General features: G+C 43.2%; 62 protein-coding genes, 1 tRNA gene and 1 pseudogene (2 of these 64 cut by a window edge). 38 read left to right on the forward strand and 26 right to left on the reverse strand.

Features of this window, described 5'->3' with window-relative positions:
* The 10 genes from gmd to P0M28_RS13005 all read left to right on the forward strand — a co-directional run.
* On the forward strand, window positions 1–380 hold the 3' portion of the coding sequence (gene gmd, locus P0M28_RS12960) for a GDP-mannose 4,6-dehydratase (protein WP_302210333.1). It extends 733 nt beyond the left edge of the window; 380 of the gene's 1,113 nt are visible here — the last part of the coding sequence; its start codon lies beyond the left edge, outside the window; the stop codon is at window positions 378–380.
* 29 nt (window positions 381–409) lie between these two features.
* A complete protein-coding gene (gene fcl, locus P0M28_RS12965; protein ID WP_302210334.1) occupies window positions 410–1,342 on the forward strand; it encodes a GDP-L-fucose synthase in 933 nt (310 codons plus the stop codon).
* A gap of 31 nt (window positions 1,343–1,373) precedes the next feature.
* Window positions 1,374–1,775, forward strand: coding sequence for a hypothetical protein (locus P0M28_RS12970; RefSeq protein ID WP_302210335.1), 402 nt, complete (start codon window positions 1,374–1,376; stop codon window positions 1,773–1,775).
* A 105-nt stretch (window positions 1,776–1,880) separates the two neighbouring features.
* Entirely contained in the window at window positions 1,881–2,459 is a 579-nt protein-coding gene (locus tag P0M28_RS12975) for a hypothetical protein (RefSeq protein ID WP_302210336.1), read from the forward strand.
* Between the two features lie 60 nt (window positions 2,460–2,519).
* Complete coding sequence (locus P0M28_RS12980; protein ID WP_302210337.1) at window positions 2,520–2,702, forward strand: PspC domain-containing protein; 183 nt, start codon at window positions 2,520–2,522, stop codon at window positions 2,700–2,702.
* 45 nt (window positions 2,703–2,747) lie between these two features.
* Complete coding sequence (locus tag P0M28_RS12985) at window positions 2,748–3,020, forward strand: hypothetical protein (protein ID WP_302210338.1); 273 nt, start codon at window positions 2,748–2,750, stop codon at window positions 3,018–3,020.
* A gap of 399 nt (window positions 3,021–3,419) precedes the next feature.
* A complete protein-coding gene (locus tag P0M28_RS12990; protein WP_302210339.1) occupies window positions 3,420–4,745 on the forward strand; it encodes a cellulase family glycosylhydrolase in 1,326 nt (441 codons plus the stop codon).
* Window positions 4,746–4,805: 60 nt separating this feature from the next.
* Window positions 4,806–5,429, forward strand: a complete 624-nt coding sequence (locus tag P0M28_RS12995) for a T9SS type A sorting domain-containing protein (protein WP_302210340.1) — start codon at window positions 4,806–4,808, stop codon at window positions 5,427–5,429.
* Between the two features lie 157 nt (window positions 5,430–5,586).
* A complete protein-coding gene (locus P0M28_RS13000; RefSeq protein WP_302210341.1) occupies window positions 5,587–6,177 on the forward strand; it encodes a TetR/AcrR family transcriptional regulator in 591 nt (196 codons plus the stop codon).
* A gap of 29 nt (window positions 6,178–6,206) precedes the next feature.
* Window positions 6,207–7,136: an alpha/beta hydrolase gene (locus P0M28_RS13005; RefSeq protein ID WP_302210342.1), complete on the forward strand. Its 930-nt coding sequence runs from the start codon at window positions 6,207–6,209 to the stop codon at window positions 7,134–7,136.
* Here the strand turns inward: P0M28_RS13005 and dxs are convergent.
* Window positions 7,133–9,043, reverse strand: a complete 1,911-nt coding sequence (gene dxs / locus P0M28_RS13010; protein WP_302210343.1) for a 1-deoxy-D-xylulose-5-phosphate synthase — start codon at window positions 9,041–9,043, stop codon at window positions 7,133–7,135. The genes P0M28_RS13005 and dxs overlap by 4 nt on opposite strands.
* Before the next feature lie 215 nt (window positions 9,044–9,258).
* Here dxs and P0M28_RS13015 point away from each other — a divergent pair, with 215 nt between their 5' ends.
* Entirely contained in the window at window positions 9,259–10,011 is a 753-nt protein-coding gene (locus P0M28_RS13015; protein ID WP_302210344.1) for a segregation and condensation protein A, read from the forward strand.
* The gene (locus P0M28_RS13020) at window positions 10,008–11,096 is read left to right on the forward strand and encodes a lysylphosphatidylglycerol synthase transmembrane domain-containing protein (protein WP_302210345.1); all 1,089 of its coding nucleotides are present in this window, start codon (window positions 10,008–10,010) and stop codon (window positions 11,094–11,096) included. The genes P0M28_RS13015 and P0M28_RS13020 overlap by 4 nt, the downstream gene beginning before the upstream one ends.
* Window positions 11,097–11,254: 158 nt before the next feature.
* On the opposite strand, the gene P0M28_RS13025 is transcribed toward P0M28_RS13020, so the two are convergent.
* Window positions 11,255–11,674, reverse strand: coding sequence for a nucleoside-diphosphate kinase (locus P0M28_RS13025; protein ID WP_302210346.1), 420 nt, complete (start codon window positions 11,672–11,674; stop codon window positions 11,255–11,257).
* A gap of 140 nt (window positions 11,675–11,814) precedes the next feature.
* On the opposite strand from P0M28_RS13025, the gene P0M28_RS13030 reads away from it, so the two are divergent.
* A complete protein-coding gene (locus P0M28_RS13030) occupies window positions 11,815–12,888 on the forward strand; it encodes a S66 peptidase family protein (protein WP_302210347.1) in 1,074 nt (357 codons plus the stop codon).
* Between the two features lie 32 nt (window positions 12,889–12,920).
* Here the strand turns inward: P0M28_RS13030 and P0M28_RS13035 are convergent, their stop codons facing one another.
* The 3 genes and pseudogenes from P0M28_RS13035 to P0M28_RS13040 form a co-directional block, all read right to left on the reverse strand.
* Complete coding sequence (locus P0M28_RS13035) at window positions 12,921–14,600, reverse strand: AAA family ATPase (RefSeq protein WP_302210348.1); 1,680 nt, start codon at window positions 14,598–14,600, stop codon at window positions 12,921–12,923.
* A pseudogene (locus P0M28_RS31080) lies at window positions 14,597–14,758 on the reverse strand (type II toxin-antitoxin system RelE/ParE family toxin); the annotation flags it as partial. The pseudogene P0M28_RS31080 and the gene P0M28_RS13035, both read right to left, overlap by 4 nt.
* Window positions 14,759–14,886: 128 nt before the next feature.
* Window positions 14,887–15,144, reverse strand: a complete 258-nt coding sequence (locus P0M28_RS13040) for a type II toxin-antitoxin system ParD family antitoxin (protein WP_302210349.1) — start codon at window positions 15,142–15,144, stop codon at window positions 14,887–14,889.
* 164 nt (window positions 15,145–15,308) lie between these two features.
* Between P0M28_RS13040 and P0M28_RS13045 the strand changes: the two genes are divergently transcribed.
* Genes P0M28_RS13045 through P0M28_RS13060 form a run of 4 tightly spaced genes read left to right on the forward strand, consistent with a single transcriptional unit; the run spans window position 15,309 to window position 18,100 of the window.
* Window positions 15,309–16,388 (forward strand): dipeptide epimerase, encoded by a 1,080-nt coding sequence (locus P0M28_RS13045; RefSeq protein WP_302210350.1) that lies wholly within the window; start codon window positions 15,309–15,311, stop codon window positions 16,386–16,388.
* A gap of 4 nt (window positions 16,389–16,392) precedes the next feature.
* Entirely contained in the window at window positions 16,393–17,457 is a 1,065-nt protein-coding gene (locus P0M28_RS13050; protein WP_302210351.1) for an aminotransferase class I/II-fold pyridoxal phosphate-dependent enzyme, read from the forward strand.
* Between the two features lie 44 nt (window positions 17,458–17,501).
* On the forward strand, window positions 17,502–17,675 hold the full coding sequence (locus tag P0M28_RS13055) for a hypothetical protein (protein WP_302210352.1): 174 nt from the start codon (window positions 17,502–17,504) through the stop codon (window positions 17,673–17,675).
* Window positions 17,676–17,680: 5 nt separating this feature from the next.
* Window positions 17,681–18,100: a hypothetical protein gene (locus P0M28_RS13060; protein ID WP_302210353.1), complete on the forward strand. Its 420-nt coding sequence runs from the start codon at window positions 17,681–17,683 to the stop codon at window positions 18,098–18,100.
* 5 nt (window positions 18,101–18,105) lie between these two features.
* Here the strand turns inward: P0M28_RS13060 and P0M28_RS13065 are convergent, their stop codons facing one another.
* Window positions 18,106–20,358: a DUF5916 domain-containing protein gene (locus P0M28_RS13065; protein WP_302210354.1), complete on the reverse strand. Its 2,253-nt coding sequence runs from the start codon at window positions 20,356–20,358 to the stop codon at window positions 18,106–18,108.
* A 254-nt stretch (window positions 20,359–20,612) separates the two neighbouring features.
* On the opposite strand from P0M28_RS13065, the gene carB reads away from it, so the two are divergent.
* From carB to P0M28_RS13100, 7 genes are all read left to right on the forward strand, one after another.
* On the forward strand, window positions 20,613–23,441 hold the full coding sequence (carB, locus tag P0M28_RS13070) for a carbamoyl-phosphate synthase large subunit (RefSeq protein ID WP_302210355.1): 2,829 nt from the start codon (window positions 20,613–20,615) through the stop codon (window positions 23,439–23,441).
* 105 nt (window positions 23,442–23,546) lie between these two features.
* Window positions 23,547–26,573: an anti-phage protein gene (locus tag P0M28_RS13075; RefSeq protein WP_302210356.1), complete on the forward strand. Its 3,027-nt coding sequence runs from the start codon at window positions 23,547–23,549 to the stop codon at window positions 26,571–26,573.
* Window positions 26,574–26,684: 111 nt separating this feature from the next.
* The gene (locus P0M28_RS13080; protein WP_302210357.1) at window positions 26,685–26,894 is read left to right on the forward strand and encodes a DUF433 domain-containing protein; all 210 of its coding nucleotides are present in this window, start codon (window positions 26,685–26,687) and stop codon (window positions 26,892–26,894) included.
* Between the two features lie 179 nt (window positions 26,895–27,073).
* Window positions 27,074–27,535: a mobile mystery protein A gene (locus P0M28_RS13085; protein WP_302210358.1), complete on the forward strand. Its 462-nt coding sequence runs from the start codon at window positions 27,074–27,076 to the stop codon at window positions 27,533–27,535.
* Complete coding sequence (locus tag P0M28_RS13090; protein ID WP_302210359.1) at window positions 27,526–27,759, forward strand: hypothetical protein; 234 nt, start codon at window positions 27,526–27,528, stop codon at window positions 27,757–27,759. The genes P0M28_RS13085 and P0M28_RS13090 overlap by 10 nt, the downstream gene beginning before the upstream one ends.
* A gap of 96 nt (window positions 27,760–27,855) precedes the next feature.
* Complete coding sequence (locus tag P0M28_RS13095) at window positions 27,856–28,044, forward strand: Fic family protein (RefSeq protein WP_302210890.1); 189 nt, start codon at window positions 27,856–27,858, stop codon at window positions 28,042–28,044.
* 119 nt (window positions 28,045–28,163) lie between these two features.
* On the forward strand, window positions 28,164–29,117 hold the full coding sequence (locus P0M28_RS13100; RefSeq protein ID WP_302210360.1) for a hypothetical protein: 954 nt from the start codon (window positions 28,164–28,166) through the stop codon (window positions 29,115–29,117).
* Here P0M28_RS13100 and P0M28_RS13105 read toward each other — a convergent pair whose 3' ends face one another.
* Both P0M28_RS13105 and gltX read right to left on the reverse strand, forming a co-directional pair.
* Window positions 29,118–29,351, reverse strand: a complete 234-nt coding sequence (locus P0M28_RS13105) for a hypothetical protein (protein WP_302210361.1) — start codon at window positions 29,349–29,351, stop codon at window positions 29,118–29,120.
* Window positions 29,352–29,439: 88 nt separating this feature from the next.
* A complete protein-coding gene (gene gltX, locus P0M28_RS13110; RefSeq protein ID WP_302210362.1) occupies window positions 29,440–30,972 on the reverse strand; it encodes a glutamate--tRNA ligase in 1,533 nt (510 codons plus the stop codon).
* Window positions 30,973–31,070: 98 nt separating this feature from the next.
* Here gltX and P0M28_RS13115 point away from each other — a divergent pair, with 98 nt between their 5' ends.
* The 6 genes from P0M28_RS13115 (at window position 31,071) to P0M28_RS13135 (ending at window position 34,101) form a co-directional block, all read left to right on the forward strand.
* A complete protein-coding gene (locus P0M28_RS13115; RefSeq protein WP_302210363.1) occupies window positions 31,071–31,394 on the forward strand; it encodes a nucleotidyltransferase family protein in 324 nt (107 codons plus the stop codon).
* Window positions 31,363–31,503, forward strand: a complete 141-nt coding sequence (locus P0M28_RS13120; protein WP_302210977.1) for a hypothetical protein — start codon at window positions 31,363–31,365, stop codon at window positions 31,501–31,503. Before P0M28_RS13115 ends, P0M28_RS13120 begins: the two co-directional genes overlap by 32 nt.
* Window positions 31,504–31,532: 29 nt before the next feature.
* Window positions 31,533–31,679, forward strand: coding sequence for a HepT-like ribonuclease domain-containing protein (locus P0M28_RS31085; protein ID WP_367281916.1), 147 nt, complete (start codon window positions 31,533–31,535; stop codon window positions 31,677–31,679).
* A gap of 87 nt (window positions 31,680–31,766) precedes the next feature.
* On the forward strand, window positions 31,767–32,903 hold the full coding sequence (locus P0M28_RS13125) for an iron-containing alcohol dehydrogenase (RefSeq protein ID WP_302210364.1): 1,137 nt from the start codon (window positions 31,767–31,769) through the stop codon (window positions 32,901–32,903).
* Between the two features lie 89 nt (window positions 32,904–32,992).
* Window positions 32,993–33,367: a DoxX family membrane protein gene (locus tag P0M28_RS13130; protein WP_302210365.1), complete on the forward strand. Its 375-nt coding sequence runs from the start codon at window positions 32,993–32,995 to the stop codon at window positions 33,365–33,367.
* Window positions 33,364–34,101, forward strand: a complete 738-nt coding sequence (locus tag P0M28_RS13135; protein WP_302210366.1) for a gamma-glutamyl-gamma-aminobutyrate hydrolase family protein — start codon at window positions 33,364–33,366, stop codon at window positions 34,099–34,101. Before P0M28_RS13130 ends, P0M28_RS13135 begins: the two co-directional genes overlap by 4 nt.
* 84 nt (window positions 34,102–34,185) lie before the next feature.
* Here P0M28_RS13135 and P0M28_RS13140 read toward each other — a convergent pair whose 3' ends face one another.
* The 5 genes from P0M28_RS13140 to P0M28_RS13160 form a co-directional block, all read right to left on the reverse strand.
* The gene (locus P0M28_RS13140) at window positions 34,186–34,647 is read right to left on the reverse strand and encodes an RES family NAD+ phosphorylase (RefSeq protein WP_302210367.1); all 462 of its coding nucleotides are present in this window, start codon (window positions 34,645–34,647) and stop codon (window positions 34,186–34,188) included.
* Window positions 34,648–34,670: 23 nt separating this feature from the next.
* Window positions 34,671–35,069 (reverse strand): Xre family toxin-antitoxin system antitoxin, encoded by a 399-nt coding sequence (locus P0M28_RS13145; protein WP_302210368.1) that lies wholly within the window; start codon window positions 35,067–35,069, stop codon window positions 34,671–34,673.
* A 282-nt stretch (window positions 35,070–35,351) separates the two neighbouring features.
* A complete protein-coding gene (gene yiaA / locus P0M28_RS13150; protein WP_302210369.1) occupies window positions 35,352–35,810 on the reverse strand; it encodes an inner membrane protein YiaA in 459 nt (152 codons plus the stop codon).
* A gap of 180 nt (window positions 35,811–35,990) precedes the next feature.
* On the reverse strand, window positions 35,991–36,380 hold the full coding sequence (locus P0M28_RS13155; RefSeq protein ID WP_302210370.1) for a hypothetical protein: 390 nt from the start codon (window positions 36,378–36,380) through the stop codon (window positions 35,991–35,993).
* 115 nt (window positions 36,381–36,495) lie between these two features.
* Window positions 36,496–37,065 (reverse strand): Crp/Fnr family transcriptional regulator, encoded by a 570-nt coding sequence (locus P0M28_RS13160; protein WP_302210371.1) that lies wholly within the window; start codon window positions 37,063–37,065, stop codon window positions 36,496–36,498.
* Between the two features lie 236 nt (window positions 37,066–37,301).
* On the opposite strand from P0M28_RS13160, the gene P0M28_RS13165 reads away from it, so the two are divergent.
* From P0M28_RS13165 to P0M28_RS13175, 3 genes are all read left to right on the forward strand, one after another.
* A complete protein-coding gene (locus tag P0M28_RS13165; RefSeq protein ID WP_302210372.1) occupies window positions 37,302–38,591 on the forward strand; it encodes an erythromycin esterase family protein in 1,290 nt (429 codons plus the stop codon).
* Between the two features lie 77 nt (window positions 38,592–38,668).
* Window positions 38,669–39,907 carry a winged helix-turn-helix domain-containing protein gene (locus P0M28_RS13170; RefSeq protein WP_302210373.1) on the forward strand — a complete coding sequence of 413 codons (1,239 nt, stop codon included), beginning with the start codon at window positions 38,669–38,671 and terminating at the stop codon, window positions 39,905–39,907.
* A gap of 119 nt (window positions 39,908–40,026) precedes the next feature.
* Window positions 40,027–41,466, forward strand: coding sequence for a sulfatase family protein (locus P0M28_RS13175; RefSeq protein ID WP_302210374.1), 1,440 nt, complete (start codon window positions 40,027–40,029; stop codon window positions 41,464–41,466).
* On the opposite strand, the gene P0M28_RS13180 is transcribed toward P0M28_RS13175, so the two are convergent.
* Window positions 41,432–41,995: a TetR/AcrR family transcriptional regulator gene (locus tag P0M28_RS13180; protein WP_302210375.1), complete on the reverse strand. Its 564-nt coding sequence runs from the start codon at window positions 41,993–41,995 to the stop codon at window positions 41,432–41,434. The two genes, P0M28_RS13175 and P0M28_RS13180, sit on opposite strands and share 35 nt — an antisense overlap.
* Before the next feature lie 150 nt (window positions 41,996–42,145).
* Between P0M28_RS13180 and P0M28_RS13185 the strand changes: the two genes are divergently transcribed.
* Window positions 42,146–42,550, forward strand: coding sequence for a BT0820 family HAD-type phosphatase (locus P0M28_RS13185; RefSeq protein ID WP_302210376.1), 405 nt, complete (start codon window positions 42,146–42,148; stop codon window positions 42,548–42,550).
* Here the strand turns inward: P0M28_RS13185 and P0M28_RS13190 are convergent.
* The gene (locus P0M28_RS13190) at window positions 42,547–43,698 is read right to left on the reverse strand and encodes a BamA/TamA family outer membrane protein (protein ID WP_302210377.1); all 1,152 of its coding nucleotides are present in this window, start codon (window positions 43,696–43,698) and stop codon (window positions 42,547–42,549) included. The genes P0M28_RS13185 and P0M28_RS13190 overlap by 4 nt on opposite strands.
* Window positions 43,699–43,721: 23 nt before the next feature.
* Window positions 43,722–46,289, reverse strand: a complete 2,568-nt coding sequence (locus P0M28_RS13195) for an AsmA family protein (protein ID WP_302210378.1) — start codon at window positions 46,287–46,289, stop codon at window positions 43,722–43,724.
* Window positions 46,290–46,519: 230 nt separating this feature from the next.
* Between P0M28_RS13195 and P0M28_RS13200 the strand changes: the two genes are divergently transcribed.
* A tRNA-Val gene (locus tag P0M28_RS13200) sits at window positions 46,520–46,594 on the forward strand.
* Between the two features lie 90 nt (window positions 46,595–46,684).
* On the opposite strand, the gene radA is transcribed toward P0M28_RS13200, so the two are convergent.
* Together radA and P0M28_RS13210 are read right to left on the reverse strand one after the other, a co-directional pair.
* Entirely contained in the window at window positions 46,685–48,067 is a 1,383-nt protein-coding gene (gene radA, locus P0M28_RS13205; RefSeq protein ID WP_302210379.1) for a DNA repair protein RadA, read from the reverse strand.
* 24 nt (window positions 48,068–48,091) lie between these two features.
* On the reverse strand, window positions 48,092–48,577 hold the full coding sequence (locus P0M28_RS13210) for a GyrI-like domain-containing protein (protein ID WP_302210380.1): 486 nt from the start codon (window positions 48,575–48,577) through the stop codon (window positions 48,092–48,094).
* A gap of 129 nt (window positions 48,578–48,706) precedes the next feature.
* Between P0M28_RS13210 and P0M28_RS13215 the strand changes: the two genes are divergently transcribed.
* Both P0M28_RS13215 and P0M28_RS13220 read left to right on the forward strand, forming a co-directional pair.
* Window positions 48,707–49,840, forward strand: coding sequence for a type III polyketide synthase (locus tag P0M28_RS13215; RefSeq protein WP_302210381.1), 1,134 nt, complete (start codon window positions 48,707–48,709; stop codon window positions 49,838–49,840).
* 111 nt (window positions 49,841–49,951) lie between these two features.
* Window positions 49,952–50,821 carry an SDR family oxidoreductase gene (locus P0M28_RS13220; protein WP_302210382.1) on the forward strand — a complete coding sequence of 290 codons (870 nt, stop codon included), beginning with the start codon at window positions 49,952–49,954 and terminating at the stop codon, window positions 50,819–50,821.
* A 73-nt stretch (window positions 50,822–50,894) separates the two neighbouring features.
* Here P0M28_RS13220 and P0M28_RS13225 read toward each other — a convergent pair whose 3' ends face one another.
* The 3 genes from P0M28_RS13225 to P0M28_RS13235 all read right to left on the reverse strand — a co-directional run bounded on the left by P0M28_RS13225 (window position 50,895) and on the right by P0M28_RS13235 (window position 52,747).
* Window positions 50,895–51,530 carry a DUF4178 domain-containing protein gene (locus P0M28_RS13225; RefSeq protein WP_302210383.1) on the reverse strand — a complete coding sequence of 212 codons (636 nt, stop codon included), beginning with the start codon at window positions 51,528–51,530 and terminating at the stop codon, window positions 50,895–50,897.
* Window positions 51,531–51,549: 19 nt separating this feature from the next.
* Complete coding sequence (locus tag P0M28_RS13230) at window positions 51,550–52,266, reverse strand: PspA/IM30 family protein (RefSeq protein WP_302210384.1); 717 nt, start codon at window positions 52,264–52,266, stop codon at window positions 51,550–51,552.
* 88 nt (window positions 52,267–52,354) lie between these two features.
* The gene (locus P0M28_RS13235) at window positions 52,355–52,747 is read right to left on the reverse strand and encodes a YbjN domain-containing protein (RefSeq protein WP_302210385.1); all 393 of its coding nucleotides are present in this window, start codon (window positions 52,745–52,747) and stop codon (window positions 52,355–52,357) included.
* Between the two features lie 108 nt (window positions 52,748–52,855).
* Between P0M28_RS13235 and P0M28_RS13240 the strand changes: the two genes are divergently transcribed.
* On the forward strand, window positions 52,856–53,536 hold the full coding sequence (locus P0M28_RS13240; protein WP_302210386.1) for an NUDIX hydrolase: 681 nt from the start codon (window positions 52,856–52,858) through the stop codon (window positions 53,534–53,536).
* Here the strand turns inward: P0M28_RS13240 and coaD are convergent.
* From coaD to P0M28_RS13265, 5 genes are all read right to left on the reverse strand, one after another.
* Window positions 53,524–53,976, reverse strand: coding sequence for a pantetheine-phosphate adenylyltransferase (gene coaD / locus P0M28_RS13245; protein WP_302210387.1), 453 nt, complete (start codon window positions 53,974–53,976; stop codon window positions 53,524–53,526). The two genes, P0M28_RS13240 and coaD, sit on opposite strands and share 13 nt — an antisense overlap.
* Window positions 53,977–53,981: 5 nt before the next feature.
* On the reverse strand, window positions 53,982–54,863 hold the full coding sequence (locus P0M28_RS13250) for a DUF3822 family protein (protein ID WP_302210388.1): 882 nt from the start codon (window positions 54,861–54,863) through the stop codon (window positions 53,982–53,984).
* 23 nt (window positions 54,864–54,886) lie between these two features.
* On the reverse strand, window positions 54,887–55,468 hold the full coding sequence (locus tag P0M28_RS13255) for a hypothetical protein (RefSeq protein WP_302210389.1): 582 nt from the start codon (window positions 55,466–55,468) through the stop codon (window positions 54,887–54,889).
* A 61-nt stretch (window positions 55,469–55,529) separates the two neighbouring features.
* Complete coding sequence (locus tag P0M28_RS13260; protein ID WP_302210390.1) at window positions 55,530–56,045, reverse strand: NUDIX domain-containing protein; 516 nt, start codon at window positions 56,043–56,045, stop codon at window positions 55,530–55,532.
* Between the two features lie 23 nt (window positions 56,046–56,068).
* On the reverse strand, window positions 56,069–57,087 hold the 3' portion of the coding sequence (locus P0M28_RS13265; protein WP_302210391.1) for a DUF4270 family protein. It continues 316 nt past the right edge of the window; only the last 1,019 of its 1,335 coding nucleotides appear in the window; its start codon lies beyond the right edge, outside the window; its stop codon occupies window positions 56,069–56,071.

A 57,087-nucleotide genomic window follows, 5' to 3' on the forward strand; every position in this document is an offset into this window, starting at 1 on the left:
CCGAAGACTACGTAATCGCTACGGGAATGACTACCACCGTACGTGACTTTGTAAAAATGTCGTTCGCTGAACTAGGAATTGAACTTGCGTTTGAAGGCACCGCGGAAAACGAAACCGGAAAAGTAGTTAGCTGCTCCAATCCCGATTATCAGCTACCCGAAGGCAAAGTAGTGGTGCAGGTAGATCCTACGTATTATCGCCCTACCGAAGTGGAATTGCTCATTGGTGATCCTACCAAAGCAAAAGAACAATTAGGTTGGGAACTAGAGTTTGACTTGAAAGGCTTAGTAGAAGATATGATTCAATCGGATGTCGAGCTTTTCAAACGAGATAAATTCTTACTGAAAGGTGGGCACAAAGTGTTCAACTACCACGAATAAGCACACATCAAACCTAAATAAAGTTTACAGTGGAGAAAGAAGCGAAAATTTATATTGCCGGTCATCGAGGGATGGTCGGCTCCGCTATTATGCGAAACCTACAGGGCAAAGGTTACCAAAATTTTGTCACTCGCCGTTCGGCTGAGCTAGACTTGCGAAACCAGCAGGCAGTGGCCGATTTTTTTGCTGAAGAAAAACCAGATTACGTATTTCTGGCAGCAGCCAAAGTAGGCGGAATTCACGCCAACAATACCTACCGGGGCGAATTCTTATACGACAATCTGATGATCCAGAATAATGTGATTCATCAGAGCTACGTGCAAGGAGTGAAGAAATTACAATTTCTGGGTTCATCTTGTATTTATCCCAAAATGGCTCCTCAGCCTTTAAAGGAAGAGTATTTGCTCACCGGGTTGCTCGAGCCAACCAATGAGCCTTACGCCATTGCCAAGATTGCCGGAATCAAGATGTGTGAGAACTACCGCGCCCAGTACGGCTGCGATTTTATCTCTACCATGCCGACCAACTTGTACGGGCCTAACGATAACTATGATCTCAACAACTCCCACGTATTGCCCGCATTAATTCGTAAGTTCCACGAAGCCAAAGAAAGTAGGGCGGAGAATGTAGAAATTTGGGGAACAGGTAGTCCTAAGCGGGAATTCCTGCACGTGGATGATCTGGCGGAAGCTTGTGTTTACCTGATGGAACATTATAGCGAACCCGAACTGGTGAACATCGGTACCGGAGAAGATATTGCCATCAAAGACTTAGCCCTGCTAATTAAGGATATTGTCGGTTTTGAAGGTGAGCTAACCCATGATACTTCCAAACCCGACGGCACGCCCCGCAAACTAATGGACGTAAGTAAGCTCCACCGCCACGGCTGGAAGCATAAAATCAGCTTGCGCGAAGGCATTACCTCTGTCTACCAGCAGTATCGGGAAGAGGTAGCGGTTTGATAGTTTTATAATGTTTCTTTTCTTGTTCTCCATGGAGAACGCGCTACTTGACAAGGCTCGGAAGTTTAAAAGCGAAGGTTACGACTACGGCAAGATAAGATCGTATCTGAGCAATGCCGGTTATAGTGAGCAGGAAATTACGTTAGCCTTCCGTCATTTAGACGAGGAAGAGATTCATCAGCTATATCAAAAGCAGCAGCTCAATCGGGTAAAAGCAGCTTTACTTATTAGTATCATCACTACCCTTCTCGGACTAGTGTACATGCTTTATGAGTATACAATGTACGATAGTATTAGTCTGATAACATTACTCCCCGTAGGCTTTTTCGTAGGTACTTACTTCGAGTATCGCCGTGTAAAAAGGAACACGTTTACCACAAGAGAAATTATACGAGAGGAAAATAGAAGAAACAGTTGGCGTCATACTAATTAGCTCTCGCCCGTGAATAGCGCATCTTACTCTCTACGAAACATAATTGAATGGTTTTACCGTATACAACAATAGCTCCTGTTATTACTTAGTTATAAAAAAACTACAATGGTAAACCCAATTTCTATTGAAGATTATGCTACATTGAGCGCTACGGCTCATGCGGCCGTTTTCACCGATCTGAAAAATGAGTTGCGAGCAATGGACGATTATATCAGCTCCATATTTAAAGGCAATTTTATAGTGCCAATTATAGCAGCTGTTCCGGCCATTCTCTTTTTCTTTCTATCATCAGTAATAGCCAAAGTGGGTTGTGCGGTAATCGTGCTACTTAGCATATTCCATTATTTCCATAACAGAAAGCTGGCTACGATTAAAGATGGCATAAGTGAACCTGAAACTTTGGTTGAGCAACTAGAACGTTGTCAGGAATACATTGAGAAGTTACGATTTTACTATGGGCTTTATACCTATTTGGGAATGGCAGGAATTTACGTAGGTATGATGATGATTACTACCGGTAGTTTATCTTTCTTTCCATTTGACAGCTTATCAACATCAGCAGGGTTTTTTATAGCAATATATATCCCGACTATATACGAAAACAAAAAGTACCAACGCGCCCTTAATCACACCGAAGCCAAGGTACAGTCTGCTTTGGGCATACTAAGACAGGAGAAGCAGTAGAGAACAAAGAGTTGTGAATTACGGCTTCAATTATAAATAACTTTTCAACCTATCATAATCATGGCAAAACTATCTTTATCCTACCATAATAAAATCATCGCTGGGGTTTGCGGCGGCCTGGCCGACCACTTTGGTTGGGATGCCACAATGGTTCGAATCATTTTTGCGGTTGCCGCTATTGTAGGATTCGGGTCTCCGGGGCTGGTCTATTTGGTGCTTTGGCTAGTGATGAAGTATTCCTGAAAGATTTTGGGTATCTTTACATTTAGAAGTATTTAGTTATTTTCTATGAATACCATAAAGATGTACGAAGCACTGCGACCGACTTTGGGTGAAGACAATGCCAAAGTAGTAGTAGATGAAATTGCTAACATCCGAGAACTAGATTACGCTAAGTTGAAAGAAGTATTTGCTACTAAAGAAGATTTACATACTAGCATTAATTCTTTAGAACGTCGTTTATCCGATAAGATTGATAAAATCTATTGGTTCATTCTGGGGCAGACCGCAATTCTGGTTGGGCTTATTCTCGCCATTCTTCGCTTGGTGGATTTAGTGTAGAATACACGTAAAGTTGCCAATCACATAAATTTAGCTATATCGTACAAATCTCCTTCTTTGGAAAAAAAGAACTAATAGCTATATTGATCCATACTTCGCTTATTACTACCCAGGGCTTTTTGGTGCAGTAAATAAAATCGCTAACGTCCCGTCCGGGGCATTCCATATCAGGTAAGTTTTACTTCGTAGGTCTACAAAGCAATGTAGATCATCTTCAGTAAGGCAAGTGCACATTTCTGCTTATTGTATTTCTCGAGCCATAGTATAGATTCTGTAGTCAATACTAATGGAGTAGTCGCGGTATGTTTGTACAAATGGCATATCAGTAATGGGTGATTCTCAGCTACCTCCCCTTGTGGGACATTTTGTGTAATCATTAACCTATACAATACCTTAATTATGAAGAACAGTTATCTCTTTTTTAATTCCAAAGCTACTAAAGTATGGTTTGTCCTATTAGGGCTAATCATCTCTTTTTCCGAAATCAGTGCTCAATCAGTCGTAGATCAGTATGGTCGCCTTCGGGTGCAGGGCAATCAGATCGTTGATAAAAACGGTGATCCCGTCAGCTTGGCGGGGAATAGTCTCTTCTGGAGCAATGCGGGCGACGTAGATGACTATTACAATAGCACCACCGTTAATCATTTAGCCGATGATTGGAACAGCTCTATCGTCCGGGCGGCGATGGGAGTAAAAGAAACGTGGGACGGGGGCACCGGATACATTGACAATCCTCAGCAGCAAGAAGCTAAAATTCGAAAAGTTATTGATGCAGCAATCGCTAAAGGTATCTACGTAATTGTTGATTGGCACAGTCACGAGGCGGAAAGGTACCAATCAGAGGCCGTTAGCTTCTTCCGTAAGATGGCTCGACTGTACGGTAACCGTCCCAATATCATCTATGAGATCTACAACGAGCCGATCAATCAGTCCTGGTCAGAAATTAAGTCTTACGCCCAAGCGGTCACCGCCGCCATTCGTTCGGAAGATCCAGATAATCTGATTATTGTGGGCACTCCGTTCTATTCTCAGCGAGTAGATGTTGCCTCCAACAGTCCTTTGCCTGATAATAATACTGCTTATACGCTACATTTTTACGCCGGAACGCATCGCCAAGAACTACGCGACAAAGCTACTCAAGCCATGAACAATGGGATTGCTCTATTCGTGACCGAGTGGGGCTCAGTGAGTGCTTCGGGAGATGGAGTAATAGCTGAAGCTGAAACCAGGCGGTGGATGGACTTTATGCGAGAAAATAAGCTTAGTCATGCTAACTGGACTGTCGCCGATAAGGCAGAAACTTCATGCATTGTGCAGCCCGGCAAAGGCGTAAGTGGGTTAACCAGCAACCAGTTGACCCCTTCCGGGAGACTTGTCAAGGGCATTATTAAAGATTGGTCAGATAACTCCGGGGGTGGAGGAGAAAATAGTGTACCAACGGTGTCGTTTATTTCTCCCTCGGGAAACCTTACTTTGCGAGAAGGGTACGATCTTGATATTGATGTAAAAGCCACTGATACTGACGGAAGTATTACCAAGGTCGAACTCTATATCAACGATAGCTTTGTTCGGACTGAGAAGTGGAAACCCTACACTTGGGGACACAATGGTTCGCCCAACCCCGAAGAATTGAACGGTTTATCACCCGGTACTTACGTATTCAGAGCGGTGGCTACCGACAACGACGGGGGTACTGGTGAGGCTTCGTTCACGCTTACTGTTTAGGAGAACGGCGGGGGTGGCGGAACAGCAACTTGTGATTTTGGCACTCCGTCGAGTAGTAGCTTGCCTTCGGTCGATAAAGTCTATAAAAACGTATACGTGCTGGGTTTGGGAGGGCCTGATCTCTCTAATATTGCTGAGTTGAGGATCAATTGGGCGAATGAGTCGTGGGGGAATGGTCTTTGGGAAATGGCATTTCAGACCAATAACGGTACACCGGCTTGGTGGACTGATCTTCGGGAAACTTCGTCTAATACATTTGCCTCAACTTCTCCATCGGTTACATTTATTAATTCTAACTTTCCCGGATTGAACGGTTCTTATTGGGTGACTTTAGATGATGGCAACTTCGTAATGGTTTCCAAAACCGATGACTTTGTAATCTACTTCAGCAACTCCAGCACTGCCCCACCTTGCGGAACTAATGCTCGCCGAGCTAGTGGAATAAAAGAGACCGTTTCGTCGCCTAATGATTTTGCTGAACCATTTGCAGTATATCCCAATCCCGCTACCGATTACCTAACGGTAGAAGGGGTAGAAACTGATGCCACCATCCGTATTCTCACAGTACTGGGGCAGGAAAAGGAGATCGTAAAAAGTCAGAATCGTATCGACGTAACCAGTTTCCAACCCGGAATGTATATTCTTGATATAAACGGAAGAAAATCTAGCTTTATCAAAGAGTAGTTCTACTAAGTTACCTCCAGCTAAGAAGGGTTGCTGAACTTTACAGTAACCCTTCTTTTTTGACTGCCATTGCAGAAAACTGCATACAGTGCAGTAAAGGATTGCTTCACACTGCTTTGATATTAAAATACCGATCGGTATCTTTGTGATAAGTATTATGAGAAATCCCGAAGCTACCCGCAAATTAATTATTGATAAATCGCTGGCTCTATTTAATACCCAGGGTTATCAAACAACATCACTGTCTGATATTACCGAGGCCACTGGAATGACCAAAGGGGCAATCTATGCTAATTTTAGCAATAAAGAAGATGTAGCTTCCGCAGCGTTTGATCGCGCAGTAGAGATCGTTTTAGGTAGAGTACGAGAATGTATCCGGGAGGCACCCACCGCCCCGCTAAAGCTTAGGGCAATACTGCAATATTATGAAAAATATGTTCTGAACCCGCCAATTCCGGGTGGTTGTCCAGTGTTAAACTCAGCAGTAGAGGCTGATGACAATAATCCTTTGCTGCGTACTAAGGTCGTCCGTCTGATAACCAAGATTAAAGATTCTCTCCGGCAGATTGTACACCGAGGGATTTTAGAGAAGCAGTTGCACGAAGATTTGGATGCGGACGCCTTCATAATGCTCTACTACGGGGCTATTGAGGGGGCAATTATGGTATCAAGGGTAGAAGGCGATCGGGATTCATTTGTTGATATGAGCCGATTTTTGACCCAGCTTATTGACCAATATTCGCTATAATTATTTATTAGAAACCAATCGGTATTTATATGAAACCTGCTGTCGTGATTCAAGGTGATGGAAAGAATATTAGCCGTCCGGCATCGCATCCCCGTAAATCTAACTGGAAGCTCACCTTCTTGAAAAAGAGTTTACCGATACTCCAGCATATTGCTCCCGGTAAAGTAGCCAAAATTATTTGGCAATATTTTGTTCGTCCGGGAAAGGCACGTTTTTCTGATGCACAGTCAGCCTTGGTAGAAAAAGCTGAGGTAGCAACAATGACGTATCATGGTCATGAGATTGTTACCTACCGATGGGGTGAGTCAGGACCCAAAGTACTGCTTTGTCACGGTTGGAGATCTAAAGCCGCTGATTTCCGCCGAATGATTGAAGCGTTAGTAAAGCAGGGCTACGTGGTAGAAGGTATCGATATGAAAGCCCACGGTAATTCGGAGGGTGAAGCCACCGCGTTACCTGAGTTTATCGAGATCTTTAAAGAGCACTACGTTAAAAATGCGCCTTACCACACCGTAATTGGTTACTCTTTGGGTGGTATAACCGCAGGTATGGTAATGACGGAAATCACTCCCAATTTACACCCTGAACATCTAGTACTTATGGCATTCCCACCCTACGTTCGCTATTTTTTCCGCGATATTGTTGAACAGGCTGGGTGTAACGAACAGGTTTATGAGCGGTTTTGTGGCTTCGTGGAGAAATATTATCACCAGACAGTAGACTATTACGATTTGCGAAAGAATCTGGCTCAGGTCACGGAGAGCAATATTTACCTGATTTACGATGAGGACGACCAAACTGTGCCGATCGCTAAAGGGGAAGAGCTATGGTCAGCTGTGCCCAACGCCACTTTTGTGCGAACCCAAAAAATGGGACACTATCAGATTATTGCTAACAGAAAGGTGATTGACTACATCGTCCAAACGATCAATCAGCCGGAGAAGGTTGCGGAAAGCTAAGCGATTACCCCCAATAATGATCGAACTTCTTGAGCGATACTAGCTGGGTCATAACCACATTCGGTATGCAGTTGAATCTGTTCACCATGCTCAACAATCTGGTCAGGAATACCTAACCGTTTCACTGAGGCAGTGTAGCCATGATCGACCATAAATTCTAAAACAGCACTACCAACTCCCCCCATTAGGCAGCCATCTTCCACCGTGATTACTCGAGTGAAGCGAGAAAATACTTCGTGAAGCAGAGCTTCGTCCAATGGTTTTACAAAGCGGAGATCATAGTGGGCTGGATGTACGCCTTCTTGAGCCAAAGCTTCACAAGCTTCTACTGCATAATTTCCGACGTGCCCGATAGTTAGTATCGCTACTTCTTCACCATCCTGTACACATCGTCCGGTGCCTACCGGAATTTCTTCTATTGGAGTACGCCAATTCGGCATCACTCCCTGTCCTCGGGGGTAACGAATTGAAAAAGCTCCTTCTTTGTATTGGGTAGCCGTATACATCAGATTGCGTAACTCAGCTTCATTCATTGGGGCGGAGACCACAATGTTGGGTAGGCAACGCATATACGCCAGATCGTACGCTCCGTGGTGGGTGGGACCGTCGGCTCCGGCGATTCCAGCTCGATCGAGGCAGAAAATTACCGGAAGTTTTTGGATACAGACATCGTGCACTACTTGATCGTAGGCTCGCTGCATGAAAGTGCTATAAATATTGCAGAACGGAATCAACCCCTGTGTAGCTAGCCCAGCCGAGAAAGTAACTGCATGTTGCTCGGCGATTCCCACATCAAATGCCCGGTCGGGCATTTCTTTCATCATAATATTCATTGAGGAACCCGAAGGCATAGCCGGAGTGATACCGACAATCTTCTCATTCTCCTTGGCTAATTCTACGATAGTTTCGCCAAATACGTGCTGGTACTTAGGAGGCTGAGGAGTATCGTGTACTTTCTTACGAATCTCTCCGGTTACTTTATCAAATTTACCCGGAGCATGCCACTTGGTTTGGTCTTTCTCGGCTTGCAAGTAGCCTTTGCCTTTTACCGTGACGCAGTGCAGAATTTTTGGCCCGGGAATCTTCTTCAAGTCCTCCATCACGCTGACCAGATGGTTCACATCGTGCCCATCTACCGGACCGAAGTAGCGTAGGTTAAGCGACTCAAATAGATTACTTTGTTTCAGTAAAAATGATTTGATGCTACTTTCTACCTTAGAAGCAATTTCTTGGGGATTCGTACCAAACTTACTTACTTTACCTAGTAACCTCCACACATCATCACGAACCTTGTTGTACGTCTGAGAGGTGGTAATATCCGTCAGATAATCCTTCAGTGCCCCCACATTAGGATCAATAGACATGCAGTTATCGTTCAGAACAATCAGCAGATTGGTATCTGAAACTCCGGCGTGGTTCATTGCCTCAAAGGCCATTCCCCCGGTCATAGCTCCATCACCAATCACGGCAATATGCTGCCGCTTTTTATCTCCTTGGTACTTAGAGGCTACTGCCATGCCTAATGCGGCGGAAATGGAAGTAGACGAGTGCCCTACCCCAAAAGTATCGTACTCGCTTTCACTACGCTTCGGAAAGCCCGAAAGGCCATTATACAATCGGTTGGTATGGAAATTATCTCGCCGCCCGGTCAGAATCTTATGACCGTAAGCTTGATGTCCCACATCCCAGACGAGTTGATCGTAGGGGGTATTAAAAGCCGAATGAAGGGCTACTGTAAGCTCAATAACTCCTAAACTGGCTCCGAAGTGCCCTCCGTAAACAGATACATTATCAACAATAAACTGCCGTAGCTCGGTGGCGAGTTGCACCCGTTGTTCGGCGGTTAAATGTTTAAGATCAGTGGGGCTATTAACAGTAGATAACAATTTGCCGGGTTTAATCAGCATAGTGAGTGGTTTAATGATGTGGTAAGAAAACTACCATTCAGTTCAATTGTTTATTCGGTTGGGTTGGCTGTAACTAATTGTACGAAAATGCAAAAGAACAGTTTTTTCACCAAACGGACAGCGAATTAGCCCGATTATATTATAAATTTGTGTTGGTCAACTCATAACTGGCCAGCTTTAATTTGATTTGCCTGACCAACTAAAGTAGCTCTGTTGTGAGTTTTGAAATTAAACTACCCTTATTCGAAGGCCCTTTTGATCTACTACTGTTCTTTATTGAGCGCGATGAGCTAGATATTCATGATATTCCGATCTCTACAATTACCAACGACTTTTTGAGCTATCTGCATGAGCTAGATCAAATGAACATTGAGGTAGCCAGCGAGTTTATACTGGTAGCAGCTACGCTGATGCGGATTAAAGCTAAAGTTCTGCTCCCTCGTCCGGTGCTGAACGAGGAAGGTGAAGAAATAGATCCGCGCGATGAGCTAGTTAAACATTTGCTAGAATACAAAAAGTACAAATCAGTGGTGCAGGAGTTAGCAGCGATGGAGGAGGAGCGTATGCAGCAGTACGAGCGAGGGAATGTGATGCAGGAGTTGCGGGCATTGGCGCAGGAGCAGCAGGTAGAAACCGAACTACAGCACGTAGATTTATATAAACTACTGAAAGTTTATGAGAAGGTGTGGGTTCGATTTACCGAAGAAAAAAAGGATAACTCGCACCGTGTAGTGCAGTATCCGTACACCGTAGAAGGGCAAAAGGGATTTATCCGACAGTTGTTAAGTAAGCAGCCTCGTGATGTCTCCTTTGTAACGATTATTGAACATAACCCGAATAAAATTGCGGTAATTTTTAACTTTTTAGCCATTTTAGAACTATTACAAATCAGTGAAATAACCATTAAGATTGGCGAAGGCTACAACAATTTTTGGGTATACCGAACGGAAGATGCGGAGCAGGCATGAATATTAATTCCAAAGAAATTTTTAAAACGCTTAATCCAAATAGAATCTGGGTTCCGGTACTGATTGGAGTCGGGATTGTAGCGTATCTATTCATCAGTGATCCTGATTTTTCGGCGGATAAGCTCAGCTTAATCTTTGATGCGGAGCTGTGGCCACTGTTTCTGGCTCTCTTAGTTATTCTTATCCGGGACACCGGCTACGTGTACCGGATTAAAGTGCTAACCAATCATGATCTTACCTGGGAGAGCAGCATCTACGTAATCATTCTTTGGGAATTTGCATCAGCCGTTACTCCTTCGGTGGTTGGCGGAACCACCATTGTGGTGTTTGTGCTCATGAAGGAGGGAATTAAGTTTGGGCGAGCCTTAGCTTACGTGATGCTGACGGCCATTCTGGATAACCTGTTCTTTTTAGTAATGTCGCCCTTGGCATTGCTGTATTCCAAACAGGAGTTGTTTCCCGATTCGGAAGATATGCAAGTGCAGCTAGGCAATAGCTTGCAGGTGCTCTTTCTACTAAGCTATAGCCTTATTGCGGTGTACACATCCATTATGGCTTATGCTTTGCTAATTCGTCCGCGAGGGTTTAAGTGGTTTTTGCTTAGGATTGGAAACCTTCCGTTTATCCGGCGGTGGAAGCACCATCTTAATAATCACGGTGATGAGGTGATTTTAGCTTCAAAACAACTACGCGGTAAACGCGGACGATACTGGATTTCTGTTTTGCTCTTCACTTTCCTCATTTGGATAGCCCGCTACGCAGTGCTGAATTGTTTAGTAACTGCTTTTGCGGAAGTAAGCTGGAGCGAACATCTGCTAATCTTTTGTCGCCACCTAATGATGTGGATTGTAATGCTGGTTTCTCCCACCCCTGGCAGTAGCGGTACCGCCGAGTTTTTCTTCAATCAGTTTTTCTACGAATTTTTGGGTGATTACACCATTGTCACCAACATTTTGTGGCGAATGCTCACCTATTATCCTTATTTGTTGCTGGGAGCAATTTTCCTACCTAGGTGGATAAAAAGAGTCTTTTTTAAGAAGAAAGAGGAAGAGAAGAAAGCACCTACCGTAGAAATACTGAAGTAGGTTACGAGAGTAGGTAGGGTATCTCTTTAATAAAACAGCCGAAGTCTCTTGCTCAGTGGCAAAAGACTTCGGTTGTTTTCGTTTTCTAGTGTGCGTTTTCAATGCGTTGACTATAATCCGCCCGGTTAAAAATACACCTCGGCAAAAGTTTGTAGGTGTTAAGACCGTTCAGTCTCAGCGAAGAAAAAGCTACCTTCTTGCTGCGCCGTTTCATCGGCATCGGAGCCGTGTACCGCATTGGCTTCAATTGACTTGGCGTAGAGTTTACGGATGGTACCTTCTTCCGCATCAGCCGGGTTGGTAGCTCCAATCAACTTACGGAAATCGGCTACCGCATTATCTTTTTCCAGAATTAATGCTACAATCGGCCCCGACGACATGTAGTCGGTCAGGTCGTTGTAAAACGGACGCTCTTTATGCACTTCGTAGAATTTTCCAGCGGTTGCTTTGCTAAGCTGCGTCTTTTTCATCGCCACAATGCGAAAGCCTGCTTCCTCCATCATTTTCAGAATTGCGCCAATATTGCCTTCCGCTACCGCATCAGGTTTAATCATAGAAAAGGTTCGGTTTCCTGCCATGTTTCTTAATTTATACTAACTTACAAATTGTGAATAGTTATCAGTGATCTGTATTCTGACTATCCATTGAAATCAACTTTATCTTGGCACAAAGCTAAGAGTTTATCTGCATCTTCCCGAATTTTTCCTAAAATTGATCTATGCACCGTCGCCAGTTTTTTCGTAAGACCACCGCTGCCTCGCTAGGCAGTTTTTTAGTTTCTTCCGCTTCCACCATTGCCCCGCCAACTACTCTAAAACCCAACCGTCTGAAAGAAGGGGATACCATCGGTTTAATCACCCCCTCCCGCTACCTGACTGAGGAAAAGCTGCGCGAATCGGTAGAAAACCTAGCCAAACTCGGCTTCCGGGTGAAGTATACCGAAAATATGCTGGTGAAGAAGGGCTACTTAGGTGGCACGGATCAGCAACGAGCCGATGATATTAACCAAATGTTTGCTGACGACAGTGTAGACGGAATTATGTGTGCGGCGGGCGGTTACGGCACTACCCGCTTACTTCCCTACTTAGACTACGATATGATTCGTAACAACCCAAAAGTGCTGATCGGCTACAGTGATATTACCGGACTACTCTACGGCTTGCACAGCCAAACCGGACTGATTTGCTTTCACGGACCAATGGGTACTTCGGATTATAACGATTATACCACCCAGTACTTCCGCCAACTACTAATGGAACCCCAAAACGAACTTACCTATCAGAATCCAGAAAGTATTAGTGAGGAAGAGTTGGTACCTCTCTATCTGCAAGACGAAGAAGATACTACCATCTCTACCGCTGAGCTCATTACTCTCTCGCCCGGCGTAGCTGAGGGAACGTTGGTAGGCGGAAACCTCACGCTGGTCAGCTCTATGTGCGGTACTCCCTACGATATTGATATGCGCGATAAGATTGTGTTTCTGGAAGACGTAGGCGAAGCTCCCTATCGTATCGACCGTATGCTCACCCAACTACTACTCGACCCCAATAAACTTCCGGCAGCCAAGGGTGTAGTGCTCGGCCTTTTCACCGACTGCGAAACCGACAATGAAGACAAATCCTTCTCCCTCGCCCAAGTACTCTACGACCGACTCGCTTCTCTCGGCATTCCCGTGCTCTACGGCCTGATGTTCGGTCACATCAAACGTAACGCAACGATTCCGGTTGGTATTCAGGCAAGGCTGGATGCTGACGGGAAAAAGCTTACTTTGTTGGAGAAGGCAGTAATATAAAAACTTTTTGAAGTTCAATCTTCTTGTTGATATTACTGGCTTTGTGCTACGCCTTCTGAAGCCGTAGTTCTGTGGCTTTCTATTTTTAGAGTGAGGTCACCAAGTAATTCTTTTAATACCTGATTTGCCGTATCATTTCCAGTCACTAAGGTTCTAACTGCACTTTCGTATTTACCTGCGCTTTGGTAGCCAAGTTTTTTTGCAATCTCTGTCAATGCTTGTGTTTCACGTACTGGATAACGACATATCAATCCCTCTATATTACCATCACTAACAAAACCGTCGAATATACCATATTCTTTATCTCGTACTGACTTAATATCAACTACTACTTCATGTAGATCTTCTGATTGTACGGTAGATTGATTTGGTATACTCTCAAAATATTTAGACCTAATTACTCGCTCACAGCGACGAGCACACAAGCGTCGTTTATGAGACGAAATAGCTGTCAATGCTGCTTCAAGAGCGGTACTAACTAAGTCTTGTGGGAAATCTTCCGTAAGAACATGTGTTGCTACAATTCCAATAATATTTGGATGATAATACAGAGACTCTACAGAATAGTAAGGTATAGCAAAAATATTCTGGGATGCTAAATAAGATATATCGTCATCTGTTCTATCATCTGCGTCAATTAGCCCAAAGGCTTCTATCCATCCTACAGACTCTGTAAATTGAATCGCCTGAACTTTATTCTTTACCTCAGCGCAACTACCACAAGGAATAATAGAAACGGTTGGGAATAATAATTGATATAGCTGCTTATCTAAGCTCTTTTTATCATCGCCCTCTACAAACAATAGCTTTCTTTTTCCTCCTAAAATCTGATGTTTTACATCCGAAGGAATATTATCATTAGCACTGATAAAATCTGTGTCCCAACTGTCAATAACCTTGTTTTCTCTTCCTCTTGAATCATCGGACCACTGACAATCTCGTATTAAAAGTACATTTGCTTCAGGATTATCTTGGGGCAGGCTTATATCATGAGTGGAAATCACAAAGGCACAATCTTTCCGCCTTTGAAATAATGAAGATAGAAGGGGCGAAATTATAGAGCGATGAAGATGTCTCTCGGGTTCATCAACTAATAATAAACTGCCAGGTTTAGCTGTTAAAACAGCACTAGCAATCAATAAAGTATTTCTTTCTCCATCTGACATCTCAGCAATACTATATTCATCACTCCCATTTTTATTAGCAAACAATTGATTGTCATTGCTAATAGATATCTCAATAGGAAGGCTTGCCATCTTCATTAATTCGTTGATTGTTGCTAAGGGTGACTTTGTATTGCTTTTGTTCTCTGCTTCCTCTAAATTACCTCCGTCTACCAGTTTAGCTATTTCTCTAGCTCTGACATTTTCTGCTTCAATAAGTTCGTAAATAGCTATATTAGAGCGTTGCTCTGCATAATGGTCACTCCATCGGGCAACACTTTCTTTATCACTGTAAGACATCTGCTTTTCTATGTCTATTTTATCTCTAGCTGTAAGTGATAGTGCGTTTGAAGCAAGCCAAGTTCTGCGGTGGGCAGATATACGTTTAGAATGATCTTGATTAATCTCAACTAATCTTTGCATTAAACTAGATTTTCCAACGCCATTAGCCCCAACAACGAAGATAACTTCGCCAGCCTTGAGAGTATGCTCTTTTAGGGAACCATCAGTGTCGTTATAATTAAACTGTAACATTCCTGAAATTTTCAAATTAGATTCTCTATATCCTGCCGTCCGTGAAAAACTCGCACGATTTGAATATCATCACCTGCTTTCTGGTAGAAAATCATGAAATCGTTTTTTGGAAAAGCCAGTACTCCAGGTGGGGTATAATCGCGAGGGGTTCCTATATTGGGTGAGTCAGCTAGCGTTTGACAGGTAGATTAGATCGTGTCTAGCAGGGCATCCGCCCTGTTCGATCCTCCGTGCTGGGCACGATAAAGCCAGACATCGTATAAATCTTCCTCGGCTTGATTGCTGAAATAATAGGATGTCATTAGCTAGTCCGTTGTTCGGCTTCCCACTTGGCTCTAGCTTTACGTTTGATTTTATCAAAATCTACTTTTTTAAATGAGCCTTTCATACCCTTTTCTATCTCAACTTTCAACTCAGCACATTTACGCTGATAGTCAGCTTCAGCTTCCTGTAACAAGCGTAAGCCAGCTCGAATAGCCTCACTAGCGTTATTGTATCGACCGGTGGCCACGCATTCTTGCACAAAACTTTCCAGCTCAGGAGTAATAGAAACGTTCATAGTATTATAGTATTATCATCGTATCAATGTACAGATATATTGCTTCAATAACGAAGATTGTTATTCTTCGTTGTACACATTCTAATCAGAGAATGCAAATTCCATCAATTACTATCTACTTCCATCCATTTTTCGTAATTTTCAAGATTAATCTCTCGTAACAGATGAATATTTCACTACACCCTTTCACTTTAAAACTCAAAGATCCATTCCGTATCTCCTACGAATCGCGGGATGAGCAGGAAGCTTTAGTTATTCAGCTTTCGGATACCGATAAGCAGGGTAAACCGATAGTTGGCTTAGGCGAAAGTACTGCCAATAATTACTACCAAGTTTTCGTTGAGCAAATGCAGGACGAAGTGGAATCGGTACGAGAAATTATCGAGAAATATTCTTTATCCGCTGAGCCTTTAGAAGCAGGCAAGATGGGTACCCCCGAATATTTCTGGCAACAACTTGCCCCTCACTTACAACAAAGCCCTTTTACGCTCTGTGCTCTCGATATCGCCGCTCATGATTTGTACGGAAAAAAAATCGGTCAGCCACTCTACCAACTTTGGGGATTAAATCCAGCGAACGCTCCTACCACCAACTACACTATTGGCATTGACAGTATTGAAGTGATGGTACGGAAAATGAGAGCTAAGCCTTGGCCAATCTATAAAATCAAACTGGGTACATCCGAAGACTTGGCGATTGTACAAGAACTACGCAAGCATACCGACGCGGTATTTCGGGTAGATGCCAATTGCGCCTGGGGAGTACGTGAAGCCATTGAAAACTCTCGGGAGCTAAAAAAGCTGGGAGTAGAATTTATTGAGCAACCGCTCAAAGCCAACAATTGGGATGGAATGAAGGAGGTCTACCAACACTCGGCTTTGCCACTGATGGCCGACGAAAGCTGTATCGTCGAGAGCGATGTAGCAAAATGTGAAGGCTATTTCCACGGAATTAATATTAAACTGACCAAGTGCGGAGGAATCACTCCGGCTCGTCGCATGATCCAGGAAGCTCGTCAGCGAAATATGAAATTAATGGTGGGTTGTATGACCGAATCTACCGTTGGTATTTCAGCCATCGCCCATTTATCGCCGCTGCTGGATTACGTAGATATGGACGGGGCTATGCTACTGGCCGAAGACATTGCTACTGGGATTATCATCACCCCTGACGGGGTACAATTTCCCGATGAAAATGGTACAGGAGTTCAACTATCAGCCCTCAGTAATTTATCATCGATTTGAATTTATGATAGAAACACAGGCATTGCCAGGACGAACGATTGTCACCGAGGGAAAAGAGCGATTGTACTTTAGCGGCACATCGTATTTAGGCATTCATAAAAATGTTATTTTTCAGGAACTGCTTCGCGATGGTTTTAGCCAGTACGGCACCGGGTACTCCAGCTCGCGCTCGTCTAATGTGCAATTGTCAATTTATGAAGAATCGGAAAGCTGGTTGGCTAGTTTTGTAGGTGCGCCCTCGGTGCTTACCTTCTCTTCCGGCTATCTAACTGGGCAAGCCCTGGTTCGCACCCTAGATCAAGGGCAGCGGTTCGTTTACGCTCCGCAGGCGCACCCGGCTCTGTGGCGTAATGAAAAAGACAATGTACCGGGACAGTACAGTGAATGGGTATCGCACCTAGAAGCGAAAGTAGGCTACGGAGACGAAGAAGTAGTGATCGTAACCAATTCGGTAGACCCGCTGTACGCTCAACCCCATTCCTTCGCTTGGGTAGCGCATTTACCCGAGTATCTCAAAGTCACATTAATTATTGATGATTCTCATGGGCTGGGAGTACTGGGCGAACGAGGCGAAGGAATATACGCTACCGTGAAGCAGCTAACTCCTCCTAATGTCTCACTAGTAGTGGTTAGCTCATTAGGAAAAGCACTAGGTGTGCCAGGCGGAGTGGTGTTGGGAGATAACTCAACCGTTCAGCAATTGAAGAGGAGCACCTACTTTGTGGCCGCATCTCCGGCAATTCCGGCCTATTTACACGCCATGCTTCGGGCTGAGAAGCTATACGCGCTTTTACTTACTCAGCTTCGGGAAAATGTACAACACTTCCAGTCACTCATTCAAAATACGGATGTATTTCAGTACTTCGGAAACTATCCGGTCTTTTATAGCTCGGATCAAAGTCTCTGTGAAGCACTAAGTGATCAGTGTGTACTGTCCAACTTTCCGTATCCTAATCCTGACAGCGATTGCATCACTCGAGTAGTAATTAGTGCGCTGCATACTCGGTCTGATTTCGATACGCTGGCTCAGTTAGTACGAGAGTATACTACTACAGCATCGGAACGATAACCGATTCGGACTTTTTTCGTATATTGTAATGAATTATTATTCATATGAAGCGATCTAAAGAAGATATTCGTACAAAGTCAGTGCTGGTTTCTAAAGAAGGAAATTTTAGCCGTTCTTCTTCTTCTCTGCTTAAAAGCAAAAGAGTACGCCAGCAAATTGCTGATTTTGCCAAAGTTCAGGTGAGTGAACTCCCTTCAGTTAGTAAGCAGGCTGGTTAATCCCTATGGCTTTTCTTTTACTTCTTCTCAATCAAGTCCCGTACTTTCACAAGAATAATGCTGCCTATCGGGCAGCTCGTAAGAGAAACGATTCGTTAGAACTCTTGCTCATTAATGCTATCTTCGATGATATTCCGGTGACACTATCACTAAAATCCGGAAAGGTATACATTGGTTACGTTACTGCCGAAGGCGATACCAATACCAGCGAAAGAAAGCAAGTTCGGATTTTACCCGTTCTGAGCGGCTACCGTAAAACTGATACCAAAGAATTAATCATTACAACTAATTACGCCGCTACTATTCAAAAATTACAGTTTAAACCACCCGTTCCGTACGATGTTGTTATTCCCATAGCTGAAATTGAAACCGCCAGATTTCATGATGAGCATCTTTTTCAGAAGTTTCAGCGAGAAGTAGAATAGTGAGACTAAAGATTCAACCAATACGTAAGCTTCACTACTAGCCCTCGGTTTTTCTTCTCATAAGTATCGGGGAAAAAGCGGCTCTCGCCGTAGGCGGTATAGTTATCGGTGTACACAATAAACAAGTCAGAAACGGGTTTGAAGCGCCACTGGAAGCGGGTATTAATGTTCACATTATCAAACTGGCTATTATACTGCACAAAGGTGGTGAGGAATATGCTGCGGGTGAAGGTTAAATCGAGGCGAGGACCAATTAGTACAAATTGGGCGTCGGAGTAGGGTTCGGCCAGATTAATATCGCTGTAGTTGAAATCCAGCGAGAATAGACCGTAGGGTTGAAAGCGGTAGTTAAGCGTACCGGAAAACGAATTCAGCATACCGCCGTAGTACTGCCCATTAATCGTATTAATCTCGTAGTTAAAATTCTTTCGTTCATCCGATTCGTACTCTACCGTCAGATACATCATGTTAAATGTTTCCCCAGTATCAAACGACAGCCCTTGGCGAGAGGGAGAAAATGGACGAAACAGGTAGATGTAGTCATTCACGGCTGAAACTGTCAGTCGGCTAGTATTTCGAAAGCTAAAATCCCAGAATAAGTTGAAATTATAATCACTGATTCCGGTCTCCGGCTTCCACCACAGTTGTTGTTCAATACCGGGTCCGTGGCTCACAATATTGCTGCCGTTGGGGTAAAAAGAACGAGCGATGGAGGGAGAAATCCGGCGAAAATTCCGGCGGGGCGTGAATCCTACTTCAGCATTAAAGCCTTCACCCACAACCTGATGTTCCCACATCAACTCCCAGTTACGAGTACTGTAGGTTAGGTTGGCTCCGTGGGAGTAAGCGTCATCTTTTGGTAGCGGATCAAACGATTGGTGGTAGTAAATTTTTCCCGTCCAGGTATTATCGGCCGAGGCCAGATTATAATCCAGACCTACCAACCGGTTAAAGTTATCGGAACCTAGCGAAAACTCACTAGTACTATCGCTGAATGACTGTTTGTTGATAAACAATCCCGATATATTTGAGCGAGCAAACAACTGTCGTTGCACAGCTGCTACGGTGTAGTTGAAACTGGGAAGATTAATATCTTCATCCGCCCCGGTTTGCATGTTCAACAGTCCTAAGCGCCAGTTCTTATTCACTCGGCCACTGAGGCGAGCCCCGCCTATAATAGGGTTTTGTACGTTCACTCCAGTGGCACTGTCAATCGCCACCCCTATACGGCGGGAGAAAAATGGACGCACATTCTCCGAGCCAAAACTGGCGAATAGGTCAGCATTTTCTAGAAAGAACTGTCGCCGCTCGGGAAAGAAAATCTCGAAGCGATCTAAATTAGTGACCTGCTGATCTACTTCCACCTGCGAGAAGTCCGGGTTAACCGTCAGATCGAGGTTCAGTGAGGGGGTGATCGCAATCTTGGCATCACCCCCGGCAGCAAAATTACTGACTCCTTCGGCCTCAGAAAAATCACGATTCTGCTGCGTGGCGACGTAAGGAATGATAGAGACGTTCGCTCCCGGTTTCTTCAGAGGCTGATCCCACAGCAACCTTCCGGTATACGCCAGTGAGTAAAGCCGAAAATTGAGCGGAACCTGATTCCAGGTAGAACGCTCATTGGAATGGCTATCGAGCCGATAAAATTGAATATTCCATTCCTTAGAACCTTCTTTGTAGCGTAGCGTCTTAAACGGAATGGCCAACTCAGCCATCCAGTAACCGTCGTAACGTTTGGCCTCCGAAAACCAGCGGTTGTCCCACGACAGATCGAAGTCATCCGAGTTAGCCCCGCCGTTAGAGATCAGCCCCTCCCGTTGTACTCCGTAAGGATTAATTCCGAACAGAAAGGCGGTTGTTTGATCTTGAAACGGATCAATAATGAACGAAAACATATCGAGGCCCGCCCCCCGAAAATCACGACGTAGGGAGGGAGTTACGTAGTAGTTTCCTTCAGTAGTAGCGTAACACTTCACGCCCACGTACAAAAATTTATCGTCGTACGTCAACCGCACTTCGCTGGGGGCTACAGCATTGGACGTGTCCATAGGAAAGTTCTGCCAAAAATCACCCGACATTTCTGCTTCTTGCCAAGCTGCTTCTTCTAAAGCCCCATCCAGTTTAATTGGGGAAGAAGCCCGCTGGATACGCAGTTGTCGCTGAGCTTGCTGGGCAAACAGAGAAGTTGATAGCAGGAAAAAAAAGAAAAGTTTGCAATACAGGCTTATCGTAGATAATGCCCTCAACCCTTGAAACAAAATATTATTCGGTAAACGTAGTGATCGTAAATAAGATAGTTGTAGCTAGGGTGCGATAATACAACTTTTTCATCGGGATTCCTCCTTCCGTTTTAATTCCTATCCATTTTCTACTAACTTCGCAGCAATTTACCCGAAACCTAATTATTAATGATTGATGATTATTGAATAGTGACTAATGAAAGAAAAGTACCCCTGTCAATATTCATCAATCATTACTCATCAGTCATTAATCGTTATAACCTAACCTTTCTATGCCTCGAGATACCAGCATCAAGTCCATTTTAATTATCGGAAGTGGCCCGATCATCATCGGCCAAGCCTGCGAGTTTGATTATTCCGGTTCACAAGCGGCGCGCTCGCTGCGAGAGGAGGGCATAAAAGTCTCGCTGATTAATTCTAATCCGGCGACGATCATGACCGACCCGATTACGGCCGACGATGTGTATCTCAAGCCACTGGAGAAGAAGTATATTATTGAAATTCTTAAAAAGCATCATGAGGAGGGCCGCCCCATCGACACCGTATTGCCGACGATGGGTGGACAAACCGCGCTGAACCTAGCCATCGACTGCGACAAAGCCGGAATCTGGGAAAAATTCGGGGTGCGGATGATTGGGGTGGATGTAAACGCCATTGAAACTACTGAAGACCGGGAGAAATTCCGCTTGAAGATGCACGAGTTGGGCGTGGGGGTTTGTAAGGGTCGCATCGCCACTTCATTCTTACAGGGAAAAGAAATTGCCCAAGAAATTGGCTTTCCGCTGGTAATTCGTCCGTCGTACACCTTGGGCGGTTACGGAGGCGGGTTCGTAAACGATGCCAGCGAGTTTGATAAAGCACTAAACGCTGGACTACACGCTTCACCAGTGCATGAAGTGTTGGTAGAACAAAGTATTTTGGGTTGGAAAGAATACGAACTGGAGTTGCTGCGCGATAATCTGGGCAATATGATTATCATCTGCTCGGTAGAGAATTTTGACCCGATGGGAGTACATACTGGGGATTCTATTACCGTGGCTCCCGCTATGACCTTACCCGACACTGTGTACCAGCAGATGCGCGATCTGGCGAAGATTATGATTAACGGCATCGGCGAGTTTGCCGGGGGCTGTAATATTCAGTTTTCGGTCAATCCGGAAGACGATTCTATCATCGGTATTGAAATTAACCCGCGCGTTTCTCGTTCATCCGCATTGGCTTCCAAAGCTACCGGATACCCGATTGCCAAAGTTGCCGCTAAGCTAGCGATTGGCTATACCTTGGATGAACTCAAAAACCAGATTACCGGAACCACCTCGGCCTTCTTTGAACCGGCGTTGGACTACGTGATTGTGAAAATTCCGCGTTGGAATTTTGCCAAGTTTGACGGGGCTGATACCCACTTAGGTTTGCAGATGAAATCGGTGGGTGAAGCAATGGGAATTGGTCGAAATTTTCAGGAAGCTTTGCAGAAGGCCTGTCAATCGTTAGAGATCAAACGAAATGGATTGGGAGCTGACGGTAAGGAGGAAACCAACCAGCAGAAAATTCTGGAAACGCTGGAGCACCCCAGCGATGACCGTCTGTTCCGCATCTACGATGCCTTTAAATTGGGTATCTCGTTCACCACCATTCGTAAGCTGACCAAAATTGATCCTTGGTTCTTACGACAGATTGAGGAGCTGATTGAACTGGAAAAAGAAATTCAGCAGCACTCGCTGGATACGCTTCCCGCCGAACTAATGCGGGAGGCGAAGGAGAAGGGCTACGCTGATCGACAGATTGCCCACTTGCTGGATTGCCTGGAAAGCGAAGTGCATAGTAAGCGCAAAGAGATGGGCATCAATCGGGTGTACAAACTGGTGGATACCTGCGCGGCCGAGTTCGAGGCGCAAACCCCCTACTACTACTCTACCTTCCAGGAAGAAAATGAGTCCATTTCATCCGATCGAAAGAAAATAGTCGTGCTCGGCTCGGGTCCCAACCGCATTGGGCAAGGTATTGAGTTCGATTACTGCTGTGTACACGGCGTATTGGCGGCCAAAGAGATGGGCTACGAAACTATTATGATTAACTGCAACCCCGAAACCGTTTCCACTGATTTTGATATTGCCGATAAGCTCTACTTTGAACCTGTCTTCTGGGAGCATATTTACGACATCATACAGCACGAAAAGCCCGAAGGCGTGATTGTGCAACTGGGTGGACAAACCGCGTTGAAGCTAGCCGAAAAACTTGACCGCTACGGCATTCCGATTATTGGCACTAACTACCAGTCGCTGGATTTAGCGGAAGATCGCGGACGTTTTTCTACTTTGCTGAAAGAAAACGATATTCCCTACCCTAATTTCGGCACTATCTCTGATGCTGAATCAGCCTTAGAACTCTCCAAAGAAATCGGTTTTCCGCTGTTGGTACGTCCGTCCTACGTGCTGGGTGGGCAGAGCATGAAGATTGTGATTAACGAGCAGGAACTGGAGAAGCACGTGGTAAACATTCTCAACGAGATGCCCGGCAACCACATTCTGCTCGATCACTTCTTGGAAGGAGCGATTGAAGCCGAAGCTGATGCCATTTGCGATGGCGAAGATGTCCATATCGTCGGAATCATGCAGCACATTGAACCTGCCGGAATTCACTCCGGTGATTCTTACGCAGTGCTACCACCCTACAACTTGGGCGACTTCGTGATGCAGCAAATTGAAGCTTATACCAAGAAAATTGCTTTAGCCCTTAATACGGTTGGCCTAATCAATATTCAGTTCGTGGTGAAAGACGATAAGGTGTACATTATTGAGGCCAATCCGCGCGCTTCGCGTACGGTTCCTTTTATCTGCAAAGCCTATCGCGAACCCTACGTGAACTACGCCACCAAAGTGATGCTAGGCGAAAAGAAGGTGAAAGACTTTGATTTCAACCCCCACAAGCAGGGCTACGCCATCAAAGTTCCGGTCTTCTCCTTTCACAAATTCCCCAATGTAAACAAGGAGCTGGGCCCCGAAATGAAATCTACTGGCGAAGCCATCTACTTCATTGACGACCTACTGGATGACTACTTCCTTAACGTCTACAGCGAGAGGAATTTGTATTTGAGTAAGTAGTATAGAAGAGATTATCATTGACATGGGAGAAGTAATAGGGACCAATTGCTGTCAGCATATATTTTACACATGACTAAGATATAGTACCTCATATAGTAAGAAGATATGAAAATTGGAATTTTACATTTAACCGACTTGCACATCCAAGATGAGATTTATTCTGATAGAATAGATAAGCTTACTAAAGCAATAGATTTTGATGTAAAACAGTTATCAAATTTATACTTAGTGTTATCAGGTGATGTGGTAAATTATGGAAGAAGTGTTGAGTTTGAAAAAGCCAAAGTATTTATTAACGAACTAACAGATAAGCTGAAGGCTAAAGGTAAGTCAAGGCTACTGAACATTAAAATAATTGCCGTTCCTGGTAATCACGACTGTTGTTTTGATAATGAGAAAAAGACAAGAAAATCAATAATTAACGATTGTAAGAAAGATATTATTGAGGAGGAAGATTATTTTATCGACGCTATGGCCGTTCAGTCGAATTATTGGGATTTTTCAAATGAAATAACCGAGCTTAAAGAGAGAAATCAAGTGTCTTACAAATATGAATATATACCTCATATTGACTTTAAAGTTACTTTTCATTGTTATAATACAAGTTGGTTAACTGAAATTAATGAAAAACAAGGTGGTCTCATTATTCCTGAAAATAAATTCCTTGATAATAAAAATGGTGAATACGTAATTTCAGTATTTCATCATCCAATCGATTGGTTATCTGCTAACACCAAAAGGAACAATAAACAGCGTTTTGAAGAACACTTAATCAATAGTTCAAATCTTGTTCTCTACGGCCACGAACATGATAAAGGCGGTTCTAAAGCCATTATTCAAAAAAATAGTAATATAGTTTTCTGCGGAGGAAAAGCATTTGATAAAAGCGAAATTAAAGAAACAGGATTTTCTCTCTATGAAATAGATTTAACAGATAAGTCTATAAATATAAAAACATATAACTTCGACGGAGATAGTTACACTGTTGAATTTGAGGATAAGCACAAAATCGTAGAAAAAAGTAAGCGTGAATTCATTTTATCTGAAGACTTTGAGAAAAAAATCACTGGGCTAAATATTCCATTAAAGCATTCAAAAAAGCCAAAACTAGCTTTGTCCGATGTTTTCATTTTCCCTGATTTAGAGCCTTTGATAGAAGATGATAAAGTAGTTAAATATCCAAATTCTAAAGAATTAATCGAAAAAGTCAAAAATAATGAAAAGGCAAATATACTGATTGAAGGCGCAGACCAATCTGGCAAAACATCTCTAATGCATGTGTTATACAAGAGGTTTTACGAAATGGGATATACGCCTATATACCTTAGGGGCAAACATTGTAAAGAAACCAACATCAAAAATTTAGTTAAGAAGTCATTAAGAGAACAATACGGAAGTGGGGATGTAGATAGATTTTTTCAACTAGAAACTAAAATACTTTTGCTAGATAATTTTCATAAATCAGAGCTAAATTCTACATATAAAAAGCGATTAATTGAATCATTCAATGACAACATTGAATTTATTATTTTAACTTCTGACAGTACTTATAACTCAAAAAATGTAACTGAAGAAGCAACTAGTTTAAAAAGTTACACGAAATTCAAACTGCTGCCCTTAGGTCATGAGAAAAGAAGTGAACTAATTGAGCAATGGTTGATGATCGGTGAAAATAAGTTAACAATACAAGAAGAGGTCATTTTGGCAAATGTAAAATCTCGATTTAATGAAATAGATTCATTAATTGGTAATAGACTAATGCCCTCTTATCCTATTTTTATTCTAACATTATTGCAAAGTCTAGATGAAAATTTGCAGAACTTCACTCAAACTTCTTATGCTAACATATATCTCGTACTAATTAAGGCTGGTCTAGTAAAAGAGGGAATTAAAGATACTGTATTAACAAGTCTACTTAATATACTTAAAGAGCTAGCTTTTTACTTATATGATAATGAGAAATCTGCATTTAATAGAAGTGACTTTGAGAATTTCATTAGTGTCTATTCAGGAAAATACTTTAGACATCAAGTGTTGACAGATGATAAAACTTTAAATGTTCTTTGCGATTCAAATATTTTAAAATTTGAAGACGAATATTATAGTTTTTCATATAAGTACATATACTACTTTTTAATAGCTCAAAAGATTTCATCTGAAATTGATAGTCATGAAAGTTTAATATATCAGTTATGTGATAACATTCATTTAGAAATCAATGCTAACATTTTGATCTTTCTTTCTCACCATACCAAAGCTCAGATACTAATTGATAATTTAGTATTTACGAGTCAAATTCCTTTCGAGAATGCTAACCCTTTAACATTAAACAAAGATGATAACTTTGTTAAGTTCATTGCAGAGTTTACGAATGAAATCAAAGATGAAGTTATTGAAGAACGAAATCCTAGAGAAGAAGTCAAAAAGAATCTAAGGAATAAAGATGCAATTGAACGCCAAAAGTTGAATAATAAAGAGCAAGAGGACGAAAGCATTTTACCTGAGGAAATGATCGAGATAAATCAGGCTTTCAGAACAGTTAAAATCATTGGTCAAATTGTAAAAAATCAAAGTGTTGATTTTGAAAAAGAAAAACTGATAAAATTAGTTGAAGCTGCTTATAATACTATTTTTCGTTTTCTCGGCTTCTATTCTGAAATTTTGGAGAATGATAAGAATTTGTTAGTTGAAGCCGTTGTTGAAATAATTCAAGAAAAGGAGAAAAAGAATAGACGTGTTGAAGTTGATTACAAGCTCATTGAGAAAACAGTCAGAAAAATACTTCAATTTATCTCTTGGAGAATTTGTGTTGATAGTATCACAAATTTAATGTTTGCAGTTGGTGCAAAAGGTCAAAATGAATTGTTTGATAAAGTTAACTCAAACATTGATTCAACCGCGTCAAAAATTGTAACATTTTCTGTTAAAACGTCTTATGATAAGATTGATTTAAAAGAACTAGAAAAATTGTTTAAGGACGTTGAAGATAATTATCTAGCTCAATGCATACTAAGAGAATACATTAAAAGATACCTATATACAAACTTTGTTGAGCGTAGCAAGAGAGAGCGAATAATACATATAGCTGGATTTAACAAAAGAGGACTTATTGGAAAAATGAAAGCAAAATGAGGGCCGCTCCTTTTAAAACTAGAAACTTATTCATATCACAATTGAGGCTAAATAGCAAAAACAGAAAACATTATACTTCCGTACAATATCAGTGAGTCAATCGCCAATACGATGAAAGAAGAATTGCTGAAAAGAATTACGATGAATCCGAAGGTTAGCTTCGGGAAACCCACTATTCGTAATGTGCGCTATCCGGTAGAAGTAATGCTGGATCTGCTTGTGGCGGGCATGACTACCGAAGAGATTCTAGAAGGTTATACTGACTTGGAAAAGAAAGCTTTACAAGCTGGCGTCCTTTCCGTTGACGAGACAATCTGCTAAATCTATTAATAGTATAAAAGAGTTTGATTTGAGTTAGCCACACGCTCTTCTCTTATGAGAGTGGACAAAATTAATCCTTTCTACCCTCTATGAGTTAACAGTTAAGTTTACTTTTTACCATACTTGTAAATATAAATGTTTACAAATCCTCTGTCTTGTAAACTTATGAAGTTACAAATATGAGAAGCAAGCGAACACTTTTATTGGAACAGTTAGACCAAAAGTTTCAGCCATTTTTTCAAAGTAGAACGGTCTTAGTTCCAGAGCGCGGGTGGATAAATACAATTCGGACTGCCCTCAATATGACAATGGCTCAACTTGGTGCCAAACTGAATATAACCAGGCAAGGTGTAAAAAGCATGGAAGAAAGTGAATCTAATGGAACGATAACGCTCAACTCCTTAAAAAATGTAGCTAATGCAATGGACTTGAAATTAGTGTATGCACTAGTTCCGAAAGATGGTACCATCGACGATTTAATACAGAAGAAAGCAGAAAAGCTGGCTCAAAAAATAGTGTTAAGGACTAATCAAAACATGAAGTTAGAGAACCAAGGAATTGGAGATGAAAAGATAGATAAAACCATAAAAGAACTTGCCAATGAAATAAAGCGGGAGATGAGAAAGTCATTATGGGATTAGAACTTAGTTACATAGATGGACAAACCCCTCTAGCGGAAGAAGAAAGGGAAGGTCTGAAAATAAAGTCAATTACTACCCAAGGAGAGCTGGATGAATTTGAGCAACTGAACATTGAAAAAGCAGTTGAGTGGACTATTCACACCAAGTTGAAACCCGAGAAAATTTTGACCGAAAAATTCATAAAAGACTTACACAAAAGAATGTACGGCGACGTATGGAAATGAGCCGGTGAATTTAGAAGGACCGAAAAAAACATTGGAATTCCGTGGATACAAATTGGAGTTGAATTGAAGAATTTATTAGAAGACGCAAAGTATTAGATAGACAACAAAACCTTTTCGCCTGAAGAAGTAGCCATTAGATTCAAGCATCGGGTTGTATCGATTCATTGTTTTCCGAATGGAAATGGTAGACACGCTAGAATGATGGCCGATATAATTATGGAATCAATATTCGGGAACGAAATATTTTCGTGGCATCAATCAAATATGACTAATTTACTATTTTAGTGCGTAACATCAGTTAACCAAATTGAGCATATATTTCACTTTCTAGCAAAACCATACAGATGTAATAAATTTTATATTTTGCTATTTTTTGTTTATTTTCGTACTAAAATTACCTAAATATGAAATTTAAAATTATATCAGTTATATTTCTTCTTATTTATTCTATTGCTTTTTCGCAAGGAATAGACCGTTCCTTACCTGAGTCTCATCAGCAATATATTGACCAGAAAGGGTACAACGATCTGCTAGCATTTACTTTTCAGCAATTGAGCAATTTTGAGATTCTGGAGGTAAAAGAAGGAACTATTAACATTCAAATGGGCGAATACCCCTACTCTTTTTCGTTGTTACCCCTCATTGAGCAGAGTGCTGAATTTGCCTTTGACTCCACCGGGCGGGAAGATTTAGTGAGTGAGTACGTAGCTCTATTGGTAAGTGCCTACGATGATCAGCGTATGCTGAGTGAGGCTGATTTTTCAACCGTGCAGAAGTACCTTCGGTTACAGTTACATCCAGCAGCCGATATAACTGAAGAAGATTGGAACCGTTGGGTGGTACAGCCCGACTTGGAAGGAACTGTTACTTGTGCAGTACTAAACTTACCAACCGCTACCGCCACCGTGGAGCGGAGTCAACTGGAGCAATGGAAGGTGAGCGAGGAAGAAATCTGGCAGATTGCCAAGCAAAATACCGCCGAATCTACCTACGAAACCGTTTGGAAAACCGTGGCCAATTCTATTGAATTGTTAGCCATAGGCGGAGCTAGTGCTACGCTAGTACTAGATGAAATTGTACCGGAGTCCATTAGCGACTATGGGGCGATTGTAGCCGTACCTCACGAAGAGATAGTACTCATGCATCAGTTGAAAGAAGACAACCTAGAAAGTTTTCAAAAAGTAATTGAGTATTTGCACAGCTTTGTTACTGAGCAGTATCAAGGGCACAGTCAGCCAATTTCACCCTATTTTTACTGGTACTCGCAGGGGGAGTATCTTCGGATACGTTTGGGCAAAGATCAGCACGGCAATCTGCACATCTTTCCGCCCACGGCTAGCCTGAGTTCTGAGGACTAACTATTCCTCTTCAGACGAATCATCATCCTTTTGATTGGGGGCTTCGTCGCGGCCTTCAATATCGTCGCGGTCACGAAGTTTCTTATCATCTACGTGCTTATTCAGAAACTTATTAATTTTATCAATATCGTAGTTCGTCTGAATCTCCCCAAATGTATCAATCTTGATGTCGAACCCATCTAATTCCGGGTTTACCTTCGGTTTTTCTCGTTTATTTAATCTTTTTCTTCCCATAACTTTAAGTGGATAATTAACAATTGAAAGTGGATTGTTAGCCTGTGCGTAAATCCTTTAGAAGTAACTCAAAAAGCGTGCTACCTGTTTAGTTGTTTCTATCCAAGTGATCTACTGCCTTCCGTATTCTACTTATCACGTCATTTCTGCCCAATACTTCCATGGTGCTCATCAAATCGGGACCACCGCCTTGCCCGGTGAGCGCCAGACGTAGTGCAGGCATTACTTTCCCTAAACCTACTTGCCGATCTTCTAATAATTTCTGTAGCTGCTCTTTAGCACTTTCGGCTGACAATCTTCCATCTGATTTTTCCAATATTTTTGTGTAAGCCAGCAGTGCATCCGAAGCTTCGGGTTTCCACTTTTTTCTGACCATTTTCTCATCGTACTGTTCGGGAGGTTGGTAGAAGTACCGAGCCGTACTCCAGATTTCCTGCGGGAAGGTAACGCGCTCCTTCATCAGGCCGCAAACCTGCTCAGCCTTTTCTGGGCTACTTTCAATACCGTTTTCCGATAAATCTTTTAGCAAGTATTCGGCTAAAGCTGAATCTGGCATTTCTTTCAGATACTGCTGATTAAACCATTTAGCCTTTTCTATATCGAATTTAGCCCCGGCCTTACTAACCCGATCCAAACCGAACGCTTGCACTAGTTCTTCTAAACTAAATAATTCCTCCTCATTGCCCGGATGCCAACCTAGCAGTGCTAGAAAGTTTACCGTAGCTTCCGGTAAATAGCCTGCTTCGCGAAAACCGGGAGAAACCTCATCTGACTCGGGACTTTTCCAGTCAAACGGATAGACCGGAAACCCGAAGCGGTCGCCGCTACGCTTACTAAGTTTCCCCTTGCCGTCAGGGTTCATTAGTAGTGGTAAATGAGCAAACTGAGGCATTTTTTCTTCCCAACCCAAATAATGATAAAGTAGCACGTGCAACGGAGCCGATGGCAGCCATTCCTCGCCCCGAATTACGTGCGAAATTTTCATCAGGTAATCATCCACCACATTGGCTAAATGATAGGTCGGTAACCCATCCGATTTTAATAGCACCTTATCATCTAACGTCGATGAATGCACGGTAACATCGCCCCGAACCAGGTCATTCAACCGAATATCCTCATCTTCCGGGGTTTTTACGCGCACTACATAGGGCGCCCCGCTATTCAAATGCTCTTTAATCTCGCCTTCTGAGAGCGTCAGCGAATTTTTCATGCTCATCCGGCTAGTAGCATCGTACTGGGCGTTCTTCCCTTCCGCTTGCAGTCGCTCGCGCATCTCGTTTAGCTCTTCAGATGTATCAAAAGCGTAATAAGCAAACCCACCGTCAAGCAGTTGTTGAGCGTATTTTTGGTAGACTTCTTTTCGCTCCGATTGGCGGTAAGGAGCGTATTCCCCTCCGGCTACCACTCCCTCGTCGGGCGGAATGCCGCACCAACTGAGTGCTTCCCGAATATATTCTTCCGCCCCCGGCACAAAGCGGGTTTGATCGGTATCTTCAATCCGTAGAATGAAGGTGCCCTCATATTGTTTGGCAAATAGATAATTATACAAGGCGGTACGCACCCCGCCAATGTGCAATGGCCCCGTCGGACTGGGGGCAAATCGTACTCGTACTGGTCTCATGGCTACTTTAACCGCTTAGTGATTCAAAAGTTACGGGCAAAGTAACGAAATGCATACTGGAGATTCGTTAGAGATATAAACTTTCGTAAATTCCGCCAATGAAACTGATAGAAAAGCACATTAAAGAAATAAAGCATATATGTGAGCAACATCATGTAGATAAGATGTATGTGTTTGGTTCAGTATTAACGAACAGCTTTTCAGTTCAGAGCGACATAGACTTTCTGGTCAAGTTCGGTAAAGTAAATCCTTTCGACTATTTCGACAACTACATGAGTTTGAAAGAGTCTATGATGAAGCTATTTGACAGGAATATTGATCTAGTTGAGGTTCAAACCCTAAAGAATCCTATACTTAAACGTGCCATTGACCGAAATAAAGTGTTGATCTATGGACGAGAGAATATTGAAGTGGCTGTATGATATTCAAGCTGCAATTTATGAGATAGAAGGTTATTTTGAAGACGTTCCTAAGGACTTCAATCATTACCAGTCTAATATTATTCTAAAAGAGCCGTTGAGCGAGATTTAGAGATTATTGGTGAGGCTGTTAACAAAATAATTCAACGTAATCCGTCTTTTCCTATTGAAAATGCCAAGCAAATAGTAGGTTTGAGGAATCAGATTATTTATGCTTATGATAATGTCTCAGATGAGAATATTTGGGCAATTATTAATAAACACGTGCCTATCTCAAAAGGGAAGTAGAGAATCTTATCGATGAAGGTAATTAAATATCACTATCCAATGGACATTGCGGGGCAACCCTTGCTTATTGCACACTGTTAATTGCTTATGATTCATCAATTTAATTTCCCCACCGTTGTTCGCTTTGGCGAAGGTGCCGTTCAGGAACTGGGCAGCTACCTGAAAAACCGAGGAAGCCAGCATCCGTTGCTGATTACTGATGGGGTGGTGGCTAAACTAGCTTTCTTCGAGAAGATAATAAACGATCTGAAGCAACAAGGTTTGTCGCCCGAACTGTTCTGCGATATTTCCAAAAATCCGGTAAAATCCGATGTAACTAAAGGAAACGCAGCCTACCATCAGCACGAGAGCGATGCTATTGTTGGTTTGGGTGGCGGAGCGGCTATGGATGTAGCCCGAGCCATCGTACTCAGTATCAACAACACCCAAGATTTGCTGGAGTACGATGAACTCATTGGGGGCGACCAGCACATTACCGAACCCATGCCGCTATTCGTCACTGTTCCTACTACCGCCGGAACGGGAAGCGAAGTAGGGCGTAGTGCAATTATTTCGGACGACGTAACGCGCAAAAAGCACATTCTCTTTCATCCCAGTCTGATGGCGCAAATTGTGTTTGCTGATCCTGAACTTACCTACGATTTGCCCCCCGCCGTAACTGCTGCTACCGGTATGGATGCCCTTACTCACAATCTGGAAGCCTACCTCGCCAAGAACTATCACCCAATGGCCGATGGCATTGCGCTAGAAGGAATTCGGATGATCTTCCGTTCTCTGGAAAAAGCGGTCAATCAACCCGATGCTGAGTCGCGGCGGGAGATGCTGTTGGCTTCGCTGATGGGGGCGGTGGCCTTTCAGAAAGGGTTAGGCGTAGTTCATTCTATGGCGCATCCGCTTTCTGCTTTGCTAGACATGCACCACGGATTGGCGAATGCCATCTGCCTACCTTACGGACTACAATTTAACATCGCTGGCTTTGAAGATCGCTTTTCGGCAATAGCGCAGGCCATGAACCTTGCTGATCATAGTGGAGAGGCAGTGATTGAAGCGTTGGTTGGTTTAAATGAGAAAATCGGATTACCAATTCACCTGAGTACCGAAGGGGTAACTAACGAACATTTGGATGAACTAGCTACGCTGGCATCGGAAGATTTCGCTCACCCGAATAATCCTAAGCCAGTCACTCGTGAGGACTTTGTAAAACTGTATACTGCCGCACTGTAGAAAGATTTCAGAGGCTTTTCTAGTAATATCTAATTTGCTAACCGTAGAGTTTCTCACGATCGGTTTGTACCTTGCTCAAAAGTAAGCTGATGCGCTGGATTGTACGAATAGCTCGTCTACTACTGGGAATTATCTTTGTAGTATTTGGCCTGAATGGTTTCTTCAACTTCATTCCCGTTCCTGAACTTCATCCTTTCATGCAAATGATGGTTGATAGCGGGTTCATCTACGTAGTAAAAGCTTTGGAAGTAATGGGAGGTCTGATGTTACTAATTAATATACGAGTACCACTCGCGCTATTGATAATCGGCCCTATTGTCATCAATATTGTACTCTATCATGCCTTCTTTGATCCCCGCAACTGGCTCGTGTCAGTGGTAAATTTGGTATTGTATGTTATTATTTTAATCGCGCACTGGCCTACCTTCCGTAGCGTATTACAAAACAGTACTCCACAGCAATGATTAAACTAGGAGTAACATCTTGCCTGATGTACCCGGACGCCGACCGGACGTATTTTACCCCAAAATATCTCTGCTACCTGGAGCGCGATATGGCTCGCTATCTCTATCGTCCCAATGTGCTACCGATACTAATTCCCGACTTAGCACCGGAAGATCTCAACAATTTTTTAGCCCAAATGGATGGTTTCGTACTTCAGGGAGGCTCGGACTTAGCACCCGAAACCTACGGAGAAAAACCCATCGGTCGCTGGCTGGGCGATGCCTATCGGGACGAATACGAGTTGAAGATTCTGGATTACGCCATAAAAAATGATAAACCAGTCTTCGGCATTTGCCGGGGTTTTCAGGTGATGAACGCCTACCTTGGCGGAACGCTCTATCAGGACATCGCCACTCAACGTCCCGAACTCAACCAGCACCGGGATGCCGAACTCTACGATCAACTCAATCACCCCATTATTCTGGAAGAAGGAAAGCTCCTGGCCCGTCTGCATCAAGATGAAGATAACCGGATAGTGAACACCGTACATCATCAAGCTGTAAAGGATTTGGGGAAAGATTTAGAAGTGCTCGCCACCTCACCCGATGGGCTGATAGAAGCCTTTCAGTGGAATCAGGTCGAGGAAGGTAAAGTAATAGGGGTACAATGGCATCCCGAATTTTTCTTCAATTCTGAAGTCCCGTTGATGGATGCTGAGAGGGTTTACACGCACTTTTTGGGGTTTTGCCGATAGGGCAATGGTTGTTGAGATACCTTCCGAATCAATTCTGGTCTCTCAAGTAGGGGTTAACCACATTCATTTAGTCAAATAGTATAGCTACGAAGGAAGTGCGTTGTTTAATCTTGGGTCAAAGGCAAATGGCTCGGTACCAATCAGTTGAACTTTAGCAAAATCCGGATGCTTGGTATTGATAACGATATTACGTTCAGCAGGTACAATGGCGGAAGGAACGGACAAAACTGGCTTTCTTGCTTCCTGGTACCACTGACTGCCAATCAATTGGGTTTCTGACTGATCAATACTGTTCCTCCAATTTGGTATCAGGTCACTTTCTTCTATTCTCTGAACGGTTAATTGATCCGGAACGTGAATTGCCATAACTTGGTAACTCTGCTGTAGCCCAATTCCTCGTCGGTGTACCAGATTTTCTAAACAGGCTAACGAACGAGAAGCTGCCGTGTATATTACTAGTTGTTCCTTTCTATTCCATCGCCCTGCTAAACCAGGAGCAAACAGTTGATCAGCGTATTTAGCTAATGTAATTCGGTAAACTTCCATAGGAGGCGTTTGCCTGACGCTTACTAAACAGCGTATCCGTAGGCTATTCGTAGAAGCTGGTTACGTACTTCTCCTACCCCTGTTACGGTAGAGAGTAGCTGCCAGGGCGTTTTTCCGTAAAACTCTCCTGCCGGAAGATGCAACCAGGATCGGAAAGTCTCTTTACTTCCCAACACTTCTTTCCCAACTTCAAACACCTCCTCTAATTTTAAGAATAATTCGGAGCGAAGATTATCCAGGCTTTTGTTCTGCTTACGATAATTATCAAGTGTTTTGGGATCAAGATTTAAGATTTCAGCCAGTTCAGCTTTATGAATATCCGAGTTTTGTAGAAATGCAGCAAGCTGAGCATAGTCAATTCCGGCTTGAGCTTGCTGAATAAACATAATGGGTGATATGATTGGAGTAGCGGAAGCGGCCATAAGAGTATATTTTACTTCAATATACGGAATTTTTCCTGGCGAACGTGAAAAATTCCTGACAAACTAAAAACTTATTTAGTGCCAGCTCTACCCCCGTTGCTGTTTAGGATATATTAGAGGATATTCCGATAAACTTCTAAGGTTCGTGACGTCACGAACCTCGGGGTAAATAATTATCAGAATAAGGTTTATTATCCTGAACTTTCATACTGTCAGGGTTCGCTATCTAAACACGCCCCAGTAAAAGTGACAAAGAGCAGTTACCGGGGCGTATCAGTTTATCTATTTGTTATCAGCACTTTGCAAGTCACGGGTGTTCTTCTGAACGGCAATGGCTGAGAACATACTTAGGAGAAAGCTCATGCTGTAAAAGCCCTTTTCACTTAGCGTCAAATCAGCATTCCACAAGCCAATGATGAGCAAGGTGACCGATAGAATGGCGGCAAACCAACTGATACCGTAGTACAAATCCGTCACCGGAATGCCTTCCAGGCGGTCGCGCACACTCTTTTGTACCGATACTACCGCAAATAGTCCGAACATTATCAGGGTAAAATAATAGCCCTTTTCGTTAAGCTCCATAGCGGCATTGTACAAGCCAATGAAGTAGGCGGTCATTCCCACCAACAGCATTGTCCAAGACACTGCCACAAACGCATTAGAAGGACGTTCTGCCTTTTGGCTCGCGTTATCCTGATATTTATTAACTAATTCAGTTTTTTCTTCAGTAATCTGATTCATATCATATTTCGTTTGATAATGAATCAAAGGTCAGGACTTTCCGAGGTCAGAACATTTACATATGTAAATAAATGGATTAGCCCCTGCATGATAAAAAGTGGTAAATACTTCTGAAGTTTTACCTATAGAATACAGAGGGTGAAGATCATCGTAGAAAACTTCTAAAATCTCTCATTCTTTTTATTCTGGTGCTTTTTTCGGCATTACTGATATTTCAGTAATCTCAAAGAAATCGGCACATATATCCTCTGTCTCAAACGATTCATATATGAATCCACTGACTTGGACACTCAAGCCGTTTGTCTGAAAGCTTTCTTCAAGGTTGCACGGTGATAGCAGCCCAAGAACGTTATTGGGCAAGTCGCTATCTGGTTCAATTATAAAATCCCTAGGACAATCTTGTGTCTCTGGCCCTAAAATAGTTGCAGTAATATTACTTACAGTCTCAATGATTTTCCGATTTTCCTCTGGAAAGCAGCTTGAGGTTGGCTCAACATCACCTGAGCATGAAAAGGCTGTGAACAGAACAGCGAGGGCAATAGTAGTATTCAACACAGTTAGCTGTTTCATAATTATAAGACACTCAGCCATCACTAACAGTTGGAATTGGAAAGTACGGACTATTTGCCCGAGCAGTAGCAATGCCCGTGCATCTCACCAGTAGCTTTAAATAGGTAGAATAGGGTTAGCTCTTCTTGGCCCGGATTCGACTCAGTTGAGTGGGAGTGATACCCAGATAAGAAGCTACGTGGTACTGGGCAACCTGATTTTCCAGTTCGGGAAACTCTTGCTGAAACATGGCGTAGCGTTCGGAGGCATCGTTCATGACCAGCGACATTTCGCGACGTTCTTTCTTCACAAAGAAATCTTCGGCAATCACGCGGTTGAGTCTTTCTACGGTAGGGTGCTCGTCATACAACTCTAAAATTCGCGCAAAATTAGTCTGCAGTAGTTCGCAATCGGTCAGGCACTGAATATTAATCATGTTTTGCTGCCCAGTAATTAGGGAAGAATAGGCCCCAACAACGGCCGGGTTGACAAAGAAAATCTTATTGAATTCTTCGCCCTTAGGACTACGATAGTACGCCCGAAGTACGCCGGACTGTACAAACGCTAGCTTCTTGGCAAATTCTCCCTCAGTGGCTAAGTGGTCTCCCTTCTGCATCGCTACCGGCTCAAATAAATCTAGCAGTGCCTGCATAGAAGCCGATGGCAAGGAAGTGAAACTGCTCAGATATTTCTCAAAGGATTGCATAAAGGCTCAATTAACTAAATACTTTCATTATTTCTACTAATCCTTCTTCACTTTCACCCCGCTACTCTATGAGCTTACGGTCGGTAAAAATGCTTAGCAGTATCCTTACAAGGATTGCTGAAGTATCCGTTCTTGAGTAAAAACGTTATCTTCAGGGAGCAAATGAGTAAAGCCATGAATATAGCTAACATAATACCGTTCGGCGTTAGAATGAGATTTCTAGAGGATTTTTAAGCGTGAAAAAGATACCGATTCTTCTAACTCTCATCTCTTTTTTGACTTCTTGTGAAAAGAATAAAAAAAGCGATTGGCTCGAGAATAGCCTCTCAGAGATACGATCTATTGATCCAGCGGACACGAACTTTACCGACTTAGAATCTTTAAAAAAAGCAATTGGAAACTCAAAGGTTGTGCTGCTTGGTGAGCAAGAACATGGGGATGGCTCAACGTACTCGGCTAAATCTCGATTGGTTAAGTTTCTCCATGACGAGATGGGGTTTACTATTTTGGCGTTTGAATCAGATTTTTTTGGTGTAAACAAAGCGTGGGAAGATTACCAAAGAGGAAAGAAGGATTATCAGGATGTTATTAATCAGCTGTATACCTTCTGGTCACAGAGTCAAATGTGTGAGAATTTATTTCAAACCATAAAAGAATCTCAGAGCACGCAAAACCCAATCGTTTTAGCCGGTTTTGACAATCGCCAAATTACGAATGTTTCCCAAGAAGAATTACTCCCTTCATTAGACTCTATTATACGCGAACACAATATTCCGATCAGCATATTAGATCTGGGGTTTTTCAAAAGAACGCTCAAAGAGGCAATGAATAAATTGCATGACCAGGAAATTACACCAGAAAACCAAGCTCGGTTTCTTTCAATAATTGATACGCTGACAGCAGAGTTTCAAAAGGAAGGCATAGATTCCTTTTGGGTTCAGGAGTTAAAAAATACCAGGGGATTTATAATGTATGTCTGGCATTGGTGGATTGATCGTGAGAATGATCTAGTTGATAATAATCTTAGGGACATACAAATGGCCAATAACTGCTTGTGGTTATTGAATGAGAAGTACCAAGGTGAGAAGATGATTATTTGGGCGGCCAATGGTCACGTTATCAAGACCGATACTTTATTTGATGTTGAGGCCGAAGGATGGAAACCAGCAATTAGACAATATCCCATGGGGGAGATACTTTTTAATAGTTTGGGGGAAGAGATGTACTCGATCGGTTTTACTTCATACAAAGGAAAATCTACATCCCTTCAATACGATTCAGCGGCTCAGAATTTTATATTTCAATCTTATCCATTTGAACCAGCCGATAGCACCAGCTTTGAATTTGAACTAAAACAACGAGGGCTTGAGTATGCATTTATCGATTTACCAGAGCAACTCGATCTGTGGACTACGACCGACCAAAGGATAAGAGTGTGGCGGCCTGAATACGTTAAGGGAAAATTACCAACTATTTATGATGGGATATTTTACATACATGATATGCATCCAAATAAGAAGCTCTAATAGCTAAATGAAATACCCACAACAAATATATATCTCTATTGCCAAATAGGTTCTCAATATCAGGCAGTACACATTATATGACCAAAACAATAACACTAGAGCAACTGCAAAGAGTAACACTGAAATGTCAGGGGCTGGGCGGTGCTCTTGCATTTGGCCAAGGGAAGAAAGCGGTTTTAGCAGCGTTGGAACGCCTTGGCTATGTTCAAATTGACACAATATCTGTTGTTGAGCGGGCTCACCATCATACGCTTTGGACTAGAGTTCCCGGCTATAAAAATGAGTATTTAGAGCAGTTAGTAGACGAGCGAAAAGTTTTTGAGTACTGGTTTCACGCGGCATCGTATTTACCCATGATCAATTTTCGCTACGCCTTGCCCCGAATGCTACAGTTTAAGGAAAAAGAATCTTTTTATCATAAACATGTAGACCCTAAAACGCTACGGTACGTTTACGACCAGATTCGTTTAGACGGCCCCAAAAAAGCCCGAGATTTTCAATCATCCCGCCAACAGTCAGGAACATGGTGGAATTGGAAGCCTGCCAAAGTTGCCCTCGAGAAGCTATTTATGCAAGGCGATTTGATGATATGCGGGCGCGATGGTATGGAAAAGCGGTACGATATAACCGAACGAGTACTACCCAGCACTGTAAATACATCTGAACCCACCCCATCAGCACTCGCTGAACATCTAGTCAGAACGTATTTGCGGGCTTACGGAGTTACCACTATTAAGCAAATAACCCATCTAAGAACCGGAAAGGAGCTTAAGAAAAATGCTGGTGAAATTCTGCAAGCTATGCTAGAAGACAAAACGATACAACAAGTAGATATTGACGGAATGCCTACCCTGTACGTGCTTAGCAAATTGCTAGAAAATACAATTGAAGAACCATCGCATAACGTGAAGCTATTGTCTCCCTTTGACAATGCCATTATTCATCGCGACCGTACGGAGCAGCTTTTTGATTTTAACTATCGCCTGGAGTGTTACACTCCTAAGGAGAAAAGACAGTACGGCTACTTCTGCTTACCAATCTTGTTAGGGAATAAATTTATTGGTCGCATTGATTGTAAAGCCCATCGCAAGAGAGAGGAGTTAGAGATACTCCATTTACATGTGGAGAATACAGAACTAGATACTGACATATGGCTCGATCATTTTATTGAAGCAGCCGTACGATTTGCGAACTTCAACAATTGTAAATCAATAAAGCTCACCAAGGTGAGTCCAAAGGCAATGGCAAAAACTATCAAGCAGGCTTTCAATAGAAATGGAGGTCGTTACCTGTCAGTATCCAGGTACCGAGCATAATACATGGGCAGCTTTACTAACCCAACTATTCCTTGTAACCAATAGAGAGAAAGTCCTGGTATAGTAAAGCAAAATTATCTATACTCACAACCCAAACTTGATGATCCAACTACTTTACTATGCAATTACTCATTATTCTACTAATTCCGCTCCTGCTATTTTCAACCTGCCAGCCTTCCAGTTCGCCAACGGAACTTAGTGTAACCAATAGTGAGCAATACCCCAACATCGTCTTTATTCTAGCTGATGATATGGGTTACGGTGATCCGAGCAGTTATAATCCCGAGTCTAAAATACCGACCCCTAACATCGATCAAATTGCTCAGAACGGAGTGAAGTTTACCGATACTCACTCCCCCGGACCTTGGTGTGTGCCGTCGCGCTACGGATTAATCACCGGACAGTATCCCTATCGTACCCAACTCAACTGGCGTGAGCGAGCACTGATTGACCCTAGTCAGCGTACCATTGCTGAGCTACTAAAAGATCACGGCTACCGTACCGGAATGGTCGGTAAGTGGCACTTAGGTTTCGATAGTATTGATTGGAGTGATATTCCGACCGATCAGGAGTTTCGGGGTGGGCCAATAGATCATGGATTTGATGAGTTTTTTGGGATGCACGCTTCGCTGGATATTCCGCCCTACTTCTACATTGAAGGCAACCAAGCGATAGCAGCTCCTACCGATACGGTAGCCGATAACCAGAGTGAGGATGCTACTACTACCATTTCTGGTGCCTTTTGGCGCGGAGGTGATATGGCACCAGGCTTTAGTCACGAGGAAGTACTGCCCAAGTTTACCGAACGAGCTGTGTCGTTTTTAGAGAAGCAGCAATCGGATCAACCTTTCTTTTTATATCTCGCTCTCACCGCTCCTCACACTCCTTGGGTGCCGACCGAAGAATTTGTAGGAACTACCTCAGTGGGCGAATACGGTGATTTCACCAGACAAGTAGATCATACCGTTGGACAAATAGCTAGTACGCTAAACTCATTAGGGTTGACCGACAAAACATTACTCATTTTTACTAGCGATAATGGTCCGGTATGGTTTGCTGAAGACGTAGAGAAGTTTGACCACCGCAGTACTGCCTCATTACGGGGAATGAAGATTGACCACTGGGAAGGTGGGCATCGCATTCCGTTTGTAGCCCAGTGGCCGAGAGAGATTCCTGCCGGAACGGTACGGGACGATCTGATGGGTTTTACTGATGTATTTGCTACCCTAGCGGCTGTCGTAGGCGATACTATGGTTGCAGAAAATAAAGATAGTTATAATATGCTTCCTGCTTTTCAAAATGAAGCGACCGAACCCATTCGTCAGGAAATGATAATCGGTGAACGAGTAGTGCGGCAAGGTAGCTGGAAGTTTATCCGTGATGGGGGTGAGGGCGGTCTGGGAAGAAGCTACGGTTATCAAGGGCAAGAGCCCGCCCCGCAAGTAGATGAACTTTATAATTTAGCCGAAGACTTATCCGAAAGTAATAATCTGGCAGATGAGCAACCCGAAAAAGTGGCGGAGCTTAAGGCGTTACTACCGGATCTTCAACCGAAATAGTTTTATCATATTTTCTCTGTAATAATGCCAACATTTTATTCAGTGGATAGCGATCATTGGTAAAATACTGAGTAGCGATACCGTCTAGCGTAGCGTACAGCAGAATGGCTTCGGGTAGGGCTTTGGAGTGCCCTGACTGTTGCAACAGTACTGCCAGATCACCGATAATAAAATTGTTTAGCTCGTCGAAGTGGGTTCCGAGTTGCTTAGCGAGCGAAGACTGTAATCGCAATGCCCGCAGCAATAACCAGTAGCTACGGTATTTTTCTAGAATCGTAAAGTAGCGTACTAACCACTGCTGAAGATTCTCTGCCGGATAATTAGGCCAGTCCTGCTCAATCTTGGCGACACCCGCCTCCACAATCGCTATCAGCAGGGCTTTCTTGTTTTTAAAGTAGTTGTAGGTCAGCCCCAGCGAAATATCAGCGTGGTTGGCGATGTCTCGCATGGAGGTCTGGTCGTAGCCCTTTTGACTAAACAGTATGAGGGCAGTGCGGAAAATTTGTTGACGACGGGCAGCAGTATTCATTCTTGATTGAACTATTGTTCAGGTAAGAATATGCAATTACTACCGAATTCTCAAGCGAATAGTGTATATTTGTTATAAAAAATAAAACGAAACAAGTAATGTGCATCGTTTTACGAAAGCATATTACTCACCAAGTCAACCAGCCCAATTATGCGATCACTAATTATTGCCGTAGACTTTGACGGAACCGTAGTAGAAGATGCGTACCCCCGCATTGGTAAACCTCAACTTTTCGCCTTTGAGACATTAAAAGCTCTAAAACAGGAGAAGCACCGACTGATACTGTGGACGTGCCGTAAAGGAGATCGCTTACAAGAAGCGGTAGAGTTTTGCCGGGAAAATGGAATGGAATTTTACGCAGTCAATAGCAATTTCCCCGACGAACCACTCACTTCGGAAGATAGCCCCAAAATTGTGGCTGATTTATATATCGATGATCGTAATCTGGGTGGCTTTCCTGGGTGGGATCAAGTATGGAAAGCACTGAAGCCGAACGATGAAATGCCCGAAGCAGAAATGCGCTCTAAGGGAATATTCCAACGGCTTTTTGGTTAGAACGCTTCGGCGATATTAATGTAGAAATTACTTGTCCCCTGACCCACGGCAAAGTCAAGCCGAATATTTAGATTCTCTTCGGGGATGAGCGCGTAGCGCAAACCTGCCCCTACCGAAGGTTTTACATCAGGTAACGAAAAGTCGCCAAACCGACGGGCAACATCCCCGATGCCGACAAAACCAACCGCGCCCAAATTCTTCCAGATATGGCATCGGTACTCAGCTTGCCCAGCCAACAGATTATTATCACGATAACGACCTTCGTAGTAGCCTCGCATAATCATATCTCCCCCTAAAGCCGCTAGTTCAATAAACGGAGTCTCGCCCTGACTGAAGTAGCCGAACAATTGTACCGCCACAACATCTTTACGTCGAGCAAAAGGTTTCCAGTAATTACGCACGTCCAGCACTCCAACTGAATAAGTGAAATCACTACCTAGGGTCTCTCGGTGAAAGCGTTGCCGAAACTCTGCCAGCATTCCTGAAGTAGTGTTTAATACGTTGTTACGATTATCAAGCATCACTCCCACATCAAGCCCCACCGCCTGATAGGGTTCCGCCCCTAGTGGCACCTCCGACGATAAATCCCCGTCGGGATCAAGATCGATCTCGTAAGTATTCGTATAACGAAAGCCTAGTCCGGCGTATAATTGTTTATATACCCGTCGGTAAGTAAGATGCTCTACGCCCAGCTCGGTGTAAGAAAAAAGTTCTTCGTTAGCTTCCGGGCTGGTATTACCAATGCCGTAATAAAACTGAGGAAACTTACGAAACGCCAGTTCACCCCGATGAATATACCGTTCACGGCGGGAGAACACGGTGTATTCGGGCGTAGTAATAATTTGATTATTGAGAGTATAACGAACCGACATGGCAATGAACGAGGTACGGGTAGAGTCAGCCGTAGGCGGAAAAAGCAATTTCCCGCCAATCCCGAACAGCCAACTAGTTTCGGGCGAATAACCGGCAAAGGGGGCAACTACCCATCTTAGCGGGGGTTTACTCGGTTTTCGAGGAATTTCTCCTGAGAAGAGGTCTATTACTTTATCGGCTACGTCAAACACTGAACCTTGGGCTAAAACCAGCGTTGGGCAGCTAAGCAACAGAAAAGTAACTTTGATAACAGTACTTGATAAGTAGCGACGCAAAGGCCTGAGTTTTGTATATTAGCTTAAGGACGAGGCTCAAATTCCAGGTATTCGTCACTAACTTCAACCTGATAGTTAGAGGATTTCCGTCTGTTCTTCATTACTTCTTTTAATTCTTGCTTTTCGGCAGCCAAGTTTTCTTTAAACTGCACCTTAGCAGCCGGAATATCGTAAGAAATCTTGTAATCTTCTACTGTTCCCTGAGCTTTCAGGAAAAGTTTAGTCGGAGCTGCGTTATCCGAAGCCACCTCACCAAAATATTTTTTCCGCTGAGCTGACCGCTCCCGCGCCTTAGCTGACCGCAAATGAATGCTTCGCATGGGAACATCAAAATGGTAATCAATATGATTGTCGAAAGTATGAATACCCTCTACCGTAATATCGGATAAGTTGCTTTGAACCACCATTTTAGGAATATGTATCTGCTGATCGCAAATACGAATATAGTTCCGAATATCGTCAAACCGAAGGTGGTCGAGCTGCTCTTCATCTACAAATCGGGCAATGCGCTGCATCGGCTCAAAATTATTTAGCTCGCCTTCCTTTATAGTGGCATAGGTCTCAGCTGAAAGTGAAGGGTAACGCACTTGCAGATTACGATTCAGGTTCATCCGCCAATCCGACGTAGCGTACACCTCACCCTTTAGGTGGCGAGCCGTGAGAAAATCTTGCTGAAAATCTTCAAAAATGTAGAACGCACTGTCTACGTGAACGCCTTCTAGGCGAGTGCGCCCCTCAGTACGAATGGTTTCTCGCTGAGCATTTACCATGGCCGAGGCGTAAGCCATTCCTCCTGCTGTCTGTACCGATAAATTCTGAATATGGGCAAGCTGATTATGGAGCTTGAGTTTACCCCGAATACTTCTGCCCCGGAAACGGCGAAACTTTAGCCGCTTTACATCACAAGAAAAATTGAGGGTAAGCCTCGGACTAATTTCCAGTTGATAAGGCTGTTTATCCGAAACCCGCTGCCAATCTTGCGCGACACTTCGCGATAGGTTGCCATCTAACGAATTACTCAATTTACCGGAAAGTAACTCATCCAGATCAACAAGATCAGATCGCAATGAAGCATCAATTTGTACCGGATGGGTTTTGGTGAGGGCATAGGCAATAGCATTTTTGAACTGTCCCGTAAGGGAGAAGTGGCTATGCCCCCAGTATCCCGAGACCCGGCGAATAGCCAAGTGATTATCTTGAACCTCAAATGTACCGGAAATCTGCTGAAACGGTAACTGGCTATCACGCAGGGCGAAGGCGACATCCTTCATCTCAATAATCCCTGAGCTTTGGGTGCGACGACGGCGGTTTAGTTGATTACTCTTCAGATCGTTGATATTCCCTTTCAATTGCACATCAGCTATGATTTCACCTCGAGTAGTTTCAAGTTCGAGAATCGGGTAAAACGCTAGTAACGAGGGTATACTAAACTGCCCTTTAAAATCGGTTTCTAGGTACAAATCGCGAAAGTTGCGTAACCGAAGATTACCACTCAGCGGCTTTCCATCCAGCGTAGCCCGGATGTTGTTCAGGCTTAGATCTGAAGTACGACTGTTGCGTTCCGCCCCATTGGTAAATGAACCCGACAGGTAAATATTTTCTAGTTTCTTCTGATAGTCGGGATGAAAGAAAGAAGCATTCTGGCAACCAAAATCTAGCTGAAGAGCCGGCTGATAGGCCAGCCCAGTAACCTTTCCAGCTAATTGTACCGCGCCTGTGCTTCGGTAATGCTGCCAGGGGCGCGCCAGCGATTTAGGCAGTACACTCAGTAAAGTTGGAAAATCCGAGTTCGCTGCTTCCACTACCAAATCCAGTTTTGTTTGGTCAGTATGGTCAATCCATCCTTGCACCTGAATTTTAGTATCATTCAAACTTACCTGAGAAGGCTCTACCAGCAAACGATTATCTTGGTCGTAATAAACCAACTGGGTACGCAGTTCTAGCCACTGGTCAACAAAATAGTGATCGGAACCTACCCCAATGTATTTGCTTTCCAAATTACCTTCGGTATTGATTTGATACACCGATTCGTCCACTTGCAACGATGCAGTTACGTCGTGAGCATAAGTAAGTATATCTTGCTCCCGAGCTAAGTCCCGGTATCTGACTTGCACATCATTCAGATTTACTTGCTCCAAACGAAAAGCCAGCGAATGGTTTGTAGGTGACTGGATTGTATCCTGCTGATTTCGGAAAATAGTATAATTCGCATTCTTTTCTTTGTCAATAAGTAGGGTCACCGACCCATTCGTCAGGCTAATTTGCTGCAACTCATACGTACCCCGAAGCAGCGCAAATAGGTTGAACGAGAAGTCAATCCGGGCAATATCAGCCAACGGATACTCCTTACTTTGCGTAGAATCTACAGCTCCAGGAATAAAAACCTCCTCAAAGGAAACCGCTAATTGCGGAAAATCACGCCACGCCGATACCTGAATGCTTTTTACCTCTACTGGAGTGGCTATGTACTCATTTAACGACGATACTAATCGCTCAATAAGTTGATCCTGATAGGCATAACCAATCCCTACCAACCCTGCTGCAAAAATGCTCAACGCAATAACTAATCCTATAATAATTCTTTTGAACAAACGATACTTTTTTAATTCCAACGCAACAAGTAGGTCAAATATGATACCCACCGTACTCACCATTTGCGACAAATACTGACAAAAAGGTACTTAACGAAGATAGATAGCAGGTTTAGAAAAATTTTTAGCCGGACATTGGCAATTGTAGGCAAGAGTATTACCTTTGCAAAACATTTTTTCAGGGTTCTTCATTTGCTCGTAAAAAAGCAGATAAAATTCTGAACAAAAATGGGTTCTTAGCTCAGTTGGTTTAGAGCACCTGCCTTACAAGCAGGGGGTCGTAGGTTCGAATCCTACAGGACCCACACCATTAAGGAATAATGATTTTAGCCACTTGTAAATATTTTGCAAGTGGCTTTTTTTGTACTACTCTCTAAAGTAATTAGTTACAGCGACTACTTCATCAGATGGTCAATCATATTTTCCAGTTTGCTCATGCTATGGATCTGAATTTTATATTTTTTCGAGTCTAGCCCTTTAGTATTGAACTTGGAGATAAAAATCTCTTCAAAACCTAGTTTCTCGGCTTCGCTGATGCGACTTTCAATGCGGTTTACGGCCCGAATTTCCCCACCCAAACCAACTTCAGCGGCAAAGCAGATTCGACTAGAGATAGGTACATCCAGAAAAGAGGAAACCAGAGAAGCACAAATTGCCAGGTCAATTGCCGGGTCTTCCACCTTCAGCCCTCCCGCCATATTCAAGAATACATCTTGCGTACCTAGTCGGTAGCCTACTCGCTTTTCCAGCACCGCCAATAGCATATTGAGTCGTCGGGCATCGTAGCCGGTAGCACTACGCTGCGGAGTGCCGTAAGCCGCCGAACTCACTAGGGACTGAATTTCAATCAACAGCGGACGGTTGCCTTCCATGGTAGCCCCAATCGTAATTCCACTCAGTTCGCCTTCTCGTTGAGAGATGAGAATTTCGGAAGGGTTGCTTACCTGCCGTAGGCCCGTGTCCAGCATTTCGTAAATGCCCAGTTCCGAGGTAGAGCCGAAGCGGTTTTTGATCGTTCGTAGAATCCGGTAGGACAAGTGGCGATCGCCTTCAAACTGAAGCACCGTATCTACCATATGTTCCAGCACCTTTGGCCCAGCAATGCTCCCTTCTTTGGTAATGTGCCCGATCAGAAAGACCGGAGTATTGCTCTCTTTAGCAAACTTCATCAGCTCTCCGGTGCATTCCCGTACCTGTGAAACACTACCTGCTACCGACTCAATATGGCTGGAGCGCAAAGTCTGGATGGAATCGATGATCACAATGTTAGGCTGAAGCTGCTCAATCTGCTTAAAAATAGCAGTCAATGAGGTTTCGCCTAAAATATAGCAAGATGGTTTCTGATTAGAGGCGGTTAGCCGTTCTGCTCGCATCTTAATCTGCTGATTACTTTCCTCACCCGAAACGTAGAGTACTTTTTGCGCCAGTGATACCGCAATCTGCAACATTAGCGTAGACTTACCAATACCCGGTTCTCCACCGATTAGCACCAGTGAGCCGGGCATAATACCCCCACCCAGCACCCGGTTTAGTTCGGCATCCTGGGTTTTGGTACGGTATTCTTGTTGGTATTCAATTTCCTGGAGGGGTACAGGACGAGTAGCCACTTTTTCTTTGGGTTGATTACTCCGCCAGGTGGGCGTTTGAGATTCTTTTTGGATAACTTCTTCAACGTAGCTGTTCCAAGCAGCACAAGAGGGGCAGCGCCCCTGCCACTTGGGTGAGGTAACCCCACATTCTTGACAGACGTATATCGTTTTTGCTTTGGATTTAGCCATTGGTGTGTTTTAGAGATTGGGGGTTTAGGTTTTGGCAACTACTGGAATCCAGAATTCTTCTTCCGAGGTTGGGTCATCGTTTTTATACTTCTCACCCATCAGGGCGAAATGAGGCCGATCATCTAAATTATAGTCTGAGTTTGGAATCCAGTTTCCGTAAATGTACTGATAGGCTGTTATTGCTTCACTTGCTTTTCCTTGGTAAAGAAATACTGCGTAAAGTCCCGCAGGGATCATCAGCTGCTCCATGTCCTCCGAAACAGATTCATAATTACGCACCTGAACCGCCGCCCACTTGTCAAACTCCTGAGTCGGGCTAAATTGCTCAAAGAAATCTAGATTATCATACACCTCTACTGAGTACAATGCAGTGCCAATCGTATTTTTGATTGTAGCTCGGTTCGGCATGAAACCTTGCCATAATTCTTGCGTCTGGTTATTAGCAACAGACATTCTCACCTTTTTACCAACCAGTTTAATTTCTTCTATTATCTCAATTCTTGATTTCATTTTCAAACACAGTTACTCAATTTCTCACCACCCGAGAAACCATCTAATTTAAATATTCTTTTTTCAAGAACGCTTGCTCAAGGCACTTAATTTCTAAAACAAGTTATGTATTTTTAGCTTTTATAATCGATGAAAAGCTACGTTGCTGCCCTCGGTACTGCTGTACCTAAATATCGTACCCCACAAACCGAAATCGCCAATTTTATGGCGAATATCCTTCAGCTAAACCCAGCCGAAAGGCAGCGTTTGTATGCTCTGTATCGAGCATCCGGTATCCATTATCGGCATTCTGTGCTAAGCGACTACAGTAATATTAACCGTCGTTCATTTTACCCTGATGCACCCAACCTGGAACCCTTCCCCACTATTAAACAGCGGATGGATGTCTACGAACGAGAAGCCCTGTCATTGAGCTATCGTTCAGCTAAAAACTGCTTACAGCAACTGCCCCAGTTTAACCCGAAAGAAATAACCCACCTGATTTTTGTAAGCTGTACCGGAATGTATGCCCCTGGCGTGGACATTGAGCTTATTCATCAACTGGGACTATCGCATCAGGTGCAGCGTACTGCGATTAATTTTATGGGTTGTTACGCGGCATTCAATGCGCTAAAAGTGGCTGATAGTATTGTTCGGGCTGATACCAATGCTAATGTACTCATGGTTTGTACGGAGCTTTGCACCCTACATTTTCAGAAGGGTAAGGATGAAGATAATTTACTGGCTAATGCGCTATTTGCTGACGGATCATCCGCTGCGTTGGTTACCAGGCAAAAATTTGACAATGCCATACAGTTCTCATTAGAGCAATTCTACTGTGATTTGGTACCAGAGGCTAGTCAAGAAATGGCTTGGCAAATTGGAAATTATGGCTTCGAGATGAAGTTATCCGCTTATGTACCTGAAGCAATTAAACAGGGGATTTACCAGCTAACTCAACAGTTAATGAACCAACTTAGTTGGAGTGTTGATGAGGCAAGCCTCGATGTTCAAGAAAAACCCGATTTCTACGCAATTCATCCCGGTGGTAAACGGATTTTGCAGGTAATTGAGCAAGCGCTATCTATGGAAAAGGCCGATAATCGCTTCGCTTATCAAATATTGCAACAGTACGGAAACATGTCGTCAGCCACTATTTTATTCGTGCTTAAAGCCCTGCATCAAGATTTAACCGTAGCTGATAACGATAAATCCGTCCTCGGATTGGCCTTCGGCCCTGGTTTGACGCTGGAGAGTATGTTATTACGAGTAGAAACATTTTGAGGTTCCCCCTTTATGAAAGGGGGTAGGGGGATTTTAATTGTTCTTATTATCTCTAAGGTTAGCAACTGTTTGATTACTACCTTTATCTTTTCATGCTAAAAACCCAAAAATATGATGAACACCGAAGGAATGCTGAGAGATGACGCACTGGCTGATAAAGTAATTGTAGTTACTGGTGGTGGTACCGGATTGGGAAAATCCATGACTACCTATTTTCTTAAGTTAGGAGCCAAGGTGGTAATCGCCAGCCGGAAACAAGATGTATTAGATCAAACCGCTAAAGAACTAGAAGAAGCCACCGGAGGTACGGTGCTGCCGATCGCCTGCGATGTTCGTAAATACGAAGAAATAGAAACGGTTTTAAAGAAAACGCTTGATAAGTTTGGGCGGGTTGATGGTCTAATCAACAACGCTGCGGGAAACTTTATCAGCCCTACTGAGCGACTATCGCACCGGGCATTCGATATTGTGGTGGATATTGTATTGAGAGGCACCTACAACTATGCACTAGCGTTTGGTAAATACTGGATTGAGAAGCAGCAACCGGCCACCATGCTCAACATCGTAACTACCTACGCCTGGACAGGCTCCGGCTACGTGGTTCCTTCAGCCTGTGGAAAAGCCGGAGTGCTGGCACTGACCCGCTCGCTAGCGGTAGAATGGGGCAAGTATAACATCCGTTCCAATGCTATCGCTCCTGGTCCATTCCCCACCGAAGGTGCCTGGAGCCGACTCCTACCGGGCGACTTGGTGGAAAAATTTGATCCAGCCAAGAATAATCCGCTCAAGCGGGTAGGCGATCATCAGGAGTTAGCCAATCTGGCGGCCTACCTTATGTCCGACTACAGTAGCTTCGTGAACGGAGAAGTAATTACCATTGATGGCGGCGAGTGGCTACAAGGCGCCGGAGAATTTAATCATCTGGACGAAATCCCCTCTGAGATGTGGGATCAATTAGAGAAAGCGAGGAAGAAGGGATGAAAATAATGATTGATGATGAATGAATAATGACTAATTTGATAATGTCATCAATCATTACTCATTCATCATTATGCTATTGTCCCAGACTAAAGATTTTTACCTGAGATTCTTTAATGGGGTGGGATAGTGTAACTTCAAAGCGACCGTTTTCCCACTCTTCAATCGTGATGAACTCGTCGCTGTCATCAGTTTCAAATTCCCAGTAATAAAAGAAAGATTCGTTATCAGGTGAGATTTTCCCATCGGGGAAATAGGAAGCTTCGCTGGAAACTTCGTAATAATAGGTTTTTCCTTCAAACTCAAATTCGCCGTCACCATTTTCATCCATCGTATCTAAATCGCTTCGGTTCACAGGTATGTCACGCAGCTTTAGTTTGCGGGTCGCTAATGTTACATCTAGTCCGTCATCATACTCCAGCGTAATCCAAACTTTACCTTTGGCGGCTTCCCCTTCTAGCTCATACCACTCATCATTTTGCCCGGCGCGATATACGCCACGAGAAAGGATGCTTACATCAAACTCCTCCATTAGCGGGCCAACATTCATCAAGTGAATTAGTCCACCCGGGCGAACATTCTCTAGGTGTAATTCCTGAGAAGAATTATCTTGCCCATTCTCTAACTTTTTATCTTTTTTATTTTTCTGCCAGAAGTACACAGCTATTCCAATTAGAACCAATGAAAAAATTATGACGGCGTTCATATCCATAAAAACCGGCGGGTGGGGACTACTCTCCTAATTGTTTGTTTTCAGTAATTCCCATGCGGGCTTTCAGTTCTTTCAGCTTATCGGAACCACCACCGCTACCAATGGCCTTGTCAATTTCATCATCTAGTGATTTAGGAGCGGCGGCAATCTCACCGTACGATTCAGCTAATGATTCTTCTTCTTCCACTTTAGCTTTCATACGCTCAAGCATGGCTACTGTGCTGGAAGAGTCGATACCTGCTAGCTGCTTGTTTAGCTTTTTAGTAGCGGTACTCACTTTAGCCCGGGCTTTTAGGGTTTTAATCTCATTTTCCCAGGTAGAAATCTGTCCCTTCAGGTCGTTTACTTTGGCTTCCAAATTCGCCGTCATATTATCGTACTTCTGTACTTCCGCCTGGGTTTGCGTAAACTGACGCTCGGCTTGCTCTTTTCGGCTCAGAGCTTCAGTGGCTAATCGGTCGGCATCACTAGGGTCAATTTGTCCTTGCTCGGCCCGCTGAAGCAATAGCATCGCTTTCTTTTCGTAATCGGTCGATTGCTGCTGATAATTCTTCATGTCGCGCCGAGTGCGGATTGATAATGCCTTTACCTCAGCTAAACTTTCTAATGCTTTATTTAGGTCACCCTTTAAATCACGAATTGCTTGTTCGCTCATTTTTACCGGATCTTCTATTTTATCAATAGCAGAATGGGCCTGGGCTTCGCCTACTTTAAATATTCTTCTGAAAATGCTCATAGTTACAGTATGTTATGTCAAGTATTTTTATTACGAATAAAAGTTTTGTGGTATTAGAGTGCTAAGCACTATAGTACTCTAACACTAATCAGGAGGCAAATTTTATAAAGTCTTCAGCGTACTCGGCCATCATTAGGCCAATGGCGTTGATAGAACTTTCCAATTCGTTCTTGTCCATGTTCTCTAATTGCAGAGTATCGCGAAAAATCACTTTATTTTCATCGTTAAGCACCAAAGCCCCGTGTACTAGCGAGCGGTTAATTTGCAGCAAATACTTGAGAGTAGACGCATCGCTATCATCTTTCAAGTCAAAAACGTATTGTTCCAGAATCAAAATATCCTCTTCGCAGTCCAAAATCAGGTGACTGATACCCCGATCTTCATCAGTAATTACCACCAAACCTTCAGCGGCATCTTCTGACTGGAGCTCAAATCCTAAGTCAAATAGAAAGTTTTTTACCTTATCAAAGTGTGCAACCATAATAGTTAATGGGTTAGTTTAGAAATGTAGTGAATATACTATATAGCGTATGTTGCTGAGTAAAGTTATAACTTCGCACGTATTCTACAAGCTGATTATCTATTTGGTATGAAACTCTTTGTAAACGACACTCCGGTTATCTTCGCTTCAGTGCAGAATTTATCAGACACATCTTATGATTACACATTTAACGCCCTAGCCAATAATATTGTTGAGGCCAAGCTAAAAGAAGATGTACTGGTGCATTATGCCAACCCTACTTACATTAAAAATGCCTTAGATTACTTTAGCAAGAAGAAGGTAAAGAACCTAGATAGCATCACTTTTGCCGTGGCGGATTTAGAAGAAACTGTAGCAATGGTAAAAGATCAGTTTAAAATCGTGCAGGCAGGAGGAGGAGTTGTTCGTAAAGAAGATAGGGTTCTACTGATTTTCCGGCTGAGCAAATGGGATTTGCCTAAAGGTAAACTAGAGAAGGGTGAATCGCCTACAGAGGGAGCGTTACGGGAAGTAGAAGAAGAATGTAGCGTGAAGGTAGAGCTTAAAAATGAAGTCTGTCAAACTTGGCACACCTATACTCGCAACAAGAAAAAATATCTAAAACAAACCTACTGGTTCGCCATGGACTGCCTGGATGATAGTCAGCTTCAGCCCCAAACCGAAGAAGACATTGAAGAAGTACGTTGGATGAACACTTCTGAAGTGCATCAGGCTCTGTACGATTCTTATTTTTCTATCCGGTACGTAATGCGGCAGTACTACCAGCAACTGGAAAATCAAAGCTCGTAGGGCAAAAAAGCGTTTACGTCGCCCCCGTAGCGATGCACTTCCCGAATAATTGATGAGTTGATGTGAGCGTAAGCTGGTGAGGTAATTAAAAAAACCGTCTCCAGTTGAGTATTTAAATAGCGGTTTACTTGGGAGATACTATTCTCGTACTCAAAATCGGTAGTATTGCGTAGCCCACGTAATAGATAGTTAGCCTGGTATTGTTTGGCTAACTCAGCGGTTAGTTCATCGTAGGTAATTACCTCAATGCGGTTTTCACCCTGAAAGGTTTGCTGAATATGGCCGAGCATCGTTTCTATCGGAATGTAGCGGCGCTTCTTGCTATTGTGCCCTACGCTAACTACAATCTTATCAAATAACGATAATCCGCGTCGCACAATATCTTCATGCCCTAAGGTGAACGGATCGAATGAGCCAGGAAAGAGAGCAACTCGTTCCATACTAGTTACGGGGTAAGGTAAAGGCTGTATAGATCAAAGTACTGATGGTCAGGAGCTTCGTCAAACATGTGAGAGAAAGTCAGAAAATCAGGTTTCGTTCCCAGCGTAAGCTGACGAATGTAACGATACAGAGCGGCGTACTCATCAGATTTTAGCGGGATATTGCCCCAAACCACTACCTTAGTATCATTTTGGTCTAGCGATAACTTCTGAAAGGCAGTTAAGGTATATTTTACTACATCGTCCGGACTCTGGTAGGCAAAATTATTGTAGAAAACCACGTTGCCATTGTCAATCACCAGCACAGTCAGGGCTCCTTGGTCAATGTGAAGGTGCATAACCGGGTAGTGAGAACCCGATGGCATCTGCCGAATACCTTCTATAAAAACGCTGCCCTGGTACTTTAGTGGAATATCCTGCGAAGGATAGGTACTCTTAATCCGATCAACTAGCCCTTTATTCGCTCCAAACACCATAGCTGCCTCAGCTTGCTCATGCATTTGGTACGATATTGAGTAGTTCTCCTCAGGAAGAGCGACCGCCAGCTTAAGATAATGCCCCGGATTTTCTGGTGAAAAATACGAACGAGGGACTAAGGTAAAGTACGGACTCTTTACAGCCAATTTTACACTTTTCCAGTAGCCAGCCATCAAAAGTTGATGCTCTTCAATAATGGTGCGGTACGCTCCGGTTAATTCTTCTAATGTGTCGGAGAAAGAATAATCCTCAAGTAACAGGCAGCGTTGCTGATCGGTATCTACTACGCAAAACTGAAAGTTATGCGTTCCGGCTAGCAATAGCAGGGCATACTGATCAAGGCGATCTACACTAAACTGAGGATCTTTGATTCTTCGTACTAGCGTATAGTTTCCGGTAGAGTGAGCCAAATTTAATAATCGTCGATCAGCAGTTATTCCCAGTTACCCCCGGTAGTTACTTCGGTGCGCGAACCTACCCGCAAAGGGCCTTTAATGCTTTCTTCGCCCCGGCGTTCCGGATTAACCGGTGCAATATCTACCACTTCAAAAACATCTACTTCTACATTGTTGCGGGATATTTTATCCGCGAACAGCTCAAATTTTTGTCCCGAATGTGGTATAGAAGCGATATTTTCTATTTTAAAACTATTGTAGATAGGAGTATGGTATAGGGTGTCCCGAACGGGAATGCTTCCTAAAGTATCTATCTCAATAGTAGTTTCTTCTGCTCCGTAGTCTAGCAAGGTGGTAATTTCGCGGCGTTGCACAATGTATAATTCACCAGTATCTAAAAAGCTAATTAATTTGTTCCAGTCGCTAGTATATTGCCCGTTTGCCTCTTTATACAGCAATTGAGCGTCACGGATATACTTCAATTTGTCAATCACCTGAGCTTCAATAGCAGCAATACGTTCCTCTTCTTCAATACTATATTTAATACGGTCAAATAGATAATAAGCGATTCCTATTGCAATTGCCAGAAAGACAAAAGTTAGAATTTTAGTTAGGCTCATAGGTTAGCAATTTAGTATTATGATATAAAAATTCAGTAACTACTTTAGATACAACAGCTCGCTAATTTCGTGTTTTATTATCAAATTTGAAATACCCCCGCAAAGATAGTAGCTCTTTAGGGAACTGATAGTGGCGAATTAACTGATGAAACTGGTTTTTTCCTTTAATTATTTCGCTTCTGATCTCTTGAGGAGAGGTAAAACCTACCTTCTGAATTAGCTGCTCATCAGAATTTAGTTCCGGATCGATCCCTATTCGCGGAACATCTGCCGATACTTCAGCCGAAAAAAATAGCTCAACAGCGTGTAATGGTGGCTCTACGTGTTCGTAAACGAATAAAAATTGTGATTTCTCGACCGCCAACCCAGTTTCTTCCTTCACTTCCCGGTGCATTGCTTGCTCGGCTGTTTCGCCAAATTGAACGCCGCCCCCCGGTGGGGCAACAAAATGTTGGTTATCTTTCAGTCCCCGATGCCAGACTAGCAGAATTTCATCACCACGAAAGCAGAGTGCACAAACCCGCACCCGCACTTGGTGACCAAACTGCTCGTAAACTTTGTGATTCCACTCCGGCATAGTAGCACTAAAGTTGCCTTATTCTACTCTAACAAGGTGTAAAACACTTTAGCTACAATGCTATCTGGTTCAGCTACAATCTCCTCTAGCCGTCTGCCCAATTGGGTACGAAGTGGCTGAATCCTAAATTCAGTTACTATGTTCGGAGCCTCATTTATTATGTTTTGCGTATACTGAGTCATCAATATCTGATACGATGATTCCGTAGGCGGAACCGAAAACACACCATTCCGAGGGGCAGTATCCATTTGCAATCCTACGGGAAAACGAACCAGTCTCTGGCTAATGACCGCGGAGTCTATGATTAGTGAAAAATCATCTTCAAAAGCGAAAGCCGCTATGCGGTCAGGCACGGCCAGCCCTTCTTCTCGAGGGGTTGCTCCTATATAAATCTCTACCCGATTAACCCGAAACAGCTGGTCGGTGTTGGCTCGTAGCGTATCGATGAAGTTTATAATCGGCTGAATGCTCAGCGTAGGTACCAATCCAGTACCTGAATGTAAATAAAATCCGCTGTCGGGTGCCATCATCCGTTGGTTTACCGACGTTATCCCAGCTAGTGGCGTACCCGAACGGTCGGCAGCAATATTGTTAAAGGCATTTTCCGCGTTAAAAGTATACACTGATGATACAGCCTCGTCATTACCACTAAAATAGAGTGCTAATCGTAACCGAGCGGGATCAAATCCGGTAATTATACTATTTCCAGCAAGCGAAGTCATAGCAATTCCGGGAAAATACTCCCGAAAAGCACTATCGCTAGTTAAGGCAGCAGCATCAGTTTGAGCCAAGTCAAATAACTCTTGACCAAACGCATTATCCAACCGAACCCTTAGTGTATCAGCTACACTATCAGCTTTGGGATTAGGAATAAAGTTAAGTTCGGCCAGAGCAACTGGGCTGAAGGGAATTTCATCAGTGCGGTAGAAAGGAGTGCGCGCCAACGTATCGAGTAGTGGATAAATACCAATGCGCTGATCTGTAGTCTGATTTATATCGCCGTAAAAGTAATCGTTTACCAGTATCAGAACTAGCGAGTCGT

It is taken from the genome of Tunicatimonas pelagia (assembly GCF_030506325.1).
GTDB classification, from domain to species: Bacteria; Bacteroidota; Bacteroidia; order Cytophagales; family Cyclobacteriaceae; genus Tunicatimonas; species Tunicatimonas pelagia.

Excerpts from the sequence above, each read along its gene's own strand:
- dxs (WP_302210343.1), bottom strand. The coding sequence starts at position 9,043 with ATGCTGATTAAACCCGGCAAATTGTTATCTACTGTTAATAGCCCCACT.
- P0M28_RS13210 (WP_302210380.1), bottom strand. The coding sequence starts at position 48,577 with ATGAAATCAAGAATTGAGATAATAGAAGAAATTAAACTGGTTGGTAAA.
- P0M28_RS12975 (WP_302210336.1), top strand. The coding sequence starts at position 1,881 with ATGGTAAACCCAATTTCTATTGAAGATTATGCTACATTGAGCGCTACG.
- P0M28_RS13225 (WP_302210383.1), bottom strand. The coding sequence starts at position 51,530 with ATGGATATGAACGCCGTCATAATTTTTTCATTGGTTCTAATTGGAATA.
- P0M28_RS13055 (WP_302210352.1), top strand. The coding sequence starts at position 17,502 with ATGAAGCGATCTAAAGAAGATATTCGTACAAAGTCAGTGCTGGTTTCT.
- P0M28_RS13170 (WP_302210373.1), top strand. The coding sequence starts at position 38,669 with ATGACCAAAACAATAACACTAGAGCAACTGCAAAGAGTAACACTGAAA.
- P0M28_RS13125 (WP_302210364.1), top strand. The coding sequence starts at position 31,767 with ATGATTCATCAATTTAATTTCCCCACCGTTGTTCGCTTTGGCGAAGGT.
- P0M28_RS12980 (WP_302210337.1), top strand. The coding sequence starts at position 2,520 with ATGGCAAAACTATCTTTATCCTACCATAATAAAATCATCGCTGGGGTT.
- P0M28_RS13235 (WP_302210385.1), bottom strand. The coding sequence starts at position 52,747 with ATGGTTGCACACTTTGATAAGGTAAAAAACTTTCTATTTGACTTAGGA.
- radA (WP_302210379.1), bottom strand. The coding sequence starts at position 48,067 with ATGGCTAAATCCAAAGCAAAAACGATATACGTCTGTCAAGAATGTGGG.
- P0M28_RS13115 (WP_302210363.1), top strand. The coding sequence starts at position 31,071 with ATGAAACTGATAGAAAAGCACATTAAAGAAATAAAGCATATATGTGAG.
- P0M28_RS13020 (WP_302210345.1), top strand. The coding sequence starts at position 10,008 with ATGAATATTAATTCCAAAGAAATTTTTAAAACGCTTAATCCAAATAGA.
- P0M28_RS13090 (WP_302210359.1), top strand. The coding sequence starts at position 27,526 with ATGGGATTAGAACTTAGTTACATAGATGGACAAACCCCTCTAGCGGAA.
- P0M28_RS13085 (WP_302210358.1), top strand. The coding sequence starts at position 27,074 with ATGAGAAGCAAGCGAACACTTTTATTGGAACAGTTAGACCAAAAGTTT.
- P0M28_RS13215 (WP_302210381.1), top strand. The coding sequence starts at position 48,707 with ATGAAAAGCTACGTTGCTGCCCTCGGTACTGCTGTACCTAAATATCGT.
- P0M28_RS13255 (WP_302210389.1), bottom strand. The coding sequence starts at position 55,468 with ATGAGCCTAACTAAAATTCTAACTTTTGTCTTTCTGGCAATTGCAATA.
- P0M28_RS13240 (WP_302210386.1), top strand. The coding sequence starts at position 52,856 with ATGAAACTCTTTGTAAACGACACTCCGGTTATCTTCGCTTCAGTGCAG.
- P0M28_RS13145 (WP_302210368.1), bottom strand. The coding sequence starts at position 35,069 with ATGGCCGCTTCCGCTACTCCAATCATATCACCCATTATGTTTATTCAG.
- P0M28_RS13230 (WP_302210384.1), bottom strand. The coding sequence starts at position 52,266 with ATGAGCATTTTCAGAAGAATATTTAAAGTAGGCGAAGCCCAGGCCCAT.
- P0M28_RS13185 (WP_302210376.1), top strand. The coding sequence starts at position 42,146 with ATGCGATCACTAATTATTGCCGTAGACTTTGACGGAACCGTAGTAGAA.
- P0M28_RS13050 (WP_302210351.1), top strand. The coding sequence starts at position 16,393 with ATGATAGAAACACAGGCATTGCCAGGACGAACGATTGTCACCGAGGGA.
- gltX (WP_302210362.1), bottom strand. The coding sequence starts at position 30,972 with ATGAGACCAGTACGAGTACGATTTGCCCCCAGTCCGACGGGGCCATTG.
- P0M28_RS13005 (WP_302210342.1), top strand. The coding sequence starts at position 6,207 with ATGAAACCTGCTGTCGTGATTCAAGGTGATGGAAAGAATATTAGCCGT.
- P0M28_RS13180 (WP_302210375.1), bottom strand. The coding sequence starts at position 41,995 with ATGAATACTGCTGCCCGTCGTCAACAAATTTTCCGCACTGCCCTCATA.
- P0M28_RS13030 (WP_302210347.1), top strand. The coding sequence starts at position 11,815 with ATGCACCGTCGCCAGTTTTTTCGTAAGACCACCGCTGCCTCGCTAGGC.
- P0M28_RS13135 (WP_302210366.1), top strand. The coding sequence starts at position 33,364 with ATGATTAAACTAGGAGTAACATCTTGCCTGATGTACCCGGACGCCGAC.
- P0M28_RS13160 (WP_302210371.1), bottom strand. The coding sequence starts at position 37,065 with ATGCAATCCTTTGAGAAATATCTGAGCAGTTTCACTTCCTTGCCATCG.
- coaD (WP_302210387.1), bottom strand. The coding sequence starts at position 53,976 with ATGGAACGAGTTGCTCTCTTTCCTGGCTCATTCGATCCGTTCACCTTA.
- P0M28_RS13000 (WP_302210341.1), top strand. The coding sequence starts at position 5,587 with ATGAGAAATCCCGAAGCTACCCGCAAATTAATTATTGATAAATCGCTG.
- P0M28_RS13130 (WP_302210365.1), top strand. The coding sequence starts at position 32,993 with ATGCGCTGGATTGTACGAATAGCTCGTCTACTACTGGGAATTATCTTT.
- P0M28_RS13120 (WP_302210977.1), top strand. The coding sequence starts at position 31,363 with ATGGACGAGAGAATATTGAAGTGGCTGTATGATATTCAAGCTGCAATT.
- P0M28_RS13155 (WP_302210370.1), bottom strand. The coding sequence starts at position 36,380 with ATGAAACAGCTAACTGTGTTGAATACTACTATTGCCCTCGCTGTTCTG.
- P0M28_RS13060 (WP_302210353.1), top strand. The coding sequence starts at position 17,681 with ATGGCTTTTCTTTTACTTCTTCTCAATCAAGTCCCGTACTTTCACAAG.
- P0M28_RS12990 (WP_302210339.1), top strand. The coding sequence starts at position 3,420 with ATGAAGAACAGTTATCTCTTTTTTAATTCCAAAGCTACTAAAGTATGG.
- P0M28_RS13140 (WP_302210367.1), bottom strand. The coding sequence starts at position 34,647 with ATGGAAGTTTACCGAATTACATTAGCTAAATACGCTGATCAACTGTTT.
- P0M28_RS13075 (WP_302210356.1), top strand. The coding sequence starts at position 23,547 with ATGAAAATTGGAATTTTACATTTAACCGACTTGCACATCCAAGATGAG.
- P0M28_RS13025 (WP_302210346.1), bottom strand. The coding sequence starts at position 11,674 with ATGGCAGGAAACCGAACCTTTTCTATGATTAAACCTGATGCGGTAGCG.
- P0M28_RS13260 (WP_302210390.1), bottom strand. The coding sequence starts at position 56,045 with ATGCCGGAGTGGAATCACAAAGTTTACGAGCAGTTTGGTCACCAAGTG.
- P0M28_RS13080 (WP_302210357.1), top strand. The coding sequence starts at position 26,685 with ATGAAAGAAGAATTGCTGAAAAGAATTACGATGAATCCGAAGGTTAGC.
- P0M28_RS13040 (WP_302210349.1), bottom strand. The coding sequence starts at position 15,144 with ATGAACGTTTCTATTACTCCTGAGCTGGAAAGTTTTGTGCAAGAATGC.
- carB (WP_302210355.1), top strand. The coding sequence starts at position 20,613 with ATGCCTCGAGATACCAGCATCAAGTCCATTTTAATTATCGGAAGTGGC.
- P0M28_RS13045 (WP_302210350.1), top strand. The coding sequence starts at position 15,309 with ATGAATATTTCACTACACCCTTTCACTTTAAAACTCAAAGATCCATTC.
- P0M28_RS12970 (WP_302210335.1), top strand. The coding sequence starts at position 1,374 with ATGGAGAACGCGCTACTTGACAAGGCTCGGAAGTTTAAAAGCGAAGGT.
- P0M28_RS12985 (WP_302210338.1), top strand. The coding sequence starts at position 2,748 with ATGAATACCATAAAGATGTACGAAGCACTGCGACCGACTTTGGGTGAA.
- P0M28_RS13175 (WP_302210374.1), top strand. The coding sequence starts at position 40,027 with ATGCAATTACTCATTATTCTACTAATTCCGCTCCTGCTATTTTCAACC.
- P0M28_RS13100 (WP_302210360.1), top strand. The coding sequence starts at position 28,164 with ATGAAATTTAAAATTATATCAGTTATATTTCTTCTTATTTATTCTATT.
- P0M28_RS13105 (WP_302210361.1), bottom strand. The coding sequence starts at position 29,351 with ATGGGAAGAAAAAGATTAAATAAACGAGAAAAACCGAAGGTAAACCCG.
- yiaA (WP_302210369.1), bottom strand. The coding sequence starts at position 35,810 with ATGAATCAGATTACTGAAGAAAAAACTGAATTAGTTAATAAATATCAG.
- P0M28_RS13220 (WP_302210382.1), top strand. The coding sequence starts at position 49,952 with ATGATGAACACCGAAGGAATGCTGAGAGATGACGCACTGGCTGATAAA.